The organism is Paraburkholderia sp. J76 (assembly GCF_905220295.1).
In the GTDB taxonomy this organism is placed as follows: Bacteria; Pseudomonadota; Gammaproteobacteria; order Burkholderiales; family Burkholderiaceae; genus Paraburkholderia.
Genome location: NZ_CAJMZJ010000006.1, coordinates 282923 through 338909, shown reverse-complemented (window position 1 = coordinate 338909; position 55987 = coordinate 282923). Strand labels below are relative to the sequence as shown.

Below are 55987 nucleotides of genomic sequence, written 5' to 3'. Positions count from 1 at the left end.
TCCTGCGAGATATCGAGCGCGCGTCCCGTTTCGGGATAGAGATCGGGATTGAACATCTGCGCGAGCGCCTGCGCCACGCGCGCATCGACGTCGAGCAAACGGCTGTTCTGGATCAGCGCGATAAACTCGCCCATGCGGTTGTTGAGTTGATGAATCACGAAGCGGTTGAACGGCAGGCTGCAATCCATGAGCCGGTGAAACGTATCGGTGGGCACGGCCATGACGAGCGACGGCTGCAGCGCGATCACGTCGTACCTGCGCGGCTCGCGCTTGATCACGCTGCCCTCGCCGAACCAGCCGCCATGCGGCACGCCCGAAAACGTGCAGCCGCGCCCCGAAGCGTTGAAGATCGCCAGCTTCACGAGACCCGAATTCACGCCGAGCCACCAGTCCGAGGGCGCTTCGCGCGCGGCCACGATGGCGCCCGCGGCATAGCCCTGCGCATGCGAGGACGTCAGCACCCATTCGCGATGCTCGGGCGCGAGCGCGCGAAACCACGCGCAGCGCTCGAATAGCGCGGCGAGGCGCGCGCGGTTCGCCGCGTCGATGCGCTCGCCTTCGCGCCACGAATCGCGGGCGGGAGGCGTCCCGTCCGGGGGCATAATGGATTGCGACATCGCGCTTTCCTGGAGTCGAGTCAATCTTCGGGGCGATCCGGCGAGCGGATCGTGAGTTGCGGGCGCTCTCGCGGGCCGCTCTGTCGCGCCGGCGACAGACTCGCGTGCACGGCCCTGCTACGGTAGCGCGAATCATACCTACAAACCCGAGACCGCCCGCGGCACGGCTTGAGGCCCGCATCGGCGATCGACACCGGAGACACCGCCATGTTGCACCCGTACGAAGAAGGGCTCGCGCAGCGCGAAGCCAATTATGTGCCGCTCACGCCCATCGATTTCATCGCGCGCGCGGCCGAAGTCTATGGCGATCGCCTCGCGGTGGTTCACGGCGACGTGCGCCGCAACTGGCGCGAAACCTGGGCGCGCACGCGGCGGCTCGCAAGCGCGCTCGCGCAAGCGGGCATCGGCCGCGGCGACACGGTCGCGGCGCTCCTGCCCAACATTCCCGCGATGGTCGAGGCGCACTTCGGCGTGCCCATGGTCGGCGCGGTGCTCAATACGCTCAACACGCGACTCGACGTCGCAACCATCCTGTTCATGCTGCGCCATGGCGAAGCGAAGGCGCTGATCGTCGATACCGAATTCGCGGCGCTCGCGCAGCGCGCCGCGCTCGAATTCCCGCACCTCAAGATCATCAGCGTGGCCGACATCGCGCCCGCCGACCCCGAGTTCTTCCCCCGCGCAACCGACTACGAAGCGTTTCTCGAACAAGGCGACGCCGATTTCGCCTGGGAGCCGCCGCGCGACGAGTGGGACGCCATCGCGCTGAACTACACGTCGGGCACGACGGGCGACCCCAAGGGCGTGGTCTATCACCATCGCGGCGCGTACCTCAACGCGGTGAGCAACATCCTCGAATGGGACATGCCCAAACACGCCGTGTACCTCTGGACGCTACCGCTCTTTCACTGCAACGGCTGGTGCTTCGCGTGGACCGTCGCCGCGCGCGCGGGCGTGAACGTGTGCCTGCGCAAGTTCGACGCGAAGCTCGTGTTCGACCTCATCCGCAGCGAGCGCGTCACGCACTATTGCGGCGCGCCCATCGTACAGGGGGCGCTCGCCGACGCCCCCGCCGGGTATCGCGAGGGCATCACGCACACCGTGCGCACGATGGTCGCCGGCGCCCCGCCCGCGCCGGCCGTGATCGCGAAGATGAAGGCGATCGGCATCGAGCTCACGCACGTCTATGGTCTGACCGAGGTGTACGGCCCCGCCGCAGTCTGTGCCGTGCAGGAGCGCTGGCAAACGCTGCCCGAAGACGAACAGGCGAGCCTCGCCGCGCGCCAGGGCGTGCGCTATCACCTGCAAAGCGGCGTGAGCGTGCGCAATGCGCAGACGATGGAGCCCGTGCCCGCCGACGGCGAAACGCTCGGCGAAATCATGTTCCGGGGCAACATCTGCATGAAGGGCTACCTGAAGAACGAGCGCGCAACCGACGACGCCTTCCGCGGCGGCTGGTTCCACACGGGCGACCTCGGCGTGATGACGCCCGACGGCTACGTGCGCATTACCGACCGCAGCAAGGACATCATCATCTCGGGCGGCGAGAACATTTCGAGCATCGAGGTGGAGGACACGCTGTATCGCCATCCGGCCGTCGCGCTCGCCGCTGTCGTCGCGATGCCCGATCCGAAGTGGGGCGAAGTACCTTGCGCATTCGTCGAACTGCGTCCGGGCGCGAGCGCCACGGCCGAGGAAATCATCGCGCACTGCCGGCTCTTTCTCGCGCACTTCAAGGTGCCGCGCGCCGTGCGATTCGGTGAACTGCCGCGCACGGCCACGGGCAAGATCCAGAAGTATGAGTTGCGCGCGCAACTAGGTTCGCAAAGCGCCATCGATCTGGCCGGCACACAAGGCGCGCCGAAAACACCGCGGTAAGAACGACATCGGGACCTGGCAGGCCGGTAGAGGTGACGCATTCGGGCAGCCCGCGCCGCTCGAATGTAACGTCAGTTGACAACCCGACCCTCCTGCGCGGGACTGCGATTGTCAGGCGCGGCTCGTAATCCTTTCTGCATCAAGGGCTCACTGTCAAAACAGCCGTTTGGGCAGCAAGAATCGTATGAAACGAAAGCTTACAAGTAGTCACGTATTCCTCCGCCTGGGCCCGATAAGCTTTGAACCGTGGTCGCAACACAAAGGCACCCGGTGCCGCGTGACTGACGACGCAACCCAAGAGGAGGTAACTCATGAATACGAAGAGCTGGAAGACCCCCGCCCGCGCCATCGCCGCTGCACTGATCGCCGGTGGCGCATTGATGGGCGCATCGAGCGCTTTTGCCCAATCCGCGCCGTACGGCGCCCCGTATGGGCTGCGTGCCGAAGCGGCGCCGCAATACGGCCAGCCGCACATGATGCCGGTGGACGCGCGCATCTCGATCGGCTGGCATGAGGACCGTTACTGGGACGGCCACCGATACTGGGCGCACGACGAGTGGATGCACCATCATCCGCACGATCCGGGTCCCCCGCACTACCGCGACGACCACCGTCCGCCGCCCCCGCGTTACTGATCCGCATGACGCATGATGCGTGATCGCCGGGCCGCCTTTCCTGGCGGCGCCGGATGTGGCACACCGAGGCCGGTCTTCCGCAGGGAAGACCGGCCTCGGCGCATTTCAGCGCCTTACTTCGCCGCGAGCGCAATCATCAGAATATTTCATTCGTCGTGCGAATCAATATGGCTTGCCTGCCCGCCGCTACACGGTTGCGCGCCGCCATGCGGCACGCCGATCGCAACCAGAAAGGCAGACGTCAGTAATTGCAGGTAATGCGCAAGCGTTGCCTCTCGAGCGTCCCGCGAGTAACGTGAATGGGCGTTTCGTTCCCCGGAGCGCACGGTGTATTCTCATTGCCCGGCCAGAGATGGCCGGGATTTTTTTTTGCGCGCTTGTCAGGTTTTTTTCCGGTTGCGGACGTAATTTTGCGGACGTAATGTGAGGTCGCCTCTTGAGAACAGGCGAGCCTTGTGACCCCGGTCGCGACACAGTCCGACCGGGTCTTTTTTTGGCTTCCGTGCCTGGGAGAATCGCGTCGGCCGGGCGGCGCCGCGAGAGAAAGAACAATGACGGATCACCGAATGAGGAGTTCGGCTTCGCTCCAGCCAGAGCTAGATCCGTCATGCCCGCCATTATCCGGTTCAAGGGCCGGGACGTCACTAGCGTCGGGCGCAAAGAACCATTACGGAAACTGGCAAGATATGGGGACGGGCGCAGGAATCCGGCCAGTGCGCATCGGCTAACATGGTGGTTTCGCCTGCTGTGGCAATCCGCTTGTCCCAACCGCTTGTGCCAACCTTCACCCTCGCCCGCCCTGTCGCCGCGGAACTCGATATCCGCAAGAGCCGCTTCATCGCGCACGCCATTCCCGTTGCCGACCGCGAGGCGGCCATGGCCGAAATCCGCCGTCTGCGCGACGAACATCCCGCCGCCACGCACGTATGCTGGGCGCTCCTCGCGGGCGGCCAGTCCGGCATGTCCGACGACGGCGAGCCCTCCGGCACCGCCGGGCGCCCGATCCTCGAAGTGCTGCGCCATCACGACCTGGACGGCGTGCTCGCGGCCGTGGTGCGCTATTACGGCGGCGTGAAGCTCGGCGCGGGCGGCCTCGTGCGCGCCTATACCGACGCCATCGCCAGCGCGTTGCAAGCGGCCGAGCGCGTCGAGCGCATCGCGCAGGCGCGCCTCACGGTCGAACTGGGCTACCCCGACGAAACCCGCGTGCGCCACTGGATCGATCAGGAGCAGTTCACGCTCGTGGAGAGCCAGTACGCCATGACGGTCCGGCTCACGATCCAGTTGCCCGCGACCGCCGTGGACGCCGCGCGCCACGCTCTCACCGACCTCACGCAAGGCCGCTCGGGCTTTCCCGAGCACGTCTGAACACGCGGCGCGGAGATGCCGCGCAAAGGTTTCAAATTCTTTTCGATTCTTTCATAAAGTTTCATGAAAGCTTGCCGTAATGAAAGCATGACCGCGCATTCGCGCGTTCCGTCGACTCGACGCACCAGAACGAACGGACTTCTTTCATGGCAAGCACGATCACGAACACCACCGCCAGCGCGAACAGCGCGCTGAGCGACGCCGCCCAGTCGATCATCAGCGGCGCGACCAATTCCACGCTCGACGTGAACCAGCTCGTCAAGGCGCTCGTCAACGCGAAGATCGCGGGCCCGAGCGCCGTCCTCAGCGCGAAGCAGACGGCAAGCAACACGACGCTCTCCGCGCTCGGCACGCTCAAATCGGCGCTCGCCTCGCTTCAGAGCGCGCTCGATCCGTTCAGGGACGGCGCCGCGCTGCAACGCTTCACGGTCACGACGAGCGAAAAGGACAAAGGCCTGAGCGCGGTGGCCGGCAAGAACGCGGTGGCGAGCAGCTTCACGGTCGAAGTCGATCATCTGGCGACGGCGCACAAACTCACCTCGGATAGCTTCGACACCGGCGAAACGCTCGGCGAGGGCAGCCTCGACATTTCGACGGGCGGCAAGTCCATGCATCTGACGGTCGCGGCGGGCAGCAACAAGCTCACCGACGTCGTCGCGGCGATCAACCGGGCGAAGGACAACCCCGGCGTCACGGCGTCGATCGTCAACGGCGCCGACGGCCAGCACCTCGTGCTGAGCGCGAACCGGACGGGCGCGGCCAACGCGATCGAGGTGCAGGCAGGCGCGGGCGTCGATACGCGCCTCGCCTCCTCGCAGATGCACGAAGTCGAGCCAGCCGGCGACGCCGAACTGCGCATCGACGGCACGCGCGTCACGAGCGCGAGCAACACGCTGGAGGGCGTGGTGAGCGACCTCACGATCAAGCTCGGAAGCGCCTCGGTGGGCACGAAGCAAACGCTCGCCATCGCCGCCGACACCGAAGCGACCGGCACGTCGATCCGCGACTTCGTGAAGGCGTACAACAGCTACGTGGATGCCCTGAACGGCTTGACTTCGTACACGGCGGCGACCGGTTCGACCGGCGCGCAAGCGGGCGCGCTGCTCGGCGACTCGATCGCGCGCACGCTCGCGGCGAATTTGCCGGCGGTCATATCGGCGGGCGTGAAGGGCAACGACGGCGTGACCCATTCGCTGGGCGAAATCGGCATCAAGCTCGGCAAGAGCGGCAAGCTGGAGATCGACGACGACACGTTCAAGCAGGCGCTGCAAGCGGGCAACAACGGTGGCAACAGCGGGGGCAACAGCGCGATTGCGGCACTGTTCGGCAGCGGCGGCATGACCGCGAAACTCAGCAGCGCCATCACGCCCTACGTGCAGTCGAGCGGCATTATCGAGCGGCGCAGCACGGCCATCAACAAGGAGCTGGACGACATCAAGAAGCAGTCGTCGATGCTCGATGCGCGCGCAACCCAGCTCACCGCGCAATTCAACCGCCAGTTCACCGCGCTCAATAAACTCATGTCGATCATGAACAACAACCAGCAGTATCTGACGCAGCTTTTCGGCGGCGCGAACAGCGCGGGCGCCCTCGCGACGAATCACAAATAAGGCTTGAACAGACGCGGCGCGACGCTAGCAAACGTGGAGCGCGGACAAAAAAAGGCCGCCGATCCATTCGTAATCGGCGGCCAACAGGGGACGTGAAGAACAACCGCGAATCGAACTATCAAATCGACCCGACCGCTTCATCATGGCGAGCCAAAATTAAGCCAAACTTAAACCCGCGCAAAAACCGGCCGGAAATTCCGGCGCTCGCGCGCAGGCAAATGAACGAACGCGTGATAATGGGCTGGCTATACTTTGATGTGCCACCCAACCGGGAAGAGCTGCCATGTTTGATCGACTGCATCGGTTTATCGAGGGCGCGGGTCCCGCGCGGCGCCATCGCGTCTGGAGCAAGGTGCGCATTTTCGTGGCCGCAATGGGCACGCTCGGCTCCGCCGCCGGCATCGCCATCGCAGTGGTCGGGCTCATCAACTTCGACCACCAGAAGGTGATTACCGGCGTGGCCATCATCATTATCTGCACGGCGATCTACGTCTCGATCCTCGTGCGCGACCGCAATCGCGTGGACTAGCGTACGCCGCCCCGGCGTTACTGCAGGTTCTGACCGTCGCGCGTAACGTGCACGGCCGTCGCGGCCACGTAGTCGGCGCGAATGCTGTCGCCCACCTTGAGCGATTCGAGCGGCACGTCCGGCGGCGCCACGACCACGACCGTCTGACGCGGCCCGCGCAGCGCGACCTTGCGGCTCTTGCGGTCGATCTTCTCCACCGTCGCAATCACCTGAACGCTATGCGCCGTCCCCGCCACGCCGCCGGAAGCGGGCATGGTCGCGACCGTATCGACGCGCGAGCGTATGCCTCTCGTAGCGACCTTTTCGGCGCGCAGCAGCAACGCCTCCTTGTAGACGATATTCACGTGGTCGCCGGGCTTGAGCTTGCTCACGTCGCCAATGGAGGGATCGACTGCGATCGTCACCACGTTGCGCCGCGCGCCGCGCAGCGTGACCGAATTGGTCGCCGCGTCGACGCTCACGACCGTCGCCGAGGTCTGCACCTCGCCGATCTGCAGTTGCGCGTTGGGCGCACTTTCGGGCGCGGCGTCGGACGCCGTCTGCGCACGCAGCGGCACGTGCGGCGACACGCCGAGGGCAAGCACGAGCAAAGCGCCGAGCAGCGGCGCGGAAGAACGATAGCGCGTGGACATGCAGCCTCCTTCGGTGGATGGTGAATCGTGAATGGCAGGCGAGCGGCATCGCACCGCTCGCCCGCATCAAGCGCCGTTCATGCAGGCTTCCTCGGCCGCGCAGCGCAGGTAATGGGCATACACGCGCTCGCGTTCCTCGCTCGCAAGCTGACGCTTCTCGGCCAGCCGCAGCATGCGGTGCCGGTCCGCGCCGAGCGTTGCGTAGTAGCGCTCCGCATGCAGGCGCTTGAAGCGCGTATAGAAGTCCGGGCCGGGCAGCCCCGAATCGGTCGAGAGCAGCGACGCATAGTCGGCCTCGCGCGGCTCGCACAACGCGGCCGCGGCCGCCTCGAGCTTTTCGTAACGCACCCGCAACGGCACGTCGCCGGCGAACAGGGCATGAAACGCGCCGTACGGCACGAGCGAGCGCCGGCTCGCGGCCCGCCGCAACAAACGACTTACCTTTTCATCGAGTTCTTGATTCATTCGCAGCGGCCAGAAAGCGGACCGCCGCCCATACCGCGCGTCGTTTGACGAAAAGCGCGGACGTATCTGGCGGCCCGGCAGGATTCAGGGACCCGTTTCGCCCCGCGATGCACAGCGCGGCGAATCCGGCATTCTGCATTCGTTCATTCGAATCCAATCCGCATTCGAATCGATTCGAAATGTTTGCGAAAAACATTCTGCACAAAAAAAGCAAATCGCTCCCTGAAATTGCCCGGCAGACGGCGACGCTCATCCCCCACAATGGCGATTCTTACGCGGCAGTGACAAAAAACGATAACAAACATCTAAAGAAAGAGGCCTTTGTTTAATTCATTACGGATAGAAATCTCATTCAATTCACTATCCGCTGAATGCCCAATTAGTCATACAAAACAAGACATAGCGCGGCTTTCCGATAATTGAGCAAACCAGTCTGGTTATCGGACTGCAATCGGAGCAAACTTCGCATTACGGAAATCAATGCGAAATGGCATCTTCCATTGACGATCCGCGCGAGTCGGTTGTTTTTTCCCATTAGTGCAGGATTATCCACAAGTCAAGCAGACTATTTTTCCGCCAGCTATACACAATCCCTACAAAAACAATTATTAATATCCGCTGCGGAACACCGAGGCGTTTCGCAGCAAGCGCCCTTCACCGGGCGTCGATTTCGCCGTCCGTCATGGCTCTCGCGTCACCGCATCGGCGCGCTATCCATGGCAAGCGACAAAACCCGCTTGCAGGAAGGGTTACAGGAGCGGCACATCCGCACTGCCGCGTGTCCGGAATCTTTCGTCGACGAGTGAACACATGCTTACCCGAACCGAAAACCTGCCCAGCGTCGCGAGAAGAATGGCCGCCGGCCAGATGTTGATGGAAGGCGCGACCGTGAATAGCGTCGCCGATTCACTCCACCTTTCCGCCCAGACGGTGAGGCGCTACAAATCCATCGTCGAGGACGGCGGGCTCGCCGCGCTTCAGCAGATGAGCGTGGGCGGCCGTCCTTCGGTGCTCGACCAGGCCGCGCTAGGCTGGATTGCGAGCGCCCTGCACGGGTCCGCCCGAGAGCACGGCTTCGCGAGCGACGCGTGGACCAACAGCCGCGTGCGCGAGCTGATCGGCCGCCAGTTCGGCGTGCACTATTCGCGCGTCTATACGTGGCAGATCGTCTCGAACCTGGGCCTCGGTCACCGGCTGTCGAAATCCGCGCGCTGAACGGCATGGAGGGCGGCGCGCGCCGCGCCAAAACCGGCGCGCTTCAGCCCCGGGTTGCGGATGCATCGCGGCCTCGGCTTCCGGCTTCGGAATCCACCAGCGGCTGCGCCGCCTCGCCCGTCCATTGCTGCGACCGGACCTGATTGCGGCCCGCTTCCTTGGCCTCGTAGAGCAGGCGGTCGGCGGCGGCCAGCAGCTTCGCGCCGCTGCCGCCCACGGGCGGTTCGCAGCTCGCGCACCCCGCGCTCACCGTCACGCGCCCATGACGCGTACCACTTAGCGTGAGATTGGCCGACTCGATGCGCTTGCGGATCTTCTCCGCCACGCGCGTCGCGGCGTCGAGCGCCGTGTCCGGCAGCACCACCGCGAACTCCTCGCCGCCAAAGCGCGCGGCGAGATCGGTTGCGCGCCGCGATCCTGACGCAATGCGCTCCGCCACGAAGGCCAGCACCTCGTCGCCGGCGGCATGCCCGTAGGTGTCGTTGAAGAGCTTGAAGTGGTCGATGTCGAAAAACAGCACGGAAAGCGGCGCGCGCTCGCGCACCGCGTGATGCCATTCCGACGCGAGGCGGCTGTCCAGCGCCCGGCGATTCGCAAGTCCCGTGAGCGGGTCGGTCACGGCGAGGCGCATAAGCTCGCCTTCGGCCACCACCTTGTCGCGCAGCGCGAACGCGAGCATCCACGACACCGCAACCCACGCCGCGCCGAACACCGTGGTCATCACCAGCGCGATATAGCTGCGCCGCCGCCAGCCGGCAAGCACGTCCTCCACGGCAGGCGCCACGACGACGATGAACGGCGAGTTGCCCACGTGCGCGAAGGTGTAGATGCGCGCCACGCCGTCGAGCGCCGAGCGAAAGGTGTACGTGCCGACATCGCGGCGCGAGAAGAGCGCGAAATTCGGCAGGTCCGAGTAGTTCGATCCGGCGCCGCGCAGCGACGCCGGCTGGCTCGCGAGCAGCGTGCCGTCGCGCATCAGGATGAAAAGACGGCTGCTGCGCCCCAGATCGACGCGCGCCACCAGGTGCTGAAAATAGTCGAGACGCACGCCGAGCAGCGCGATGCCCGCGAACGTGCCGTCCGGCGCATTGATGCGGCGCGTGAGGCCAATGGTGGGTACGCCGCCGCGCAGGCGCGAGCGGAATGGTTTCGAGAAGAAAAGGCCGGCCTGCGGGTCGCGCTGCTGCACGAGGAAGTAGTCGCGGTCGGCGAGCGAAACGCCGGCCGTCGCGGCGTCGAGGGCGCTGCTTCGCGCCGCTTTCACGTGGCCCGTGGCGTCGATCACATAAGCGCCGCCGAGCATGGACGCCGCCGTGGCCCGGTCGAACAGCACGCGCTGTCTCAGTCCCTCGGGCAGGCTCCAGGTCTGCGGCTGCTGCGCCGCCGCGACCACGGCCTGCAGTGACAGGTCGTAAATCTCGACGTTGCGGGCGATGTCGCTGGTAATGAGCTGCACGAGGTTGCGCGAATTCTCCTGCGCGTGGCGCAGTTCTTCGGCGCGGCCCTCGTAGAGCGCCGCGTAGGTCAGGACCGCCATCAGCGTCGCGACGAGCGTGCCGGAAATCCCCGCGAAAAAGGGATGGTTGCCGATCAGCCGCGTCGCCGCCCTCGCCCGCGCGAGCGCCCGGCGGCGCACCCGAAGGCGCAGCGAAAGAACCCGTTTTGGCATCTGCGCATTCCTCTTGCTGACGGCGCGTGGCGACGCGGCGCCGGTCTGTCGGGCATGCGGTCGCACATGCATCGAGCATGGCTGGCATCAATCCGTCATAAAACGGACACCTGGGCGGTTCAGGATCGAAGACGCAACCTTTGCCCCCTCCCGCCCCACCAGGAGCCCGCCTGCCATGCCGGAATTTTCCCTGTCACCGCAACCGGGCGCCGCCCCCACACGCGGTCGCAACGCCAGCCTGCTCGTGTTCCTCATCGTCATCGCCGCGGGTGCGGTGTACGTGGGGATGCATCTCGCCGACGATCTCTCGTCCGTGCGCGAAAACTCGGCGATGCCCTGGATCCTCCTCGGCATCGCGCTCGTCATCGCCCTCGGCTTCGAGTTCGTGAACGGCTTCCACGATACCGCGAATGCGGTCGCGACCGTCATCTACACGCACTCGCTTTCGCCCAATGTCGCCGTGATGTGGTCGGGCGCGTGGAATTTCCTCGGCGTGCTCACGTCCACCGGCGCGGTGGCCTTCGGCATCCTGCAACTGCTGCCTGTCGAGCTGATCCTGCAGGTGGGCAGCAGCGCGGGCTTCGCCATGGTGTTCGCACTGCTGATTGCCGCGATCATCTGGAATCTGGGCACGTGGTACTTCGGCCTGCCTTCGTCGAGTTCGCATACGCTGATCGGCTCGATCATCGGCGTGGGCCTCATGAACCAGCTCATGCACGGCGCGAGCGGAGCGGCGGGCACGAGCGGCGTGGACTGGAGCCAGGCGATCGGCGTGGGCAAGTCGCTGCTCTTTTCGCCGATCGTCGGCTTTTTGCTGGCCGGCCTGTTGCTGCTCATCCTCAAGGCGGTCGTGCGCGTGCCAGCGCTCTACGCGGAGCCCAAGGGCAAGGAGCCGCCGCCGTTCTGGATTCGCTCGCTGCTCATTCTCACCTGTACGGGCGTGTCGTTCGCGCACGGCTCCAACGACGGCCAGAAGGGCATGGGCCTCATCATGCTGATCCTGATCGGCACGGTGCCCACCGCCTATGCGCTGAACCGCGCCGTAACGGCCGAGGAGACGCAGACCTTCATCGCGGTCGCGCACGACGCCACGCGCGCGCTCGAACGCTACACCAACGGCGTAGCCGCGCCCGCGCAGCCGCGCGCCGAAGTGGAGCGCTTCATCGGCAGCCGCACGATGTCGAACACGACGGTGCCCGCGCTCGCCGCGCTTTCGAACCAGGTGACCGAGCAGGTGCGCAGCTACGGCTCGCTCGCGGCGGTGCCGCAATCGGTGGTGGATAACGTGCGCAACAACATGTACGTGATTTCCGAGGCGATCCGCCTGCTCGACAAGCAAAAGGCCGTGGCCTTTTCATCCGACGACGCTAAAGCCATCAACAATTTCCGCGGCCAGATCGACCATGCGACGAAATTCATCCCGACGTGGGTGAAGGTCGCCGTGGCGATCGCGCTGGGTCTCGGCACGATGGTGGGCTGGAAGCGCATCGTGGTGACGGTGGGCGAGCGCATCGGCAAGCAGCATCTGAGCTACGGTCAAGGCGGCTGCGCCGAGGTCGTGGCGATGGTGACGATTGGCGCGGCGGACGCATACGGCCTGCCGGTCTCGACCACGCACGTGCTTTCCTCGGGCGTGGCGGGCACGATGGCGGCGAACGGCTCGGGTTTGCAATGGAACACGGTGCGCAGCCTCGTGATGGCGTGGGTGCTCACGCTGCCGGCTTCGATCGTGCTTGCGGGGGCGCTTTACTGGGTGTTCAAGCACGTGTTCTGACTGCCTGGACGGATACGGAAAAGCCGCGCTCCCGGGTAGGAAAGCGCGGCTTTTTTTACCGATTGCCGCAGTAGAGCCACCCTCTCAATAAATCTCCGGAATAAACATGTTCTGCGGCACGGGCTGGCGAATGTAATCGGGATGATGCACGCGCGCCGGCAGCGTGACCTGCGGGTGCTCGATCTCGTGATACGGCACCTGGCTCAGCAGATGGTGAATGCAGTTCAGCCGCGCGCGTTTCTTGTCCACGCCCTGCACGACCCACCACGGCGCCTCGGCGATGTGCGAGCGCTGCAGCATCACTTCTTTCACGTGCGTATAGGCCTCCCAGCGGCGGCGGCTTTCGAGGTCCATCGGCGAGAGCTTCCATTGCTTGAGCGGATCGTCGATGCGGCTCTGGAAGCGCACTTCCTGCTCGTCGTCCGTGATCGAGAACCAGTATTTGACGATCTGTACGCCGCTCCTCACGAGCATCTTTTCGAACTCGGGCACCGAGCGAAAGAATTCTTCGTACTCCTCGTCGGTGCAGAAGTTCATCACGCGCTCCACGCCCGCGCGGTTGTACCAGCTACGGTCGAACAGCACCATTTCGCCCCCCGCCGGCAGATGCTGCACGTAGCGCTGGAAATACCACTGCGTGCGCTCGCGGTTGTTCGGCGCGGGCAGCGCGGCCACGCGGCACATGCGTGGGTTCAGGCGCTGCGTAATGCGCTTGATGACGCCGCCCTTGCCCGCCGCGTCGCGCCCCTCGAAGATCACGACGAGCCGGTGCCCCGTGCTCACGATCCAGTCCTGCATCTTCACGAGTTCGCCCTGCAAACGGATCAGTTCGCGGAAATAAACGCGGCGCAGCGCGCGCGCCTCGTCGCTGATCTGCAGGCCGCTCTCCTGCAAGCGGTCGTCGACCTCCATTTCAAGCTCTTCGTCGTAGGCGTCGATAAGCTCTTCGTCAAGACGCCGGCGGCGGTGCAGTTCGGCTTCCGGCGACTCCGCCTCGCGTTGTCCGGCGTCCGTCGTGCGGTCGAATTCATTCATGGCGACTCTCTCCTGGGTCGATGTGCTGGCAACTCGCGCCACTATCGGCGCGGCGAGTGTCACGAATATTTCAAATGCATGGCGGCGGCTCAAGTGAGCATCAAGTGAGCGGCCTGGCGAAACTCAACTCGTGGCCGTCCGGATCGGCGAGATGGAAATAGCGCTCGCCCCACGGCGCGTCGCGCGGCGCGAATTCGGGCTGCGCGCCGGCCGCCAGCGCGTGGGCGTGGAAGGCGTCCACGTCGGCGACGTAGAAAATCACGCGGCCCCAGCCGTGCACCGCGCCGTGCGGTCCCTCCAGCAGGTTCAGATAGCAGACGCCCGCCGCGCCGCCCAGCTCGAACGACGCGAAGCCCGGCACCGCAGGCCCGGCTTTCTGCACGAAGCCAAGCGCCTCATAAAAGGGCACTGAACGCGCGATATCGCTGACGGTCAGCGTCACGGCGCTCAACGCTACGATTTGCCCGGTGCGCTCGCTCATCGGTTCCTCCTGTTCTTGCGGCTGCGCACGGCACGCGGCGCATCGCCACTGGTTGGACCACTTTCCGGCCAGCCGATCTCTTCGCCTACCCGCGTGCGCACGAAGTCGATATGCGTCTGCATCGCCGTGCGCGCCTCTTCGGGACGCCGCGCGACGATCGCATCGCACAGCGTTCGATGCTGCAGCAGCAACTGGTCCGGTGCATCCTCGTTCTGTACGCGCAGCCCCGTGCCGTTGATCGTGATGTGCTCGCGCAGCACGCCCAGCACGCTCGTGTGCAGATGCAGGAACATCGCGTTGTGCGAAGCCTGCGCGATCACTTCGTGCAGCTTCGCGTCGGTGTCGGCCTCGGCGGCCTTGTCGTCCGCTTCGCGCGTGCGCTCCAGTTCCTGCATCAGCGCGCGAATGCGCGCGATGTCCTCGTCGCTTGCGCGCAGCGCCGCGAAATAGGCGGTCGCCCCTTCCAGTACGCGCCGAAATTCGAGGATGTCTTCGCGCAAAGCCGGATGATCGGCCACGAGCTGCCCCCACGGCGAAGCAAAACCCGTGCGCAACTGGTCGGTGACGAACACGCCCGCGCCAGGCCGGCTTTGCACGAGGCCGCGCGCGGCCAGGCGCTGGATCGCCTCGCGCACCGTGTTGCGCGCCACGTCGTATTCCAGCGCGAGCACGCGCTCGGAAGGCAGTTTCGCTCCGGCGCGCCAGGTGCCGTCGAGCAGCGACGTTTCCATCTGACGCATCACGGCTTCCACTCGCCCGCGCGTGCCCGCCCTGTCCCTTATTGTCATACTGAATTTTGTGGTCGTTAGCGACAAGTGGTCCAACCAGTTTGAACCGCTCGCCCGAAGCGGGAATTATGCGCTCAAACCAGCGCTTGTCTTCAACCTCCGCGGCCAAACCGGGCCGCCGGGGGCGGATCGCGAAAGCGCGCAAGGACATCGAGCGAGACATGAAGCCACGGCAATACCCCACCGAGCGCCCTACCGACGTCTATCTGTTCGCCACCTGCCTCGTCGACCTGTTCGTGCCGCAAGCCGGCCTCGACGCGGTGAAGCTGCTCGAACGCGAAGGCCTCACGGTCCATTTCCCGCGCAGCCAAAGCTGCTGCGGCCAGCCCGCGTACAGCAGCGGCAATCCGCGCCAGGCGCGCGAGGTCGCGCTCGCGCAACTGGGCCTCTTCGAAAAGCCGTGGCCCGTGATCGTGCCTTCGGGTTCGTGCGCGGGCATGATGCGCCACCACTGGCCCGCGCTGTTCGACGGCGATGCCGCAAACGCCGCGCGCGCCGGGAACCTCTCGGACCGCGTGTACGAACTCACGGAGTTCCTCGTGCGCGTACTGAACGTCGATTTCAATGCATACGGCGCGAGCGGATCCGTGCCGCAGCCGCAAGAGCGCATCGTGCTGCACACCTCGTGCGGCGCGCGGCGCGAGATGGGCACGCGCGTACACGGCGTCGAAGTCGTCGATGCGCTGCCGGGCGTCACGCGCATCGAGCACGAACGCGAGCCGGAATGCTGCGGCTTTGGCGGCACGTTCTCGCTCAAGCACCCGGACATTTCCGGCGCGATGGTCGCCGACAAGATCGCCTCGGCCTGCGCCACGGGCTGCGAGCGCCTCGTTTCCGCCGACTGCGGGTGCCTGCTCAACATCGGCCACGCCGCGGCGCACAAGGGCGCGCCGCTCGCCGTGGAGCACCTTGCCTCGTTTCTCTGGCGCCGCACCGGCGGGGAGGCCGCATGAGCGTCGATTCGATGGGCGCGCGTGCGCGCATGCTGCAACGCCTGCGCGGCCACGCACCGGCCGCGCCCGCCACGGCGATCGAAGCGCTCGATGCGCGCATCGACGCGCATTTCGCCGAACGCCGCGCGCACGCCCCGCTTGCGCTGAGCGACCGCATCGCGCAGTTTCAGCGCATGCTCGAAGCCGCGCATGCCGACGTGATCCGTGCGAGCGCCGCAACGTGGGCCGCCGGTCTCGCGAAACGGCTGGCCGCCGCCGGCGTGCGCAGTCTGCTGCTCGACACTGCCAGCGCCGAGGGCCAGGCGCTTACGGCGGCGCTCCCTGCCGCCGTGCAGGCGCGCAGCTACGCGCAGCCGATCGAGCAGTGGAAAACCGAACTCTTCGATACCATCGACGCAGGCTTCACGGTCGCGCGCTCGGGCCTCGCCGCAACGGGCACGCTCGTGGTCGTGCCCGACGCCAACGCGCCGCGCACGGTCTCGCTCGTGCCGCCGCTGCACGTCGCGCTGATCCATGCGCACACGCTGCACGCGGACCTCCACGCCGCCGTGGCGGCCGAGCGCTGGCGCGACGGCATGCCCACCAATCTCGTGATGATCTCCGGCCCTTCCAAGACCTCGGACATCCAGCAGACGACCGCCTACGGCGCACACGGTCCGCGCGCGTTGTGGGTCGTTATCGTGACTGATGAGGATGACGAAACAAGTGCGCAGCACGGAGCCGCCCAATGAGCACGACCACGCAGACGCCGCAGGAAAACCCGCTCCATTTCGTCACGACCGCCGAATTCCGCCAGCGCGCACGCAGCGCCCTCGACAACCCGCAGTTGCGCGAGAGCTTTCGCGGCGCGATGGACTTCCTGCAAGGCAAGCGCGCCGCGCAGTTTCCCGAAGCGGACGAACTCGAAGCCCTGCGCGATCTCGGCGAAGCCGTGCGCCAGCACGCGCTCTCGCGCCTGCCTGAACTGCTCGAACAACTGGAAGCGAGGCTGCGCGCGAACGGCATTCAGGTGCATTGGGCCGAAACCGCCGACGAAGCGAACCGCATCGTCCACGCCATCGCGCAGAAACATGCGGCCACGCGCGTGATCAAGGGCAAGTCGATGGCGAGCGAGGAGATCGAACTCAATCACTACCTCGCGGCGCGCGGCGTCGACTGCATCGAGTCGGACATGGGCGAGTACATCGTGCAACTCGCGGGCGAAAAACCTTCGCACATCGTAATGCCCGCGATCCACAAAACGAAGGGCGACATCGGGCACCTGTTCGAAGAGCACATTCCCGACACGCCCTTCACCGAGGACGTGGACACGCTCATTCAAACGGGTCGCCGCGCGCTGCGCCGCGCCTTCGCGGATGCGCAGATCGGCCTTTCCGGCGTGAACTTCGCCGCCGCCGACACGGGCACGCTCTGGCTCGTGGAAAACGAAGGCAACGGCCGCCTTTCCACTACCGTGCCCGACGTGCATATCGCGATCATGGGCATGGAAAAGGTCGTCGCGAAGCTCGAACACATCGTGCCGCTTTCGAGCCTGCTCACGCGCTCGGCCACCGGCCAGCCCATCACCACGTATTTCAACCTGATCAGCAGTCCGCGCCGCGAAGGCGAGAAAGACGGCCCGCGCGAAGTGCATCTCGTGCTGCTCGACAACGGCCGCAGCCAGGCTTACGCCGACGAGCAATTGCGCGCCACGCTCCAATGCATTCGCTGCGGCGCGTGCATGAACCACTGCCCGGTGTACACGCGCATCGGCGGCCATGCGTATGGCACGACGTATCCGGGGCCGATCGGCAAAATCATTTCGCCGCATCTGCTCGGGCTCGACGCGACCGCCGAATTGCCCACGGCTTCGAGCCTGTGCGGCGCGTGCGGCGAAGTCTGCCCCGTGCGCATTCCGATTCCGCAACTGCTCGTTCGCCTGCGCACCGAAGCGAACCGCGACCCCGAAGAAAACGTCGCGCATCCGTTGCGCGGCCAGGGTGCGAATCACAGCCGCAGCGAGCAGTTCATCTGGCGCTTCTGGAGCGGCGCGTTCGCGCATCCGCGTGCGTATCGCGCGCTGCGCTGGGCCGTGACGCGGCTGCGCGGCCTGGCACCCGCGCAGCAAATGGGCTGGACGCAGCATCGCACGCCGCTCAAGCCCGCGCCGCGCAGCCTGCACGACCTGCTGCGCGAGCGCGACCAGCCGCAATAGCGTTCATGTCGTCAGGCATGCGAAATAAATCGTAAAGCGTGCCTGGCGGCTTATTCGTATTTTTTACCCGCATCATCGGAGGAGACCGTTGTGCAACCCTGGTATCAGATCTACACACCCCTCGGCAGTCTGTGGCTATCCGCGCTCGTGGCCGCCATTCCCATTCTGTTCTTCTTCGTCGCGCTCGCCGGCCTGCGCATGAAGGGCCACGTCGCCGCCGCGATCACGCTGCTGCTCGCGCTCGCCGTGGCGATCTTCGAGTACGGCATGCCCGCGCGCCAGGCGCTGGTTTCGGCGGCCTTCGGCTTTACTTACGGCATCTGGCCCATCGCGTGGATCATTGTTACGGCCGTGTTCCTCTACAAGATTGTCGTGAAGACGGGGCAGTTCGAAATCATCCGCGCCTCGGTGCTCTCGATCACCGACGACCAGCGCCTGCAACTGCTGCTCATCGGCTTCTCGTTCGGCGCGTTCCTCGAAGGCGCGGCGGGCTTCGGCGCGCCGGTGGCGATCACCTCGGCATTGCTCGTCGGCCTTGGTTTCGAGCCGCTCTACGCCGCAGGTCTGTGCCTCATCGCCAACACCGCGCCCGTGGCGTTCGGCGCGATGGGCATCCCCATCATCGTCGCGGGCCAGGTAACGGGCATCGATCCGTTCCTGATCGGCGCGATGGCCGGGCGCCAGTTGCCGCTGCTTTCGCTTTTCGTGCCGTTCTGGCTCGTCTTCATCATGGACGGCAAGCGCGGCGTGAAAGAAACGTGGCCCGCCGCGCTCGTGGCGGGCGGCAGCTTCGCTGTTACGCAGTACTTCACGTCGAACCACATCGGGCCCGAACTGCCGGACATCACCTCGGCGCTCGTGAGCCTCGTCGCGCTCGCCGCATTTCTCAACGTGTGGCAGCCGCGCCGGGCAACGCAAGGCGCGAGCGTGAAGGTGAGCGGCGGCGCAGCGGCGCTGGGCGGCTTCGGCGGCGGTGCTGGCGGTTCGCGCGCGGGCGCATCGAGCCGCAAGGCCTCGCCGTACAGCCTCGCGCAAACCGTGCGCGCGTGGTCGCCGTTCATTCTGCTCACGGCTATCGTAACGGTGTGGAGCGTCAAGCCGTTCAAGGCGCTTTTCGCAGCGAAAGGCGCGCTCGCGGGCACGATTCTGAGCCTGCACGTGCCCGGGCTCGACCAGCTCGTGGTGCGCACGGCGCCGATTGTCGCGTCGCCCAAGCCCTATGAGGCCGTATTCAAGCTCGACTGGCTTTCCGCCGTGGGCACCGCAATCATGATCACGGCGATCCTCTCGGCGCTCCTGCTGCGCATGAAGCCGCGCGCCGCCGTGACGGCGTTCTTCGAAACGCTCCGCGAACTGCGCCGCCCCGTGCTGTCGATCGGCCTCGTGCTCGCCTTCGCGTTCGTCGCGAACTACTCGGGCATGTCGTCCACGCTCGCCCTCGCGCTGGCGGGCACCGGCGCGGCGTTTCCGTTCTTCTCGCCGTTCCTCGGCTGGCTCGGTGTCTTCCTCACGGGTTCCGATACTTCGTCGAACGCGTTGTTCTGCTCGCTGCAACACACCACGGCGCACCAGATCAACGTATCGGACACGCTGCTCGTCGCCGCCAACACTTCGGGCGGCGTGAGCGGCAAGATGATCTCGCCGCAGTCGATCGCGGTGGCCTGCGCGGCAACGGGTCTCGTCGGCAAGGAGTCCTCGCTGTTTCGCTTCACCGTGCGCCACAGCCTGCTCTTCGCGGCCGTGGTGGGCGTCGTGACGCTGATTCAGGCGTACGTGCTGACCGGCATGATTCCGCAGTGATGGAATGGAAAAAGCCGTGGCCGCATTGATGCCACATGAATGAACTCCGTCCCCGTTTGCGGCTATGATCGTGAACTGCGGCGGGGCGACCCGGCGCCCTGTCGATTTTCAGGGAGTGTCGAATGGCAATGGGGTGGCTCGTCGTATTACCGTTCGTCGCCGCGGCGCTCGTCGCGTTCGCGAGGCCGCTGCCCGCCGCCAGCACCTGGATCGCTTTCGCGGCCGCGCTCATCGGGCTTGGACTGCTGGGCAGCGAACGCGTGGGCATGGCCACCCATGGCGTGCTGCACTGGCAGGCTGGCTGGGTCCCGCAGCTTGGCCTCTCGTTCGCGCTGCGCCTCGACGGCCTCTCGTTCATGTTCGCGCTCCTCGTGCTCGCGATCGGCCTGCTCGTCTTCATCTACGCGCGCTACTACCTCGCGGGCAGCGAATCGCTGCCGCGCCTTTACGCGCTGCTGCTGCTCTTCATGGGCGCGATGCTCGGCGTCGTGCTCTCGGATAACCTGCTGCTGCTCGTGATCTTCTGGGAACTCACGAGCATCGTGTCGTTCCTGCTGATCGGCTTCTGGCCTTCGCGCCCCGAAGCGCGGCGCGGCGCGCGCATGGCGCTGACCATCACGGGTGCGGGCGGCCTCGCGCTGCTGGCCGCCGTGCTGCTGCTCGGCCATGTTTGCGGGAGCTACGATCTCGACGTCGTGCTCGCGCATGCGGGCCAGGTGCAGCGCAATCCGCTGTATCCCGCCATTCTCCTGCTCGTTCTTTTCGCGGCCTGCACGAAATCGGCGCAGTTCCCGTTCCACTTCTGGCTGCCGCATGCCATGTCGGCGCCCACGCCCGTTTCCGCCTACCTGCATTCGGCGACCATGGTGAAGGCGGGCATCTTCCTGATCGCGCGCTTTTACCCCGTGCTCGAAGGCACGGCGTGGTTCTTCTACGTAACGAGCCTGATCGGCCTCGTCACGCTCACGGGCGGTGCGGCCATGGCGCTCGTGCAGCGCGATCTCAAGGGGCTGCTCGCGTATTCGACCATTAGCCATCTCGGGCTCATCGTGCTGCTGTTCGGCCTCGACACGCAGCTTTCCACCGTCGCCGCGCTCTTTCACACCTTCAATCACGCGGTATTCAAGGCTTCGCTCTTCATGGCCGCGGGCATCATCGACCATGAGACGGGCACGCGCGATCTCGGCCGCCTGCGCGGCCTGGGGCGCTTCATGCCGCATACCGCCGCGCTGGCCGCCGTGGCGTCGCTCGCCATGGCGGGCGTACCGCTGCTCAACGGCTTTCTGTCGAAGGAGATGTTCTTCGGCGAAACGCTTGCACAAGGGCTGCTCGGCGACTTCAACTGGATCATTCCGGGCCTCGCGGTCATCGCGGCGGGGCTCTCGGTGGCGTACTCGCTGCGCTTCGTATGGGGCGTGTTCTTCGACGGCGAAACGCCTCACGACCTTCCGCACTACCCGCCGCACGAGCCGCCGCGCTTCATGAAGCTGCCGGTCGAAATTCTCGTCGTGATCTGTCTGCTCATCGGGCTCGTGCCGCAGCAGACCATCGGCAAGACGCTCGAATCCGCGGCATGGTTCGCGCTGGGCGGCGTCGTGCCCAACTATAGCCTGAGCTTGTGGCACGGCCTCAATCTGCCGCTGCTGATGAGCTGCGTGTCGTTCGCGGGCGGCGCGCTGCTATTCTTCTATCGCCGCGATGCGTTCCGCCATCATCGTTCGGTGCTTTCCGAAATGAACGCAAGCGAAGGCTTCGACCGCTTCGTGCAGCGGCTCGAAAAAGCCGCGGGCTTCGTGGTGAGCCGCTTCGAAACGCGTTCGCTGCCGTCGTATCTCGCGTGGATGATCGCGGCGATGCTGATCGTGCCAGGCGCGGCGCTCATCGCGCTGCCGTCGCTAGACGGCGCATACCGCTCGACGCCGCTCGACGCGATGACGCTCGTCGGCCTCGTGCTGATGGCGCTGATGGCGGTGGCCGTCGTGCTCGTGCGCGCCAATACGCTCTATGCGCTCGTGATGCTGAGCACCTGCGGGCTGCTCGTCACGCTCGCGTTCGTGCGCTTTTCGGCGCCGGACCTCGCGCTCACGCAGATATCCGTGGAAGTGGTCACCGTGCTGCTGCTCGTGCTCGCCATTTACTTCCTGCCGGTCGTGCAGCGCGCGCAACAGGCGCCTGCCGCGCGTGTGCGCAACGCGGTGCTCGCCATTGCGGGCGGCGCGCTGATCGGCGGCGTGGCGTACGCAGTCATGACGCGTGCGCCCATCGAAGGCATCGGCCAGTTCTTTCTGGCGAACGCGCTGCCGGGCAGCGGCGGTCACAACGTCGTGAACGTGATCCTCGTGGATTTCCGCGGTTTCGACACGATGGTCGAGATCAGCGTGCTCGTGGTCGCGGGGCTCGCCGTGAAGGCGCTGCTGCGCGGCCTGCGCCTGAAGTCGCCCGACACGGGGCCGGGCGGCCTGCCGTGGTCCTCGCAGTCGCATCCGCTGCTGCTCGCCATTCTCGCGCGTCTCATGCTGCCGCTCACGCTGCTCGTTGCCGTGTTCATCTTCCTGCGCGGTCACAATCTGCCGGGCGGCGGCTTCATCGCCTCGCTCGTGATCGCCATTGCGCTCCTGCTGCAATACGTGGCAAGCGGCGTGCTGTGGACGGAGTCGCGCATCCGCATCAACTACCGCGCGCTCGCGGGTCTCGGCATTCTCGTTGCGGCCGCAACGGGCGTGGGCGCGATCGTTCTAGGCCAGCCCTTCCTCACCAGCGCGTTCGGCCATGTGCACGTGCCGCTGATCGGCGAAATCGAACTGAGCACGGCCATGCTGTTCGACCTCGGCGTGCTGGGCGCCGTGGTGGGCACGACGCTCACGATCGTCTCGCACCTCGGCGTGCGCGACAAGGACATGCAATCCGTGGAGAAAAGCTGATGGAAGCCGCGTTCGCCATTACGCTCGGCGTGCTCTGCGCAAGCGGCATCTATCTGCTGCTGAGTGCGCGCGTGTTGCCGGTGATCCTCGGCATTACGCTGTTCTCGTATGCGATCAACCTGTTCCTGCTCGGCATGGGCCGTCTTTCCACCGGCAAGCCGCCCGTGATCGCACCGGGCGCCCAATACGCGGACCCCGTGCCGCAGGCGCTCGTGCTCACGGCCATCGTGATCGGCTTCGCCATGACGGCGTTCACCGTGGTGCTCGCGCTGCGCGCGCTCGCGATCGACGGCACCGATCACGTGGATGGCGGCAGCGCGCACGGCCACGGCCAGGAGATGCGCGGCGAATGAACCACGCTCTCATCCTGCCCATCCTCATACCGCTTTTTGCGGCCGGCGCGATCGTTGCGCTGCCGCTGCGCGCGAAGCGCCTGCAGCGCGCCATCAACGTGATCGCCACGCTCGCGCTGCTGCCTGTGGCGGTAGCGCTCGCCGAATTCGCGGCGCAAGGGAGAATCGCGAGCTATGCCCTCGGCGCGTGGCCCGCGCCGTTCGGCATCGTGCTGCAGATCGACCGCCTTGGCGCGCTCATGCTCGTGCTGACCGCGCTGCTCGCGTGCTGCTGCCTGCTCGGCACGACGAGCGCCGACGCGCGGCGCGGGCGCTACTATCGCGCGCTCGTGCAGTTCGAACTGATGGGCCTGAACGGCGCGTTTCTCGCGGGCGACCTCTTCAACCTGTTCGTATTCTTCGAACTCCTGCTGATCGCCTCTTACGCGCTGCTGCTGCACGGCGGCGGACGCCGCCGCGTGCGCAACGGTCTGCACTACATGCTGCTGAACCTCGTTGGCTCGTCGTTCTTCCTGATCGCGCTGGGCGTGCTCTACGGCCTGACGGGCACGCTCAACATGGCCGACATGGGCGAGCGGCTCGCGCATCTCGACGCGGCGTCGCTGCCGCTCGCGCAGTTCGCGGGCGCGACGCTCATGCTCGTGTTCGGCCTGAAGGCCGCCGTGTTCCCCATGTCGTTCTGGCTGCCGCAGGCGTATCGCAGCGCGATTGGCCCGGTGGCTGCGCTGTTCGCCATCATGACCAAGGTGGGCATCTACGCGATGCTTCGCTGCGACGCGCTCGTGTTCGGCGCGGCGGGCGGCGTGCTCGATACGTTCCTGCATCAGTGGGCGTGGTGGCTCGCCATCGCGACGATCATCTATGGCGCGCTCGGCGCGCTTGCCGTGTCGAGCCTCAAGACCACGACCGGCTTTCTCGTGCTGGTTTCGGTCGGCCTGCTGATCGCCGCCGTGACGTTGCAGACGGTGCTCGCGTGGAGTGCGTTGCTGTACTACCTCATCAGCACGACGCTGTGCACGGGCGCGCTGTTCATGCTCGCCGATACGCTGGAGTCCGAAGCAACCGGATCGGCGGCCGAGCCCGCGGCACTCGAAACACGCGAGCCCGCATCGCTCGAATCGCTCGACGACGCCACCGCGCCCGCCATCACGCCGGAGGCGGACGGTGAGCCGTTCGCCGCGCCGGCAAGGCCGGCGGCCCCGGAAAAGCCGCCCGCACCCTGGCCTTCGAACTTCGCCGGCGCACTCTATCTCGCGGCAGCCGTTGGCGCGGTTGGCTTGCCACCGCTCTCGGGCTTTCTCGGCAAAGCCATGGTGCTCGCCGCCACGCCGCTCTCGCAGGCCGTGGTGCTTTGGCCCGCCGTGCTGATCTCGGGACTGCTCTCGATCGTCGCACTGAGCCGCACCGGCACGCGGCTCTTGTGGGCGATTCCCGCCGCACGCGCCTACGACGGCGCGCCCGCCGCCGCGCCGCGCGGCAGTCGCGCGAAGCTCGCCGCGTGTGCGCTGCTGCTCGCGGGCGTGGTGGCCGCGACGGTGTTTGCGGGCCCGCTCAAGCAATACCTCGACGCCACCGCGGCGCAGTTGCTCGACCGCGAAGCCTACGTTCAGGCGATCCTGCCCGCATCGCCGTCGCAAACGTCGCAAGGCGGAGGAAGCTGACATGCTCAAGAGGCTTTTCCCGCACCCCTGGCTCACGGTCGTGCTGCTCGTCTGCTGGGTGCTGCTGATGAACGACGTGTCGCCGGGCAATGTGCTGCTCGGTCTCGTGCTCGGCACGGTTATCGCCTTCGCCATCGGCGAAGGGTTGTGGCTCGCGCCCGTGCGCTTCGGCAGACCGTGGCTGCTCGTGCGGCTCTTCGGGCATGTGCTTTACGACATTCTCGTGGCGAATCTCGAAGTCGCGCTGCTCGTGCTCGGTCCAACGAAACGGCTGCGCCCCGCCTTCATCGAAGTGCCGCTCGACAGCACGCACGAAATCGCGCTCTCGGCGCTCATCAGCATCGTTTCGCTGAGCCCCGGCACGCTGTGCGCCGAACTCTCCGACGACCGCACGCGCCTCACCGTCCACGTGCTCGATCTCGAAGACGAAGCCGCGCTCGTCGCCCTGATCAAGTCCCGTTATGAAGCCCCGCTCATGGAGATCTTCGCATGCTAGCCATCGCCATTCCGGTGTCGTTCGCGATCCTCGGGCTCGCGTTTCTGCTCACGCTCGTGCGCCTCGTGCGCGGGCCCTCGCTGCCCGACCGGCTCGTCGCGCTCGACACGCTCAATATCAACGCCATCGCGCTGATCGTCGTCTACGGCATCATGCTGCGCTCGACGGTCTTCTTCGAAATCGCGCTGCTCATCGCGGTGATGGGATTCGTGGCGACCGTGGCGTTCACGAAGTATCTGCAGCGCGGCGACATCATCGAATTGAACTAGGGCGAGGCCGTCATGCAAACCGTCATCGAAGCGATTGTCTGCGCGCTGCTTTTGGTCGGCAGCGCGTTCACGCTGATCGGCGCGATAGGCCTTGCGCGCCTGCCCGACTTCTACATGCGCCTGCACGGCCCGACCAAGTCGACCACGCTCGGCGTGGGCGGCGTCGTGCTCGCTTCCGTGGTCTACTTCAGCGCGCATAACAATTTCGCGAGCCTGCACGAAGTGCTGATCCCGGCGTTCCTCTTTCTCACCGCGCCCATCAGCGCGCATATGCTCACGAAGGCCGGCATCCAGCAGCGGGTGTCCGTTTCGTCCGCCACGCGCGGGCGGCCGGGCGCCACCATTACGCGTCCAGGCGATGCACGGGTGCAAGACGAGAACCCGGACGCCCACGGCGCCCAGGATTCCTGATTCCCGGCGCAAGCGTTGTCGCGCTTTTCGCGCCGGTAAAAGCTGCCATCGCACGTTGTAAAGGCCGCGCGCCAGGCTTCGTACGCGCGCCCTACCCTCTCTTCTTCCCCGTCGCACGCGCTGTGAGCGTGCGATCCGCAACACGCGGCACACCAATTGCTGATCGTTCTCGCCCAGTGCAGCATCGCGCCGCCGGTCCCGGCTCGCGAGCGGGCGCAATGACACGTAATAACAAAGCACGGCCGCAATCGAGGCCGTAAACCGTGCAGCCTGAACGAAACAGATGAGGTGAACAATGAAAACGATACGCACCCTGCTCGCCTTTGCGAGCGCGGCAGCCCTGCTTACGGCATGCGGCGGGGGCAGCAGCAGCAACGACGTCGGCAAGGAAATCGGCGTGCAGAACCCCGAAATTCACTTCGTGCATGCCCTGCCCGGCGGCCCGAATGTGGATTTCCTCGTGAACGGCAGTGCCCTGCAGACGAACATCGCCTATAAGCAGGTGACGAACTTCGCGAACATCAACACCGGCAACACGAACGTCTCGTACGCCAGCACGGGCACGACCACGGCGATTGCCAGCGGCAACTTCCCCGACGTGGCGAAGGGTCACGAGTACACCGTGCTCGCGCTGCCCTCGCTCGCGGGCGCCGATATCGGCCTGATCGACGATCCGTTCGACAAGGGCCTGCTGTCCAGCAGCGCACGCGTGCGCGCGTTCAACGCCACTGTCAACGCGCAGAACCTCGACATCTACATCGTCGCGCCGGGCACGGACATCAATAACGTGCAGCCGACGTTGCCGGCCGTGGGGTACAAGAACGCCGTGCCCGCGAGCGGTCAGGACTCGATCTACCTGAACGGCGGCAACTACGTGGCGATCGCCACGACGGCGGGCAGCAAGACGGCGATCTACCAGTCGGCTTCCTTCAATCTGGCGAACAACGCGGACTGGCTCATTACGACGGTGCCGATCGCTGGCACGCTCTCACAGCTCCTGCCGGGCCAGATTCACCTGCTCGTCGCCCAGGGCGGCAATACCACCCAGCCGGCCGTGGAGTACAACAACACCCTCACGGGCCAGTAAGTCGTTGCGCGCGCAACCGGCGCGGCGAGTCGAGGTGCGCTGTATGCGCACCTCACGCGTTCGCGCCGCGCCCGGTCTTGCGCGCTTCGTCCAGCACGTACTCGATGAAGGTTGACGCCGCCCGCGTGTGATGCCGGTTCGGCATATAAAGCATATACATGTGCGTGCCGAAAATGCTCAACCGCCAGGCGTCGAGCGACGTGAGGGCGGCGCCCTGGCGAATGTCGTCGTGCATCACGTAGTCGGGCACGATGCCTACGCCCAGTCCCGCGAGAATGGACTGGCGCAGAAATAGAAAGTTCTCCGAAATGATCGAAGGCTCGAGCAACACCTCGTGCCGGACTTCCTTCAAATAACCCGCCAGGCGCAATTGCCGCCCTACCACCGTTGCCGTGATGACGGGCGCGCGCGCCAGGTCTTCCAGCGTCTGCGGCATGCCGTGCTTCTGCGCCCACTCCCTGCACGCGCACGCGATGTACTTCACCGGCCCCATGTCGCGCGCCACGAGATTTTGCGGCGGCTCGTGCATCACGCGCACGGCGATATCCACTTCGTCGCGCAGCAGGTCTTCCACGCGATTTTCGAACATCACGTCGAGCACGATGCCGGGGTGCATGCGCTTGAACTGGATGAGCCAGTCCGACATGACGAGCTGCCCGTAGCCGCTCGGCACCGAAAGGCGCACGCGCCCTTGCAGGCTCTGGCCCAGGGTGGAAACCGATTCGCGCGCGGCGAGCAGCGCGTTCTGAATGGCCCGGCCATGCTCGTAGAGCTTCAGGCCGATTTCGGTCGGCTCGACGCGGCGCGTGGTACGGCGCACGAGTTGCAGCCCGATCGACTTCTCCAGATGGTTGAGGTGGTAGCTGACGTTCGCGCGGCTCATCTTGAGTCGGCGCGCCGCCTCGCTCAGGTTGCCCGCGTCGAGAATCTCCACCAGCAAGGTCAGCGCATTGACGTCCATGGCCCATCCACTGTCAAGGATATTTTGACAGTCTGTCAATGAGCCATGGGATTGTCAATTGCCCCTGACGCGCCCAGAATCGACGCGAACATGAAACATTGCCGCCTGGGCCATCGATACAGCCTCAGTCCGGCCCTCATTATGGAGACATCACCCCCATGGCATCCGATCCCGTGAACGCCTCCCCCGTCACTCACGAACTGCGCGGCAAGGTGCTGCTCGTCACCGTGGACAATCCGCCCGTCAATGCGCTGGGCGTGGACGTACGCCGCGGCCTTGCCGCCGCCATCGAGCACGCCGAGGCGAACGACGCCGTGCAGGCGGTGCTGATCGTCGGCGCGGGGCGCAACTTCATCGCCGGCGCGGACATTCGCGAGTTCGGCAAGCCGCCGCAACCGCCTGCGCTGCCCGACGTGTGCAACCGCATCGAGGCCTGCCGCAAGCCGGTGATCGCCGCCATTCACGGCGCGGCGCTGGGCGGCGGCCTCGAAGTGGCGCTCGCGGCGCACTACCGGCTCGCCGTGGCCGGCGCGAAGCTCGGCCTGCCCGAAGTGCAACTGGGCCTGCTGCCAGGAGCCGGCGGCACGCAGCGCACGCCGCGTCTGATCGGCGCCGAAGCCGCGCTCTCGCTCATGCTGAGCGGCCGCCACGCGAGCGCGCAGGAAGCGCAGAAGCTTGGCCTCGTCGACCGCGTGGGCGCGAGCGACGACCTGCTCGCCGAAGGCCTCGCCTACGCGCAGGAACTGCTCGCCGGCCATGCGCCGGTGCGCCGCACGCGCGACGCCCGGGCGCTCGCGGACCGCGCGCAGGCACAGGCCGCCATCGACGCCGCGCGCGCCGACACCGCGAAGAAATCGCGTGGCCTCTTTTCGCCGCTGAAGATCGTCGATTGCGTGCAGGCGGCGCTCGATCTTTCGTTCGACGAAGGTCTGCGCTTCGAGCGCAAGCAGTTCCTCGAATGCCTCGAAAGCCCCCAGCGCGCGGGCCTCGTGCACGCGTTCTTCGCCGAACGCGAAGTGCAGAAGGCTCCCGAAACGAAGAGCGCGAAGCCGCGCGCGATTGAAAGCGTCGGCGTGATCGGCGGCGGCACGATGGGCGCGGGCATCGCCGTGGCCGTACTCGACGCGGGCCTGCCCGTGACGATGATCGAGCGCGACGACGCCTCGCTCGCACGCGGCCGCGCGCACGTGGAAAAAGTCTACGACGGACTGATCGCCAAGGGCCGCATGACGCCCGACGCGAAAGCGCAGATTCTCGCGCGCTTTAGCGGCAGCACGTCGTACGACGCGCTGGCGAGCGCCGATCTCGTGATCGAAGCCGTGTTCGAGGACATGGCAGTGAAGCAGGCCGTGTTCGCCGAACTGGACCGCGTGTGCAAACCGGGCGCGGTGCTCGCGACCAACACCTCGTATCTCGACATCGACGCCATCGCGGCCAGCATCAAGCGACCGCAGGACGTGGTGGGTCTGCACTTCTTCTCGCCCGCCAACATCATGAAGTTGCTTGAAATCGTGGTGCCGAAGCAGGTGAGCGCCGACGTGGTCGCCACCGCCTTCGAGCTGGCGAAGAAACTGCGCAAGGTGCCCGTGCGCGCGGGCGTGTGCGACGGCTTCATCGGCAATCGCATTCTCGCGGTGTTCCGCACCGCCGCCGATCATCTGATGGAGGACGGCGCTTCGCCCTATCAGATCGACAAGGCCGTGCGCGGCTTCGGTTTTCCGATGGGCCCGTATCAGGTCGTCGATCTCGCGGGCGGCGACATTGGCTGGGCCACGCGCAAACGCCGCGCCGCCACGCGCGACCCGAAGGCGCGCTACGTGCAGATTGCCGACCGCATTTGCGAGCGCGGCTGGTTCGGCCAGAAGACGGGCCGAGGCTTCTATCTCTACCCCGAAGGCGCGCGCACCGGCACGCCCGACCCCGAAGTCGAAGCCATCATCCGCACCGAGCGGGAGCGGGCGGGCATCGAGCCGCGCAGCTTCAGCGACGAAGAAATCATGCGCCGCTACATGGCCGCCATGATCAACGAAGGCGCGAACGTCGTGCACGAAGGCATTGCGCTGCGCCCCCTCGACGTGGACGTCACGCTGCTCTACGGCTACGGCTTCCCGCGCTATCGCGGCGGCCCGATGAAGTACGCCGATACCGTGGGCCTCGCCAACGTGCTCGCCGATATCCGCGAGTACGCGAAGGAAGATCCGCTGTTCTGGCGTCCCTCGCCGCTGCTCGTCGAACTCGTGGAGCGCGGCGAGAATTTCGCGAGCCTCAATCAGTCGGCTTGAAGGTCGAATAAGGAGAATCACGCATGGACCTCAAATTCACCGCCGAAGAAGAGGCGTTTCGCAGCGAAGTGCTCGCGTTCCTGCAAGAGCGCCTGCCGCAGCGGCTTGCCAGCAAGGTGAGCAACGGAAAGCACCTCACGCGCGACGACATGGCGCAATGGCACGCTATCCTCCACGAAAAAGGCTGGCTCGCGAATCACTGGCCGAAGGAATACGGCGGCCCCGGCTGGAGCCCCGTGCAGAAGTTCATCTTCGAAAACGAATGCGCGATTGCGGGCGCGCCGCGCATCGTGCCGTTCGGCGTGAACATGCTCGGGCCCGTGCTCATCAAGTACGGCAGCGAGGCGCAAAAGCGCTACTGGCTGCCGCGCATTCTCGACGGCTCGGACTGGTGGTGCCAGGGTTATTCGGAACCGGGCGCGGGCTCGGACCTCGCCTCTGTTCGCACGACTGCGGTCCTCAAGAAAGACAGCGACGGCGATCACTACGTGGTGAACGGCCAGAAAACGTGGACCACGCTCGGCCATTACGCGAACATGATTTTCTGCCTCGTGCGCACCGCCACCGACGTGCGCAAGCAGGAAGGCATCAGCTTTTTGCTGATCGACATGAATACGCCGGGTATCGAAGTACGCCCGATCGTCACGCTCGACGGCGAACATGAGGTGAACGAAGTATTCTTCACCGACGTGCGCGTGCCGGCAACCAACCTCGTAGGCGAAGAAAACAAGGGCTGGACGTACGCGAAGTATCTGCTCACGTACGAGCGCACGAATATCGCGGGCGTGGGCTTTTCGGTGGCGGCGCTCGCGCGCCTGAAGCGCGCCGCGCGCAAAGTCACGCGCAACGGCAAGCCGCTCGCGGACGATCCGCAGTTCGCCGCGCGCCTCGCAAAGGTCGAGATCGATCTGGAGAACATGAAGACGACGAACCTGCGCGTGATCGCCGCCGTCGCGGGCGGCGGCGTGCCCGGCGCGGAAAGCTCGATGCTGAAGATTCGCGGCACCGAAATCCGCCAGGAGATTTCGTCGCTGCTGCGCCGCGCGATGGGACCGTACGCGGCGCCGTTCGTCGAGGAAGCGCTCGATGAAGACTACGCGGGCGCGGCAATCGGCCCCGACGAAGCCGCGAGCGCCGCCGCGCAATATTTCAACAACCGCAAGCTGTCGATTTTCGGCGGCTCCAACGAAATTCAGAAGAACATCATCTCCAAGATGATTCTCGGTCTTTGAGAGGTACACATGGACTTCCAGCACACCGAAGACCGCCGCATGCTTGCGGACACGCTCAACCGCTTCGTCGCGGAGCAATACGGTTTTACGGCGCGCGATACCATCGCGCGCTCCACGGAAGGCTTTAGCGCGGACATGTGGCAGCGCTTCGCCGAACTCGGCGTGATCGGCGCGCTGTTCGCGGAAGCCGATGGCGGCTTTGGCGGCGCGGGCTTCGACGTCGCCGTGGTGTTCGAAGCGCTCGGGCGCGGGCTCGTGGTCGAGCCGTTCCTCGATACGCTGATGGTTGGCCGCGCGCTCGCGCATGCGGGCAGCGACGCGCAGCGCGCGCGCATTGCGTCGTTGATCGACGGCTCGCAAATCGCCGCGCTCGCGCACGACGAACCGGGCTCGCATTACGAGGACGCACGCGTTGCGACGCGCGCTGAAAAGCATAACGACGGCTGGGTGCTGCAAGGCGCGAAAGGCGTCGTGCAACATGCGGAACATGCCGACGTGCTGCTCGTTTCGGCGCGCACCTCGGGAAGCGAATTCAACGAAGCGGGCATCTCCCTCTTCCTCGTGCCGCGCGATTCGGCAGGCGTAAGCGTGCGTGGCTACGGAAAGATCGACGGCGGCCGCGCCGCGGAAGTGACGCTGGACAACGTGAAGGTGAATGCCGATGCGCTCGTCGGCGCGCAAGGCAGCGGCTTCGCGACGCTCGAACAGGCGCGGGGCTACGGCATTGTGGCGCTGGCGTCGGAAGCCGTGGGTGCGATGGATGTCGCACGCGACTTCACGCTCGAATACCTGCGTACACGCAAGCAGTTCGGCGCGCCTATCGGCAGCTTCCAGGCGTTGCAGCATCGCATGGCGGACGTGCTGCTCGAAATCGAGCAGGCGCGTTCGGCCGTCATCAACGCGGCAGCGGCAATCGACGCGCCGCGCGCGCAGCGCGAGCGTGCGCTTTCGGCGGCGAAATACACCATCGGGCGCATCGGCGCGCGCGTGGCCGAGGAAGCGATCCAGTTGCACGGCGGCATTGGCATGACGTGGGAATTGCCGCTCGCGCACTACGCAAAGCGGCTGGTGATGATCGATCATCAGCTCGGCGACGAGGATCACCATCTCGCGCGTTACATCGCGCTGGGTCATGAAGTGGCGTGAGTCAAGACGGTGCGACTAACAAAAAAGTTGCCCCCACAACGAACCAGGAGTGCCTGTTGATGGAGACAGAAAAAAGCAGCTTGCCGCTTTCGGGCGTGCGCGTACTCGATCTTTCGCGCGTGCTGGCCGGGCCCTGGAGCGCGATGGTGCTCGGCGACCTCGGCGCGGAAGTCATCAAGATCGAGCATCCCGACCGCGGCGACGACACGCGCGACTGGGGCGTGCGAGTCGGCAAGACCGAGACCGCGTATTTCAACAGCGTGAACCGCAACAAGCGTTCGATCACGCTCGATCTGCAAACGCCCGAAGGCCAGCAGATCGTGCGCGAGCTGGCGAAAACCAGCGATGTGGTCGTGCAGAACTTCAAGTTCGGCGGCGCGGAAAAGCTCGGGCTCGGCTACGAACAGTTGAGCGAGGAGAATCCGCGTCTCATCTATTGCTCGATTTCGGGTTACGACCGCACCGGTGCGGAAGCCACGCGCCCCGGCTATGACCTCGTCGTGCAGGGCGAAACGGGCCTCATGGCGATGAACGGCGAAGCCGACCAGCCGCCGCTCAAGTTCGGCGTCGCGGTCGTGGATCTTTTCACGGGCATGTATTCCTCGCAGGCGATGCTCGCCGCGCTGTACGAGCGCGAGCGCACGGGACGCGGGCGCCACATCGAAATGGCGCTGTTCGATTGCGGCCTCATGATCACCGCTTACTACGGCCTCGAAGCGCTGCTGATCGGCGAAGACCCGCCGCGCTACGGCAACGCGCATCCGTCGATCGTGCCGTATGGCGTGTTCGATGCGGCCGATGGTCCGCTCGTCGTCACCGTGGGCAACAATGCGCAGTTCGAGCGCTTTTGCCGCGAAGTGATCGAGCGCGCCGATCTCGCCGACGACGCACGCTACAAGACCAACATCCTGCGCGGGCAGAACCGCGAAACGCTCGTGCCGGAACTCACGCGCGAGCTGCGCAGCCGTCCGCGCAAACTGCTGCTCGAACGCCTTGCGGGCGCGGGCATTCCGTGCGGCGAAGTGGCGGGTTTGCGCGAGGCGCTGCTGTCGCCGCGCGCAACCCTGGGCGGGATGGTCACGCAGCAGCCGCACCCGGCGACCGAAAGCGGCACGACGCCGGTGCTCGCGCCGCCCTGGCGCTTCGACGGCGAGCGCATGCCCGTGCGGCGCGCGCCTCCGCAACTGGGCGAAGGCACGCAGGAAGTCCTGCAAACGCTGCTCGGTTATTCGGCGGAACAACTGGCCGCGTTGAAGGACAAAGGCGTGACCGGATCGCGCTCGGGCCCGAACTAGCCGCCCGGCTCCCGCCAACCCACCGCGTCGCCGCCGCGCGACGCGGCCCCCGCTCCCCTCCCCGCGCCGGGCCTCCCGCCGCGCGCAGTTCCGTTCACCCGGTTATATTGCCCCTGATGGCCCCGCACGCCGCTTGCTTCCACTCGTGCAGGCCGGTTGCCGACGACCGGTTGCCCGCGGCCCAATCTCGCGTCCTTCGCGCGAGCGCCAGAGAACGAACCTGCCCCGCTCATGGAGCACGCCTACGATCACCTGCTGCACCTGCTAGCCGCGCACGCGACGTGGACGCTCGCCTTTGTCGTCGTCGCCGCCTTCCTCGAATCGCTCGCGTTCGTCGGCACGTTCATTCCCGGCAGCACGGCGATGTTCGTCGCAGGCGCGTTCGCGGCCACCGGCACGATCAACCTCGGCTGGCTCTTCGTCTGCGCCATCGGCGGCGCCGTGGCCGGCGACGGCGTGAGCTTCTGGATCGGCCATCGCTACCGCGGCTCGCTCGGCCAGATGTGGCCGTTCAGCCGCCATCCCGGCATTCTCGAACGTGCGCAGGCTTACTTCGTGAGCCACGGCACGCGCAGCGTGATCCTCGCGCGCTTCATCGCGCCGCTGCGCGCCGTGGTGCCGATCGTCGCGGGCATGGCCGGCATGAAGCCCATGCGCTTTTTCATGATGAACGTGATCTCCGCGCTCATCTGGGCGCCCGCGCATATCGTGCCGGGCGTAGTGTTCGGAGCCTCGCTCCAGCTCGCGGGCGCGGTGTCGTTCCGGCTCGTGGTCGTCATCGGCATCGTCGCGCTGGCGATCTGGCTCATCTGGCGCTTCGTGCGCATGCTGCTCCTGCACATTGACAACTGGGCCGGCGCGTCGCGGCGCAGCGCGGCGCAGTGGGCGGCGCAGCATCCCGGGCGCGCCTCGAAGCGCATCGCCCGCCTGCTCGACCCGGCGCAGCCCGCGCTCGGTCCCGTTCTCGTCATCACGGGCCTCGTGCCGATCTGCGCGGCCGTGTTCTCGTACGTGCTCGGCAACGTGCTGCGCGGCGCGCCGCTCGTGCAGCTCGACCAGTCCGTGCGCCAGTTCCTTCAGTCGATCCACACCACATGGGCCGACGTGGCGCTCGCGCGCGTCGAAACGCTCGGCAGCGCCTGGACGCTCGCGGCGCTCGTCGCGACGATGGGCATATGGATGGTGCTGGAGCGGCGCTGGCGCACCATCGCTTACTGGATGATTGCAGCGGGCGTTTCGCAGGTGCTCATCCTCATTCTGCGCTTCGCGATTCACCATACGGCGCCGGGCCGCGGTCAGGCCCTCGAAGCGTATGTGTTCCCGAGCGACCGCGTCTCGACGATGGTGATCGTCTACGGCTTCGTGATGTTCCTGCTCGTACGCCGCGCGAGCATGCTTGAAGCCGCGATCGTCGCCGCCGTGGGCAACGCGATCGTCGTGGCCGTGGCGTTCGCGGGGCTCTACTTCGACCGCTTCCTGTTCTCGGACGCCATCGGCGGCGCGGCCTTCGCCGCCATCTGGGTGGCGATCGTGGTGCTCACCTCGCTCTGGCGCTACCCCAAGCGGCCGCCGCAGCGCGTGTTCATGCCGCCCGTCGTGCTCGTCGTGCTGATTTGCGCCTTCGTCCTGCAAGCCATGCTGCCCGGGAGCACGGCCGAGCCGCCCACGGCCGCGACGGCGGCGCCGCCCGTCGTCATCTCGCAACTGGAGTGGAGCGACTCGTTGTGGAGGACGTTCGCGTGCTACCGCTTCGACATGAAAGGCGTGCGCCGCGAGCCGATAACGATCCAGTGGGCCGCGAGCGCCGAGGACCTGCGCGCGGCGCTGCGCGACGCGGGCTGGGCCGAGGGTCCGCAGCTCTCGGTGCGAAACCTGCTGTCGCTCGTCGCGCCGAACGTCGACGTGATGTCGCTGCCGCTGCTGCCGAAGCTGAACAACGGCCTGCCCTCGCCGCTCGTATTCGCCCGCGCGCGCCTGATCGACGAATCACGCGCCCACAACGAAAAGTTCGCGCCCGGCAGCCGCCGCGACGTGCTGCGTTTCTGGCCGTCGGGCTACGCGCTCGCGCCGCGGCATGCCGGAACCGGCGAAGGCAAGGCCGCCGACGTGCTGCTCACGCCGGTCTGGGTCGGCTCGCTCGTGCACGAGCGGCTGCGCCGCGGGTCGTGGCCGTTCAACGTGGTCACGACCTATCCCGACGACGCCTCGGAACTCAGCGCCCCCGGCGAACCGGCGGGCTGGCGCACGCTTGCGATGCCGGGCGACATGGGCTGCGAAGGCCGGCCTGTGAAACTCATCGTGCAGGGCGGCCGCTGAAAACAACATCGACGGCTCAGGCCGCGCTCTCGCCCCAGCTTCCCGTGGCATGGAAGCGGTCGATGCGCTTGCGCGCGTCGGCGTAGGCGGCGTCGAGCGCGGCGTCGGCGCCCGTGTAGTTGCGCATCATGTCGTGAAAGCGCACGCTGCGCCCTTCGACATGGGCGTCCGCGCCGTGGCGGCAGATGTAGCCGCTGTAGTGGAACAGCGGCTCGGGCGCGCGCGGCCCGAACGCCGGAATCGGCAGCACCCAGATCTCGAAGCCTTCATGCTCGGTGTGGTCCCACATGGTGTATCTCTCCACGATGGCCATGACGACGACTATCCTCGCATGACCGGCCGCCAGCCTGCAAACGATGCAAACGGCCCTTTTCGCCGAGTTTGGCTAAACTATGCGGGCATAGCAGACTACAAACCCGACTCCGAAGCGATACCCCACACCATGACGCCGGCCTCTCTCACGCAGGAACCGCAGTCCGTCTCAAGCGCCGTCACGCGCAATGCTTTCTTCATCGTGGCCACCGTCAACGAAGACGCCGCGAGCCGCGCCACGGTGCGCGCCTGGTGCGGCGACGTCGCCAATCTCGTGCGCGCCGTGGGCAAGCGCGTGCCGGCCGGCAATCTCTCGTGTGTGGTGGGCTTTTCGTCCGACGCATGGGACAAGCTGTTCGGCGAACCGCGCCCCGCCGGCCTGCATCCGTTCCGCGAATTCGGCACGGGCGAGCGCCGCGCCATCGCCACGCCCGGCGACATTCTGCTGCACATTCGCGCCGACGAAACCGACCTGTGCTTCGAACTCGCCACCCAGCTCATGACGCGTCTTGAGGGCGCGGTCACGACCGTGGACGAAGTCCACGGCTTTCGCAACTTCGACATGCGCGCGATGATCGGCTTCGTCGACGGCACCGAGAACCCTACCGGCAACGAAGCCGTTCATTTCACGGTGATCGGCGAAAATGAAGATCCCGAATTCTGCGGCGGCAGTTACGTGCTCGTGCAGAAGTACATGCACGACATGAAAGGCTGGAACGCGCTGCCGGTGGAGGCGCAGGAACACATCATCGGCCGCACGAAGCTTCAGGACATCGAACTGGACGAAGCCGTGAAGCCGAGCTGGTCGCATAGCTCGCTCACCACGCTCGAAGACGACGCGGGCAACGAAATCAAGATCCTGCGCGACAACATGCCGTTCGGCCGGCCAGGCTCCGCCGAATTCGGCACCTATTTCATCGGCTACGCGCGCTCGCCCGAGCCGATCGAACAGATGCTCGAAAACATGTTCGTCGGCCTGCCGCCGGGCAACTACGACCGGCTGCTCGACTTCAGCCGCGCCGTCACGGGGGGCCTCTTCTTCGTGCCGTCGCAACCGCTGCTCGAAGCGCTCGCCGAAGCCGACCCGGGCGCCGCGCCCACCATCGAGGCAAGCGCCGCCAACCCACCAGAAACAGAAACGGAGCCAGCCGCCGCGCACAGCGCGGACGGCTCGCTCGCCATCGGTTCCCTCAAAGGAGCACCCCGGTATGAATAACCTCCATCGCGAGCTGGCGCCCATTTCCACGGCCGCGTGGTCGCAAATCGAAGAAGAAGTCGCGCGCACCTTCAAGCGCTCGCTGGCGGGCCGTCGGGTCGTAGACGTCGAAGGCCCCGGCGGCCCGGCGCTCGCGGCGGTCGGCACCGGCCACCAGAACGGCATCGAAGCGCCGCTGGAAGGCATTCGCGCGCGCCAGCGCGAAGTGAAGGCGATCGTGGAACTGCGCGTGCCGTTCGAACTCTCGCGCGAGGCCATCGACGACGTCGAGCGCGGCGCCGAAGACTCCGACTGGCAGCCGGCCAAGGACGCGGCCACGCGCCTCGCATTCGCCGAAGACCGCGCGATTTTCGACGGCTACAAGGCCGCGCAGATCACGGGCATTCGCGAAGGCTCGTCGAACCCGGTTCTGCCGATGCCGGCCGATATCGCCGATTACCCCACGGTCATCGCCAAGGCGCTCGAACAATTGCGTCTGCAAGGCGTGGACGGCCCCTACGCGGTGCTGCTCGGCTCCGATGCCTACACGGCGGTAAGCGAAGCGAGCGACCAGGGCTATCCGATTCTCGAGCACATTCGCCGCCTCGTGAATGGCGAGATCATCTGGGCGCCGGCCATCGAAGGCGGCTCGATCCTGAGCACGCGCGGCGGCGATTTCGCGTTCCACCTCGGCCAGGACGTGTCGATTGGGTATTCGTCTCACGACGACAAGGGCGTGAAACTGTATCTTCAGGAGAGCTTCACGTTCATGATGCTGACCGCCGAGGCGTCGGTGGCGGTGAAGCCGGAGTGAAGCCACGCTGATGCCCGCAGGGCACGAAAAAAGGGCGCTCTTTTACGGGCGCCCTTCGTTTTCATGCGCTGCCTTTGTCAGCCGATAACGCTCACTGGTAGAAGTTCACCGTCACCACTGCCGAGCGGCCCGGCGCCCAGGTGGCGTAAATCGGGTACGCACTCTGGTAGTACTCCTTGTCGAAGATGTTGTTCACGTTCAACTGCAGATCGATCTTCTTCGAGACGCGCCACGTAGCCGAAGCATCGAAGCGCGCGTAACCCGGCGTCCATTTGCGCGAGGTCGCCGAAACCGATGCATAGGTCAGGCTCGAAACCGTTGCGCCCGCACCCACTGTGAGCTTCGGCAATACGTCATAGCTCGTCCACAGCGTGAAGTTGTGCTTGGGCACCATCACCATCGGCAGGCCGGAAAGCGTGGGGCTGGCCGGCCCGGCGTCGGTCGTGATCGCGTCGAGGTACGAATAGCCGCCGAACACCGACCACTTGTTCGTCACGTTGCCCGCGAAACCAAATTCGAAGCCGCGCACGCGCTGCGAGCCCGCGTTGATCGTGCCGCCCAGGCCGTCGCTCACGCGCGCATTAGTCTTGTCGGTCTGGAACAACGCCGTGGTGAGCGAGAGGCGCTGATCCAGCACGTCCCACTTCGCGCCCACTTCGATGTTGCGCGAGCGCTCGGGCGCGAGGTCCTGGTTGGTCACGGTGATCTGGTCGGTGCCGCCCCCAAGACCCGAATTCGAACCCGGCGGATTCGCCGAGGTGCCGTACGACGCATAAAGGCTCAACGTCGGCACCGGCTTGAACACGAGGCCGAACTGATAGCTGAAGAGATTCGACGTATTCGACAGATCGGCCACGCCCGCCTGCTGCGCGCTCACGTCGTAACGGTCGAAACGCAAGCCCGCGTTGAAGAGCCAGCGCTCGGAAAGCTGCACGCTGTCGAACATGTACGCGGAAGCGATATTCGTCTGCGTGCGCGTGGCAGGGCCGGGGAAACTCTTGTCGCCGTTCAGGACGATGCTGCCCGTCCACGGATTGTCCGGATTCCAGTTGTTGATCGACGCGCAGTTGTACGCGACCGAGCACGGGCCGCCCGAGCGGATGTTGTTGCCCGCCGAATCGCTAACGAGATATCCCTCGTACAGGTCGTGCTCGTGGCTGAATTCCACGCCCGCCGTGAACGTGTGGCGCATGCCGTACAGGTCGAACTTGCCGGTCGCTTCGGTCTGGTTGGCCACGCTGTTGGTCGCGTACTTGCCGCTCTTCGCCTGCAGGCTCAGGATGTTCGAGTTCGCATTCGTCAACTGCGGATTGGTCGCCACGTAGTCGAGCGTCGAGCGGCCGAACATCGTCGTGTTCTTGATCTTCCACGCGTCGTTGATGCGATGCTCCACTTTCACTTCGCCCGTGTCGGTCTGGCCGTAACGGTAGTCGCGCGCGTTCAGCCCGTAGAACTGCCCGCGACTGGACGAGACCGGCGTGCCGCCCGTCGAGCGGAACGGCACGCTGAAGTCGGGCATGTCGTAGGTGTTCAGATGGTAGTAGCTCACCGTGACCGTGGTCGGCGAGTTCAGGCCGAACGCGATCGAGGGCGCCACGCCCCAGCGCTTGCTGTACACGTCGGTGCGGCCCGCCTGGTCGGCGTCGTGGCCCATGGCGTTCATGCGGAACGCGGTGGTGTCGTTGAGCGTCTGGTTCCAGTCGATGGTGGCGCGGCGGTAGCTGTCGGTGCCGAGGCCCATGCTGCCGTCGATGAAGTTGTCGGCTTGTGGCGCTTTCGTCGTGATGTCGATGCTGCCGCCCACCGAGCCGCGCCCCGCGTACACGGAGTCCGGGCCCTTGATGACGCTGATGTTCTGCACATCGAAGGTTTCGCGGTTCTGCACGCCCGAGTCGCGCATGCCGTCCACGAAGATCGAGTTGCGCGATTCGAAGCCGCGAATCACGGGGCGATCGGCGGACGGATTCGCCGCCGCGTCGCCGCCGAGGAACGTGATGCCGGGCACGGTGCGCAGCGCGTCCTGGAACGTCGTAACGTTCTTTTCCTTGAGCACTTCCTCCGGAATCACCGTGACGGAGCGCGGCGTGTCGATGAGCGGCGCGGTGAACTTGTACGAATCGAGCGCCTTGGTCTGCATGTCGGAAGGCGACGAAACGACCTTCACGGAGGGGAGCGTGCTCTCCGCAGCGGCCGTGGACGATGCCGGCGCAGCCACGGCGGGACTATCGGCGGCGGGCGCGGTTTGCGCGTGGACTGGCGATGCGAAGAAACCGGAGCAATAAAGCGCGGCGACGGAGGCGATGGCGCGCCTGGGCGTCAGGAAATGGACGGGCATGAGTGAGCGAGCTGGTCGGCGTATTGACGTAGTTATGATCTAGTTGCGAATGCATATGATTCTCATTCTTCATTGCGATTGTAATAACTTGTTATTTGTTTGTAAATGTTCATTGAACAATTCGCCGGCAACGCCGTGCGCAGCTTGCGCCCGAGTGCCGGTATGATGGCGGCCTCGCCTCGACGACGCCTCGTCCCGGCGCCCGGTTCCATTCACGAAGACAGAGGAAGACAGCCATGACGGCAGCAGCACAATTCGACCAGGTTTCCGTAATCAAGCGCGCCAACGTCTATTTCGACGGCAAGTGCGTTTCGCACACCGTGCTGTTCGCCGACGGCTCGCGCAAGACGCTCGGCGTGATCCTGCCGGGCACGCTGAACTTCGGCACCGACGCCGCCGAACTGATGGAAGTGCAGGCCGGCCAATGCCGCATCCGCCTGGAAGGCGCCGACGAGTGGAAGACCTACGGCGCCGGCGAGTCGTTCTCGGTGCCGGGCAAGAGCCGCTTCGACATCGACGTGATCGAGACGCTCGACTACGTTTGCAGCTACCTGTAAGCGATCAGCCTGACCCAACGCCCGCCGCGTGACTCGCGACGGGCGTTGTCGCTTGTACCGGATTTGCTCCGGCGGCGCCGGGCGCACCGGGCGCACCGGGCGCACCGGGCGCACCGGACGTACCGAATGCGCCGCCCTCGGGCGCTCGCTACAATGGGCGCCAGCCTCTCGCCCCCGCGACCTCCACGCTCGCCTTTTCCGCCGTGTCGTCCTTCACACCCCTGCCCCCGCCGCGCCCTCGCGCCAACACCGAACGTCCGCCGCCGGGCAGTCCGCTGGTCACGCTCGCTATCGTCACCGTGCTCACCGGCATCGGCGCAGGCTTCGGCGGCATGCTGCTCGCGCTGCTGCTGCACGCCATTCAGCACGTCGCCTACGGCTATGGCGCGGGGCACATCGTGGGCGCGGAGAGTTTTCTGCAGGGCGTGACGGGTACCGCGCCATGGCGGCGCGTGGCGGTGCTCGTAGCCTGCGGGCTGATCGCAGGCGGCGGATGGTGGGCGCTTTATCGCTACGCGCGTCCGCTCGTGAGCATCAGCGCGGCGATCAAGCCGGGCGGCAAGCGCATGCCTATTTTCGCGACCGCCGTGCACGCGCTACTGCAGATCGTGACCGTCGCGATGGGCTCGCCGCTCGGGCGCGAAGTCGCGCCGCGCGAGATCGGCGCGGTGGTCGCGACCTGGCTTGCAAAGCGCACGGGACTCACCTCGGACGAGCGCCGCGTGATGATCGCGTGCGGCGCGGGCGCGGGTCTCGCGGCCGTGTACAACGTGCCGCTGGGCGGCGCGATATTCGTGCTCGAAGTGCTGCTCGGCACGTTCGGCTGGTCGGCGGCGGTGCCGGCCATCGCCACCTCGGCCATTGCGGCCGTGATCGCATGGATCGGCCTCGGCGACGCGCAGCAATACCACGTGCCCACCTACGGCATCAATGCGCAGCTCGTGGTGTGCTCGGTGCTCTGCGGGCCGTTGTTCGGCGCGGCCGCGCACGGTTTCTCGCGCGTGACGAGCCGCGCGCGCAACGCCTCGCCGAAGGACTGGCGGCTGCCGCTTTATACGCTGGTGAATTTTGCGGGCATCGGCCTGCTGGCCATCTGGTTTCCGCAGTTGCCCGGCAACGGCAAGGGGCCGGCGGGCCTGAGCTTCGACGACAATCTCGGCATCGGCCTCGCGGCCACCCTGCTCGTACTACGCGTGTTCATCACGACGACCACGTTGCGCGCGGGCGCCAAGGGCGGCCTGCTCACGCCGGGGCTCGCGAACGGCGCGCTGCTCGCCATCGTGATCGCGGGGCTCGTGAATCGCGTGTGGCCCGGTCTTTCGCCGGGCGCTTTTGCGATCGTGGGCGCGGGCGCGTTTCTCGCGTCGTCGATGCAGATGCCCGTTACCGCGACGGTGCTGGTTCTCGAATTCACGCACGTCAATCACGATCTGGCGATTCCGCTGCTGCTCGCCGTGGCCGGTTCCGTCGCCACGCTGCGGCTACTGACGCGTGCGCAGCGTCCTTCGCGCGGCGCGCCAACGGTCGGCGGCGAGCGCGAACGGCGGCTCGCCGCCCTGAGCGAGCCGTCGACGCGCGAGTCTTCCGACTAAACCGCGCCGTTCTCCTTACGCGCCAAGGTCCGCCAGCGGATGCGCCTCGGCACGCCACGGCGACGCGAGAAAATGCTGCACGCGTTCGGCCCGCACTTCGGCGAGCGAGGCCGGCGCCCAGCGCGGCTTGCGGTCCTTGTCGACGAGATGCGCACGCACGCCTTCGCAAAAGTCGCCTTCCTCGATCGCGCGGCGCACGATGCCAAGTTCCATGCGAAAGCACTCGGCAAGCGTCATCTGGCGGCCGCGCAGCAGCGCTTCGCGCGTGACTTCGAGCATGGTGGGCGAATAGTGCGTGAGCGCTTCGAGCGCGGTTTCGAGCCACGTTCGCCCCGCTTGCGGATGCTCGCGTTCGAGGTCGGTGCGCAGCGACGCGACGATCTGCTCGACGCGCAGGCTGCGGTCGAAGTGCCGCATGACTAACGGCGTGAGCGAAGCGAGCGCGCCGTCGCCAGCCTCGCGACACGGCGCGACGAATACTTCGTGCAACGAAGCATGCACGTCGCCCGCCCATTGCACGGCTGCGAGACGCGCCTCGTAGCCGTCGAGCCATTCGCCCGGCACGCAGGCGTCCGCGAGACCGCAATGCACGGCGTCGGCGCCGCTGAGCATCGCGCCGGTCAAGCCCACATAGAGCGCCAGTTCCGCCGGCATCTTCGCGAGGAAATGGGTTGCGCCGACATCGGGCAGCAAGCCGATGCGCGTTTCGGGCATCGCGATCTTCGTGCGCGAGGTCGCCACGCGCAGCGCCGCCGCCTGGCCAAGGCCCATGCCGCCGCCCATCGTCACGCCGTCGAGCAGCGCGACGAGCGGCTTGGAAAACGTGTGCAGCGCGTAGTCGAGCCGATATTCGTCGACGAAGAATTGCTGCCAGCCGTTCGCGCCCTCACGCGCTTTCTCGCGCGCCAGGCGATAAATCGCGCGGACGTCGCCGCCCGCGCAAAAGCCCTTCGGGCCCGCGCCTTCCAGCACGAGCGCAACGATGCTGTCGTCCGTGCGCACGCGTTCCAGCAACACGGCCAGTTCGCGCACCATGGTATGCGAAAGCGCATTGAGCGCCGCCGGCCGGTTGAGCGTGACGATGGCCACGCGATTGACCACGCGAAACAGCACCTCCTGTTCGGCTTCCGTTACTGCCCCGGCGCAAGCGGGTGTTGCATTCATTGCCTGGTTCTCCGTTTCAATGTGCCAGCGTGTTTGATATCAGCGCAGTTCGGGGAAATCCTCTTCCCAGTACTCGTCGGGCTGCCGCGCGGGTTCGGCGCTGCGCTCCATTTCGCGCCGGCGCAACTCCACGCGGCGAATCTTGCCCGAGATGGTCTTGGGCAAGTCGCTGAACTGCAGGCGCCGAATGCGCTTGTACGGCGCGAGTTTTTCGCGCGAGAAGCGGAATACCTCGCGAGCGAGTTCGGGGCCCGCTTCGTAGCCCTGGCGCACGATGACGAAAGCCTTCGGCACCGAGAGGCGCAGTTCGTCCGGGCTCGGCACGACCGCCGCCTCGGCGATGGCCTCGTGCTCGATCAGCACGCTTTCCAGCTCGAACGGGCTCAGGCGGTAATCGGACGACTTGAACACGTCGTCGGCGCGGCCCACGTAGACGTAATAGCCGTCGTCGCGGCGCAAGGCGACATCGGACGTGTGGTAGTAGCCGTTGCGCATGGCGTACTCGCTCGCCTTCGCGTTGTTCGCGTAGCCCGTCATCAGGCCGAGCGGGCGGTGAGCCAGCGCCAGGGCGATCTCGCCTTCGCTCGCGGGGCGATCGTCGGCATCGACGAGTTCCACGCGGTAGCCCGGCAGCGCGCGCCCCATGGAACCCGCCACCACGGGCTGGCCCGGCGGGTTGCCGATCTGGCAGGTCGTTTCGGTCTGGCCGTAGCCGTCGCGAATGGTGATACCCCATGCGTGACGCACGCGCTCGATGATCTCGGGGTTGAGCGGCTCGCCCGCGCCCACGATCTCGCGCAGTTTCACGGCGTAGGTTGCGAGCGGCTCCTGCACCAGCATGCGCCACACCGTGGGCGGCGCGCACAGCGTGGTTACGCCGCATTGCACGATTGCCGCGAGCGTCTCCTTCGGCACGAAACGCGCGTAGTTGTAGACGAACACGCAGGCCTGCGCGTTCCACGGCGCGAAGAAGCAACTCCACGCATGCTTGGCCCAGCCCGGCGAACTGATGTTCCAGTGGATGTCGCCGGGCATCAGGCCGATCCAGTACATCGTCGAAAGATGGCCTACGGGGTAGCTCTCGTGCGTGTGCTCGACAAGCTTCGGCTTCGAGGTCGTGCCCGAGGTGAAATAGAGCAGAAGCGGGTCGGTCGCGCGCGTCGGGCCGTCGGGCTCGAACGCGGGGCTCGCCTCGTATGCGCGCGAGAGGTCGATCCAGCCTTCGCACGCATCGGGCGCCGCGCCTACCGCGATGCGCTTCACGCTTTTATCGAGCGCGTCGAATTTGCCGAGTTCGGCGGCGTCCACGACGACGTAGCGCGCGCCGCCCGTTTCCACGCGCTCGCGCACGTCGTCGGGCGAGAGTTGCGTCGTGGCGGGCAGCACGATCGCGCCGAGCTTCATCGCCGCCAGCATCACGTCCCAGAGTTCGACGCGATTGGGCAGCATCAACAGCAAGCGGTCGCCGCGCGCCACGCCTTGTTCGCGCAGGAAGTTCGCCATGCGCGACGAGCGCCCGGACATTTGCGCGAACGAATAGCGTGTGCCGCCGCTCGCAAGGTCGTCGACGATCCAGAGCGCCGGGTTGTCGTTGCCGCGCGCCATCACGTCGAAGTAGTCGAGCGCCCAGTTGAAGGTGTCGAGCTTCGGCCACGCGAACTCGTCGTACGCGCGCGCGTAGTCGGTGCGGTGACGCAGCAGCAGTTCGCGTGCGTCGATAAAGGCCTGCGCGGAAGGGGTGAACCCGGTCATCGTCGTCTCCTGTCGAGCCGCAGTTAAGGCTGTAGCTGTCGCAAAGCGCTTACTCCGGTCCCATGCAAAGCTTTTCGGCGCATACGCGCTCGCTTGTTGTTGCTTCGCCATCCTCACTATGCGTCAAAGCTGCCGTGCAATCACCATCCTCTGCACTTCGCTCGTGCCTTCGTAGATCTGCGTGATGCGTGCGTCGCGATAGTGGCGCTCCACGGGATAGTCGTTGAGGAAGCCATAGCCGCCATGAATCTGAATGGCGTGCGAGCACACTTCCTCGGCCATTTCCGAAGCATAGAGCTTCGCCTGCGAAGCTTCCGAAAGACACGGCTTGCCAAGCGTGCGCAGCCGCGCCGCGTGATGCACGAGATGGCGCGCGGCGTTGATGCGCGTATGCATGTCCGCGAGCAGGTTGGCCACGCTCTGATGCTTGATGATGGGCTCGCCGAACTGCACGCGTTCGTGCGCGTAGGCACGCGCCGCATCGAAAGCCGCGCGCGCGATGCCGAGCGCCTGCGCCGCGATGCCGATACGTCCGCCTTCGAGATTCGCGAGCGCGATCTTCAACCCTTCGCCGCGCTGGCCGAGGAGGTTGGCTTCGGGAATCGCGCAATCCACCAGCGAAATCGGGCAGGTGTCCGAAGCGCGGATGCCCATCTTCTTCTCGGGCGGCCCGACGTTGAAGCCCGGCGTATCCGTTGGCACGATGAACGCGGAAATGCCGCGCTTGCCCGCGTCGGGATCGGTCACGGCGAACACGATGGCGATATTCGCGCGCGAGCCGTTCGTCACGAACTGCTTGTTGCCATTGAGCACCCACTTGCCATCGCGCAATTCGGCGCGCGTGCGCAGGTTGTTCGCCTCGGAACCCGCCTGCGGCTCGGTCAGACAGAACGCGCCGATCAGCTCGCCGCTTGCGAGCTTGCCGAGCCAGCGGTCTTTTTGCGCGTCGTTGCCGAACTTCAGGATGGGCGCGCAGCCCACCGAGTTGTGCACGCTCACGAGCGTCGCGCACGAGGCGCAACCCGCCGCGATCTCCTCCATGGCGAGCGCATAGGCCACGTAGTCGGTGTACGAGCCGCCCTGCTCCTGCGGCACGATCATGCCGAGAAAGCCCATTTCGCCCAGTTGCCTGACGACCTCGTCGGGCAGCTTGCTGTCACGGTCCCATTGCGCCGCGTTCGGCGCCAGTTGCTCGCTTGCGAAGTCGCGAGCGGCGTCGCGAATCATGCGCTGGTCGTCTGTGTAAAAGTCGTCCATGTGTATCCCCTTCCTGTGTCTCCTGCGCGTGCCTTCCACTGTGGCGCGATGCGGCCCCGGCTGCAAGGCTTGCGAAAAGTGTAGGCAGGCACGCGATCGTATTCGATGCCCGTCACGCTCAAAGTCGCTGATCGGATTTACCATAGTGGTTGCAACAACCCCTCGGGAGGCGGCTCCTTGCAACCGGCGAAAATCCACACACTGAGCGAAAAAGGCACGATCTCGATGAGCCTCGTGAACGAGACGCTCGCGCTGGCGCGCGCGGGCGGACTCGACATTGCCCCGCTCACGGATGCCGCCGGCATCGCGCCAGCCGTGTTGCACGCGCCCGCGGCCCGCGTGAGCGCGGCGCAATACGGCCAACTTTGGGCGGGCATCGCGCGCGCGCTCGACGACGAATTCTTCGGCCAGGACTCGCACGCGATGAAAAGCGGCAGCTTCATCGCCATGACGCACTCGGCGCTCGGCGCCAGTACGGGCCGCCAGGCGCTGCAGCGCGCCGTGCACTTCATGCGGCTCGTGCTCGACGACCTGGCAGGCGAGATCCACGCCGACGCCACCCGCGTGCGCGTCACGCTCTCGCATCGCGCGGGCAAGCCCACGCCCACGATGTTCGCTTACGCCACGTGGTTCATCCTCGTCTACGGGCTCGTGTGCTGGCTCGTGGGGCGGCGCATTCCGCTTCTGGCGGCGCGCTTTCGCTGCCCGCAGCCGGACGCCGCGTACGAATACCAGCTCATGCTCTGCGACGACATGACGTTCGATCAGCCAGCCACCTGGTTCGAATTCGCGCCCGGCTTTCTCGAACTGCCCGTGATCCAGACCGCCAGCTCGGCGCGCACCTTCCTGCGCAACGCGCCGGGCAATTTCGTCGTGAAGTACCGCAACCCCGGCTCGTTCGCCGCGCGCGTGCGTCGCGCGCTGCGCGCCCTGCCTGTGACCGCGTGGCCCGACGCCGACGCCATCGCGCGACGCCTGAACGTGGCGCCCGCCACGCTGCGCCGGCGGCTGAATCAGGAAGGCCACAGTTGCCAGTCGATCAAGGACGAATTGCGCCGCGACCTCGCAATCGCGGCGCTACAGGAGCCGGGCCGCCCGGTCGCGGACGTCGCGGCTGCCGTGGGTTTCGCGGAGCCGAGCGCGTTTCATCGGGCGTTCCGCAAGTGGACCGGACTGCGCCCGACCGACTTCCGCGCGGCGCGCTCCCAAAGCGGCACGGGATCAGCAACGGATAACTTCGATCCACCTTTCAGTTATTGAGATAGCGCCTATAATTTTAGGGATATCCCTGATACGAAAGGCCTTGCCATGAACTCCCTTCCGCGTGTAGCGCTCGGCATCCTGGCCGCGGCGTGCTGCTTCGCGTCGGCTGCGGCGGCGGCCCAACCGTACGATCCTTCGCAACCGCTCACTCGCGCCCAGGTGCGTGCGGACCTGATCGAATGGCGGCAGGCGGGCTACGATCCGCTCGACTGGATCGACTACCCGCAAAACGCTCAACGCGCGGGCGCAATCGTCGCGCAGCGGCGTGCGGCGCGCGCCGGATATGGCGCTCCCGCCGGTCAAATGACGCAGTAATCCGCAGTCACCGCTGGATCGCAGCACGGCCGCAGTCGGTCCGCGCGGGCGGCCGCAATGTCCGGCGCGCGTGAGCGGTCGCGCGTATTTCTTCCCGCCACGGGCGCATTCGACGCCCGCCTTCCCGCTTGCCCTCGCAAGACGCGCTGTTGTACCCGTTCCACGCTCGCAAAGCCTTTTCTGCGCGCGACGGACAATTGTTTACAATCGCGCCCGTAGCCACGCGCTACGGCAAGCATGCATGCGTGCATGGGCGCGCCAAAAACCGGTGGCGCCAGCGACACGCGAGAAATCATATAAACAAGCAGTCAACAACCCGCTCGACTCTCAAGGGCCCGATCTTCATGGACGCCATCAAACGCTATTTCGGTTTCGAAGAAGCAGGCACCAACCTGCGCACCGAACTGCTCGCCGGTTTCACCACTTTCCTCACGATGGCCTACATCATCTTCGTGAATCCGGCCATTCTCGGCGACGCCGGCATGCCGAAGGAAAGCGTATTCGTCGCCACCTGCCTCGTCGCGGCGCTCGCCTCGCTCATCATGGGTCTCTATGCGAACTACCCCATCGCGCTTGCGCCGGGCATGGGCCTGAACGCGTATTTCGCCTATACGGTCGTGAAGGGCATGGGCTTCACGTGGCAGGCCGCGCTCGGCGCGGTGTTCATCTCCGGGTGCCTGTTCTTCATCGTCACGCTGCTGCGGGTGCGCGAAGCCATCGTCAACGGCATTCCGCATTCGATCCGCGTGTCGATCACGGCGGGTATCGGCCTGTTCCTCGCGATCATTTCGCTCAAGACCTCGGGCGTGGTGGTCGGCAACCCGGCCACGCTCGTCGAGCTTGGCAATCTGCACGATGCGCACACGATTCTCGCGATCATCGGCTTCTTCGCCATCGTCACGCTCGACGTGCTGAAGGTGCGCGGCGCGATCCTGATCGGCATCGTGGGCGTCACGGTCCTGTCGTTCTTCTTCGGCGGCAACCAGTTCCACGGCGTCTTCGCCGCGCCGCCGTCGATCGCGCCGACGTTCGCGCAACTCGACATCAAGGCGGCGCTCTCCACGGGCGTGCTCAACGTGGTGCTCGTGTTCTTCCTCGTCGAACTGTTCGATGCGACCGGCACGCTGATGGGCGTGGCCAACCGCGCGGGCCTGCTCGTGCACGGCAAGATGCACCGCCTGAACCGCGCGCTGCTCGCCGATAGCACCGCGATTCTCGCGGGCTCCGTGCTCGGCACGTCGTCGACGACGGCGTATATCGAAAGCGCCTCGGGCGTGCAGGCGGGCGGCCGCACCGGCATGACCGCGCTCACCGTGGCCGTGCTGTTCCTAGCGTGCCTGTTCGTCGCGCCGCTCGCGGGCGTGGTGCCGGGCTACGCCACGGCGCCGGCGCTGCTCTACGTTTCGTGCCTGATGCTGCGCGAACTTGCCGATCTGCCCTGGGACGACGCCACCGAAGTCGTGCCCGCCGCGCTCACGGCGCTCGCCATGCCGTTCACCTACTCGATCGCCAATGGCGTGGCATTCGGCTTCATCTCGTATGCGGGCCTGAAGCTGCTCACGGGCCGCGTGCGCGACGTGAAGCTGATCGTGTGGATCATCGCCGCCGTGTTCCTGTTCCGGTATTTCTACCTCGGCAACGCGTAACGCGCAAAGGGTGGCTTCGCGCCACCCTTTTTGCTTTACCGGCCCGCTCAGCCGGCCACGCGCCTCTTTTTCGCCACGGCCACCCTGCAGAATCAAACTTCGCGGCCGCATAGCTGCCCCCGCGCGGCGCGTCCTCCTTATCATAGGGAGCTATCGCCCGATTCCCGCCTGAAGGAGCCGCCACGTGGCAACCTACCCCGCCGCAACCGAACACTACACGAAGCCCGCCATCTTCTTTCACTGGGCCATCTTCGTGCTCGTCGCGCTCGCGTATCTCGCGATCGAGGTGCGCGGCCCGAAGGGCACGGACAGCCGCATGTTCTGGAGCAACGTGCACTTCTGGGCGGGTTCGCTCGTGCTCACGCTCGCGGTGCTGCGTCTTGCCTGGCGTTTGTGGCGCGGCGCGCCCGCGGACATCGACTCGAACGCGCTGCTTTCGTTTCTCTCGCGCCTCGTGCATCTCGCGCTCTACCTGTTCATCTTCGTGCAGCCGCTGCTCGGCATCCTGATGATCAACACCGGCGGCCATCCGGTCACGCTGGCAGGGCTCGATCTGCAGATTACGCTCGTCGGTCCCGACCCGGCCGCGCGCAAGTTTCTGAAGGATGCGCACGTGTTGATCGGCAATCTGTTCTATTGGGTGATCGGGCTCCATGCGCTCGCGGCAATCGCGCATCACGTCGTCTTTCGCGACAACACGCTGCGCCGCATGATCTAGCGGCGGCGCGGCACGCGCACACAACGAAAAAGCGCCCGCGACTTGCGGGCGCTTTCGCACGGATCAGGCGTTTGTTACGCGCTCGCGTGAGCCTGCACGAAACGCACGTAGCCGCTGCGCAGCACGAGACACTGCGCACGCGTTTCGGATAGCAAGCGGCGCGCGCAAGCCTCGATGCGGTCGCGATGATGGTCGAATGCGCTGAGCATGTCTTCGGCGCGCGGCGAAGCCGCCCCGAAGTGGTCCTCGAGCGCCGCCGCCGTGATCAGACACTCCACCCGCTCGCCATCGATCATCGCCGGAAACGCCAAGGTCAGGTCAGGGCCCGAATATTCGGGCACCTCATTCGGAAACATGATCTGCATGGGAGTCGCCTTTGGTGGAGGGTGAAAAGGCCGCGTTCGGCCTTGCGGCGCCGCGCGGGATCAACATCAATCTGGCCGAACGGCACGTTCGCGCAGGTTGATTTGATTCACTTTAGACGACTTCCCGCCACCCGCAAGCCCGACGTTGTCACACGCCTGAAATCGCTAACCCGGCCCTCGTGGGCTTGCGCTTTTTTCGCGGATGCAGCATTTCCGTTCGCCATCGCGCGTATAGACATTCCCCTCGCCCGCCCTGTGCCAACGCGCTGCACCGGTTGCCGCATCGCACCATGCACGACGATCCCAAGGTTGTCATCGATCCCGAAAGCGCGACGTTGTCCTGCTTCAACCCGAATTGGCGGCCGCCGCGTATCCTGTACCATGAATCGCAGTGCGCATTTGTCATGCTGCGCCGCAGCGCAGCCAAAACGACTGGAGACACGAGTGACCCGACGCCCCGTCACGCCGCACGACGCGGCCCGCGCGGACGCCATCGCGCAGGCTCACGCGCGCTCGCGCGCACTCGGGCTGCGCGCCACCGAAGCGCCCGAATTCGACGCACTGGCGGCCACGGACCTGCGCGAACTGATCGATGCGAACCGCACGCTCTATCACCAGGCGCGCCCCGTGATGGACGCCTTGCACGCGCAGATCGTCGATACGCAGAGCATGGTGCTGCTCACCGACCGCAACGGCGTGATCCTCCACAGCTTCGCCGACAGCGATTTCGTCGAGAAGGCGCAGCGCGTGGCGCTGCGTCCGGGCGTATCGTGGGCCGAACAGCATCGCGGCACGAATGCGATCGGCACGGCGCTCGTGGAAGGCCAGCCGACCACGGTGCACGCGGGCGAGCACTTCCTGCGCGCCAATCACACCCTCACGTGCTCGTGCGCGCCCATCGCCGACCCTTACGGGCGCACGCTCGGCGCGCTCGACGTGAGCGGCGAGTCGCGCGGCTTTCACAAGCACACGCTCGCGCTCGTGCGCATGTCGGCGCAGATGATCGAAAACCATCTGTTCAACACCGAATTCGCCGAAGCGGTCCGGCTCCAGTTTCATGCGCGCGCGGAATTCATTGGTACGTTGTACGAAGGATTGGCGGCCTTCTCTTCCGACGGCACGCTGCTCTGCGCCAACCGCAGCGCCCTGTTCCAGTTCGGCGCGCCGCTCGCCGAACTGCAGCAGCGCGAATTCGCGGCGCTCTTCGGCCAGTCGTTCGCGGCGTTCATGCAGCAGCTCATGCGCGCACCGGGCGAGGCGCTCATGCTCGCGCTGCCAAGCGGCGTACGCGTGATCGCGCGCGCCACGCCCGGCGTCGCGACGTTCGCGCGAAGCGCCGCACCCGCCAGCCGCGCATCGTACACGTCCGCGCACGCGCAGGCGAAAACGCTCCACGCCTGCGACACGCCACCGCAACCGACGCTCGCCGAACTCGATACGGGCGACGAGCGGCTCGCCGCGGCGCTCCAGCGCGTAGCGCGCGTGCGGGGCCGCGACATCCCCGTGCTCGTGCTCGGGCGCACCGGCACCGGCAAGGAATGGCTCGCGCGGGCGCTGCATCGCGATTCGCCGCGCCGCGACGGGCCGTTCGTCGCGCTCAACTGCGCGGCGTTGCCCGACACGCTGATCGAAGCCGAGCTGTTCGGCTACGAGGACGGCGCGTTCACCGGCGCGAAGCGCCGTGGCAGTGCGGGGAAGATCGCGCAGGCGCATGGCGGCACGCTCTTTCTCGATGAAATCGGCGACATGCCACTTGCGCAACAGGTGCGGCTCATGCGCGTCCTGCAGGAGCGCGCCGTCGTGCCGCTCGGCGGCGCGCGCGCGGTGCCCGTGGATTTGCGCGTTGTCTGCGCGACCCATCGCGATCTGCGCGCGATGATCGCGGAAGGCACGTTCCGCGAGGATCTCTACTACCGCATCAACGGCCTCGTCGTCACGCTGCCGTCGCTGGCCGAGCGCACCGACCTCGACGCGCTCGTCGCCCGCATGCTGGAGATCGTGCGTCGCGAGGTGCCGGGCGCGCCCCTGCGCCTCGCGCCGGCCGTGCGTGCCTGCTTCGCGCGCTGCCGCTGGCCGGGGAATCTGCGTCAGCTTGCCAGCGCCCTGCGCACGGCGGCGATCATGGCCGAAGGCGAAGACGCCATCGACATGGAGCATTTGCCCGACGACCTTATGCACGATTGCGAGCCCGCAAGCGAATGCACGGAGCAAGCCGCCGAAGCCGCGGGCGAAGACCCGACGAGCGACACCGGGCGCGAACCCGCGCGTCTTTCAGTCTGGCAATCGCGGCTCATCGAAGAAACGCTTGCGCGCCATCGCGGCAATGTGTCGGCGGCGGCACGCGAACTCGGGCTCGCGCGCAACACGGTCTATCGGCATCTGCGTCAGCGGCGCTGAGCGCTGCGGCGGCTCCGGACGAGCCGCGTATCGAGGCGCGTCTTCTTGGCCATGGGCGCGCCAGGGTAAGCTTGGCGCCTCGCTTCCCGCACCGCGCCCATGGCTCCCGCTCCGGAAATCAACCGCTTGAATCCCGCCGGCGAACCCGCCCCCAAAGACGTGCAGGACGGGTCGCCACACGTGCCCGTCGTCCGCGTGGAGCCGCTCGGGCGCAGTTTCGAAGCGCCGCCAGAGTTGACCTTGCTCGAAGCGGCGGCGTTCGAGGGCATCCGCCTGCCGCGCATGTGCCGCAACGGCACCTGCCGCGCCTGCCTGTGCCGCGTGGTGAGCGGCGAAGTGCGCTTCACGATCGAGTGGCCCGGATTGAGCCGCGAAGAGAAAGCCGAGGGCTATGTGCTGACCTGTGTGGCCGTCGCGCGCACGGATCTCGTGCTCGACGTGCCGGAGGCGGAAGCGATGTAGCGCCCGCCGGCCATGAAAGGGGAGCCCGGATGCGAAACGGCCCGCGAAGCAAACTCGCGGGCCGTATTTATTTGCTGACTGCGCTGCTAACTGCGGGTGGGCTTACTGGCCGCCGAAGTACACCGATTGCGGACCGGTGCGCGCCGCTTCCGACACGAAGCGGCCGCCCGCCGCCGACGTCGAATTGCTCACGCCGCCGAACGAACCGTCCGTCTGGGCGACGGGCGCGCCCGCCTGGCTGGTGGCGGCGTCCTGATTGCGGCTCGTTTGCTGGAATTCGACGAGTTGCTCGCGCACTTGCTCGCGGGTCAACCCTTGATCGGCCTGAGCGAAAGCGGCTAGCGGAGCACCCAGAGCCACCGTAAGGGCAACAGCCTTGAGAAGCGACTTCATGATCACAACCTCCGAAATTATTTAACGTCGATGCGCAATGACGGTGCACATCGTGTCGCGCCCGGCCGGCTCGCCTAAATCGGCGCCACGGCTGGTGCTGAATGGATTCTAGGCAAGCGCCCGGGCCGGATACAGGCTGATTCAGGCGAATTGGAATTACAGATTTCGCAATAATCCGGCGACTTCTTAAGACAACACACCCGGCGACGTGCTGGCTCCATTGCAGCTGCGGGACGCAATACTTCAGGAGATTTCGCATCCGATTGTTGTCGCCAGGCGAACACTGAATTCGTTTTCTAGGTATTTACCCTGACCCCCAGACCACCTACATTGTGGATATTGGCCACGCGATGCGATGGCTTGTCATAAGAGATATCGGAGGTTAGTCATGAATACATTTCTGAAGGCAGCCGTGGTTGCCGCCATCGTCGCCGTGCCCGCCGCTGCGTTCGCGCAAGCACAACCCCAGCAACAGGTGAGCCGCGCGGAAGTTCGCGCCGATCTCGCGCAACTGCGCGCCGCCGGCTACGATCCGAGCGACTGGATGCACTATCCGGAAAACATCCAGGCTGCCGAAGCCAAGGTCGCTGCGCAACGCGCCACGGCGTACGGCCCCTCGACGAACGGTACGTCGCAGTCCGGCCAGTAAGTTTCGCGACAACCCCGGCTGTGACGCCGGGTTCGCGTGCAAAGCATCAGGCCCGCCCTCGTGAGAGTGGCGGGCCTGATTCGTTTTGAAGCGGATTTTCGGGCTCTTGCTCCGGGCGAACCGTGGCCGCGCGGCCAAGCCGGCATCTGCGCGCCGAGCCAGCGTCAGCGGCCACTTCCGTGACCGCCACCGCCCCCATGACCACCGCCGCCGTGGCCGCCGCCACCGTGACCGCCCGGGCTGCCGCCATGATTACCGCCCGACGGTCCCCAAGGTCCCCCGTGGCCACCGCCGTGACCGCCCGGGCCGCCGCCGTGCCAGCCTCCACCGCCGTGCCAGTCGCCGCCGTGATAATCGCGGCCGCCGCCACCGCCCCAGACGCCGATGTTGACGCTGCCGTATGCCGGCGCATAGGCCGGGTAGCCGCCGTAATAACCCGTGGAGTACGGCTGATCGTAGCCGCCATAGTCATAGCCGTAGCCGGGGCCCACCGCACAACCGGCCAGAAGCGCGATGGCGCCTGCCGTAAGAACGAACTTGAACATTGCCAATCCTCCTTTCTTTTTGTAAGAAAGAAGAATCGGCGTTAAGTTCTTGTTGAATTGTGAGCGTGGATTACGGTTGTAACGCGCAACCCGTCGCTGCCTGGCGCGTGGGTGCGCACTGGCAGGGTTAGCCGCGGCGGCCGAGCGCGCTCTCTATTTTTTGGTCGGTCCTGTACTGGCTGA

53 protein-coding genes (2 of these 53 cut by a window edge) are annotated in these 55987 nt (G+C 66.1%); 36 read left to right on the top strand and 17 right to left on the bottom strand.

The genetic code is table 11. The annotated features are described in order from the left end of the window. Positions 1-617 carry the 5' portion of a Crp/Fnr family transcriptional regulator gene (locus tag U5768_RS14750; protein ID WP_415913903.1) on the bottom strand. Its footprint begins 151 nt before the window's first position, so only the first 617 of its 768 coding nucleotides appear in the window; its start codon is at positions 615-617; its stop codon lies off the left edge, out of view. Between the two features lie 207 nt (positions 618-824). Between U5768_RS14750 and U5768_RS14745 the strand changes: the two genes are divergently transcribed. The 5 genes from U5768_RS14745 (at position 825) to U5768_RS14725 (ending at position 6637) form a co-directional block, all read left to right on the top strand. Beyond that, the gene (locus tag U5768_RS14745) at positions 825-2495 is read left to right on the top strand and encodes an acyl-CoA synthetase (RefSeq protein ID WP_322031132.1); all 1671 of its coding nucleotides are present in this window, start codon (positions 825-827) and stop codon (positions 2493-2495) included. Positions 2496-2806: 311 nt separating this feature from the next. Beyond that, on the top strand, positions 2807-3130 hold the full coding sequence (locus U5768_RS14740; RefSeq protein ID WP_322031131.1) for a hypothetical protein: 324 nt from the start codon (positions 2807-2809) through the stop codon (positions 3128-3130). Between the two features lie 729 nt (positions 3131-3859). After that, the gene (locus tag U5768_RS14735; protein ID WP_415913902.1) at positions 3860-4498 is read left to right on the top strand and encodes an IMPACT family protein; all 639 of its coding nucleotides are present in this window, start codon (positions 3860-3862) and stop codon (positions 4496-4498) included. A gap of 146 nt (positions 4499-4644) precedes the next feature. Continuing rightward, the gene (fliD, locus tag U5768_RS14730) at positions 4645-6108 is read left to right on the top strand and encodes a flagellar filament capping protein FliD (RefSeq protein ID WP_322031130.1); all 1464 of its coding nucleotides are present in this window, start codon (positions 4645-4647) and stop codon (positions 6106-6108) included. Positions 6109-6391: 283 nt separating this feature from the next. Beyond that, a complete protein-coding gene (locus U5768_RS14725) occupies positions 6392-6637 on the top strand; it encodes a DUF2964 family protein (protein ID WP_322031129.1) in 246 nt (81 codons plus the stop codon). A gap of 17 nt (positions 6638-6654) precedes the next feature. Here the strand turns inward: U5768_RS14725 and U5768_RS14720 are convergent, their stop codons facing one another. Both U5768_RS14720 and U5768_RS14715 read right to left on the bottom strand, forming a co-directional pair. Further along, a complete protein-coding gene (locus tag U5768_RS14720) occupies positions 6655-7269 on the bottom strand; it encodes a hypothetical protein (RefSeq protein WP_322031128.1) in 615 nt (204 codons plus the stop codon). Between the two features lie 66 nt (positions 7270-7335). After that, on the bottom strand, positions 7336-7734 hold the full coding sequence (locus U5768_RS14715; protein ID WP_322031127.1) for a hypothetical protein: 399 nt from the start codon (positions 7732-7734) through the stop codon (positions 7336-7338). A 44-nt stretch (positions 7735-7778) separates the two neighbouring features. Here U5768_RS14715 and U5768_RS14710 point away from each other — a divergent pair, with 44 nt between their 5' ends. The 3 genes from U5768_RS14710 (at position 7779) to U5768_RS14700 (ending at position 8949) form a co-directional block, all read left to right on the top strand. Next, the gene (locus tag U5768_RS14710; protein WP_322031126.1) at positions 7779-8063 is read left to right on the top strand and encodes a hypothetical protein; all 285 of its coding nucleotides are present in this window, start codon (positions 7779-7781) and stop codon (positions 8061-8063) included. A 90-nt stretch (positions 8064-8153) separates the two neighbouring features. Further along, positions 8154-8540: a hypothetical protein gene (locus U5768_RS14705; RefSeq protein ID WP_322031125.1), complete on the top strand. Its 387-nt coding sequence runs from the start codon at positions 8154-8156 to the stop codon at positions 8538-8540. 4 nt (positions 8541-8544) lie between these two features. Beyond that, positions 8545-8949 (top strand): helix-turn-helix domain-containing protein, encoded by a 405-nt coding sequence (locus U5768_RS14700; RefSeq protein ID WP_028202557.1) that lies wholly within the window; start codon positions 8545-8547, stop codon positions 8947-8949. Positions 8950-8992: 43 nt separating this feature from the next. Here the strand turns inward: U5768_RS14700 and U5768_RS14695 are convergent, their stop codons facing one another. Then, positions 8993-10618, bottom strand: a complete 1626-nt coding sequence (locus U5768_RS14695; protein WP_322031124.1) for a sensor domain-containing diguanylate cyclase — start codon at positions 10616-10618, stop codon at positions 8993-8995. 175 nt (positions 10619-10793) lie between these two features. On the opposite strand from U5768_RS14695, the gene U5768_RS14690 reads away from it, so the two are divergent. After that, entirely contained in the window at positions 10794-12392 is a 1599-nt protein-coding gene (locus tag U5768_RS14690; RefSeq protein ID WP_322031123.1) for an inorganic phosphate transporter, read from the top strand. 84 nt (positions 12393-12476) lie between these two features. On the opposite strand, the gene ppk2 is transcribed toward U5768_RS14690, so the two are convergent. The 3 genes from ppk2 to U5768_RS14675 form a co-directional block, all read right to left on the bottom strand. Further along, a complete protein-coding gene (gene ppk2 / locus U5768_RS14685; protein WP_322031122.1) occupies positions 12477-13427 on the bottom strand; it encodes a polyphosphate kinase 2 in 951 nt (316 codons plus the stop codon). Between the two features lie 100 nt (positions 13428-13527). Next, positions 13528-13908 carry a VOC family protein gene (locus U5768_RS14680; protein ID WP_322031121.1) on the bottom strand — a complete coding sequence of 127 codons (381 nt, stop codon included), beginning with the start codon at positions 13906-13908 and terminating at the stop codon, positions 13528-13530. Beyond that, complete coding sequence (locus U5768_RS14675) at positions 13905-14648, bottom strand: FadR/GntR family transcriptional regulator (RefSeq protein ID WP_322031120.1); 744 nt, start codon at positions 14646-14648, stop codon at positions 13905-13907. The genes U5768_RS14680 and U5768_RS14675 overlap by 4 nt, the downstream gene beginning before the upstream one ends. Positions 14649-14857: 209 nt before the next feature. Here U5768_RS14675 and U5768_RS14670 point away from each other — a divergent pair, with 209 nt between their 5' ends. The 11 genes from U5768_RS14670 to U5768_RS14620 all read left to right on the top strand — a co-directional run bounded on the left by U5768_RS14670 (position 14858) and on the right by U5768_RS14620 (position 26841). Beyond that, positions 14858-15649, top strand: coding sequence for a (Fe-S)-binding protein (locus tag U5768_RS14670; RefSeq protein ID WP_322031119.1), 792 nt, complete (start codon positions 14858-14860; stop codon positions 15647-15649). Positions 15650-15660: 11 nt separating this feature from the next. Continuing rightward, positions 15661-16380 (top strand): lactate utilization protein C, encoded by a 720-nt coding sequence (locus tag U5768_RS14665; protein ID WP_322031191.1) that lies wholly within the window; start codon positions 15661-15663, stop codon positions 16378-16380. Continuing rightward, positions 16377-17843, top strand: a complete 1467-nt coding sequence (locus U5768_RS14660) for a LutB/LldF family L-lactate oxidation iron-sulfur protein (protein WP_322031118.1) — start codon at positions 16377-16379, stop codon at positions 17841-17843. The genes U5768_RS14665 and U5768_RS14660 overlap by 4 nt, the downstream gene beginning before the upstream one ends. 90 nt (positions 17844-17933) lie before the next feature. Then, complete coding sequence (locus tag U5768_RS14655; RefSeq protein WP_322031117.1) at positions 17934-19643, top strand: lactate permease LctP family transporter; 1710 nt, start codon at positions 17934-17936, stop codon at positions 19641-19643. 122 nt (positions 19644-19765) lie between these two features. Then, a complete protein-coding gene (locus tag U5768_RS14650) occupies positions 19766-22564 on the top strand; it encodes a monovalent cation/H+ antiporter subunit A (RefSeq protein WP_322031116.1) in 2799 nt (932 codons plus the stop codon). After that, complete coding sequence (locus U5768_RS14645; protein WP_322031115.1) at positions 22564-22917, top strand: Na+/H+ antiporter subunit C; 354 nt, start codon at positions 22564-22566, stop codon at positions 22915-22917. The genes U5768_RS14650 and U5768_RS14645 overlap by 1 nt, the downstream gene beginning before the upstream one ends. Further along, a complete protein-coding gene (locus tag U5768_RS14640) occupies positions 22914-24578 on the top strand; it encodes a monovalent cation/H+ antiporter subunit D (protein ID WP_322031114.1) in 1665 nt (554 codons plus the stop codon). Before U5768_RS14645 ends, U5768_RS14640 begins: the two co-directional genes overlap by 4 nt. A 1-nt stretch (position 24579) precedes the next feature. Then, positions 24580-25074, top strand: a complete 495-nt coding sequence (locus tag U5768_RS14635; protein WP_322031113.1) for a Na+/H+ antiporter subunit E — start codon at positions 24580-24582, stop codon at positions 25072-25074. Beyond that, positions 25068-25343: a K+/H+ antiporter subunit F gene (locus U5768_RS14630; protein WP_321895223.1), complete on the top strand. Its 276-nt coding sequence runs from the start codon at positions 25068-25070 to the stop codon at positions 25341-25343. The genes U5768_RS14635 and U5768_RS14630 overlap by 7 nt, the downstream gene beginning before the upstream one ends. A 12-nt stretch (positions 25344-25355) precedes the next feature. Further along, positions 25356-25754, top strand: a complete 399-nt coding sequence (locus tag U5768_RS14625; RefSeq protein ID WP_322031112.1) for a Na+/H+ antiporter subunit G — start codon at positions 25356-25358, stop codon at positions 25752-25754. 295 nt (positions 25755-26049) lie between these two features. Further along, complete coding sequence (locus U5768_RS14620) at positions 26050-26841, top strand: DUF4397 domain-containing protein (RefSeq protein WP_322031111.1); 792 nt, start codon at positions 26050-26052, stop codon at positions 26839-26841. A gap of 52 nt (positions 26842-26893) precedes the next feature. Here U5768_RS14620 and U5768_RS14615 read toward each other — a convergent pair whose 3' ends face one another. Continuing rightward, on the bottom strand, positions 26894-27802 hold the full coding sequence (locus U5768_RS14615) for a LysR family transcriptional regulator (RefSeq protein ID WP_322031110.1): 909 nt from the start codon (positions 27800-27802) through the stop codon (positions 26894-26896). 158 nt (positions 27803-27960) lie between these two features. On the opposite strand from U5768_RS14615, the gene U5768_RS14610 reads away from it, so the two are divergent. The 5 genes from U5768_RS14610 (at position 27961) to U5768_RS14590 (ending at position 36073) form a co-directional block, all read left to right on the top strand. Beyond that, positions 27961-30084: a 3-hydroxyacyl-CoA dehydrogenase NAD-binding domain-containing protein gene (locus U5768_RS14610; protein ID WP_322031109.1), complete on the top strand. Its 2124-nt coding sequence runs from the start codon at positions 27961-27963 to the stop codon at positions 30082-30084. A gap of 23 nt (positions 30085-30107) precedes the next feature. Further along, the gene (locus tag U5768_RS14605) at positions 30108-31316 is read left to right on the top strand and encodes an acyl-CoA dehydrogenase family protein (RefSeq protein WP_322031108.1); all 1209 of its coding nucleotides are present in this window, start codon (positions 30108-30110) and stop codon (positions 31314-31316) included. Positions 31317-31325: 9 nt separating this feature from the next. Then, positions 31326-32462, top strand: coding sequence for an acyl-CoA dehydrogenase (locus U5768_RS14600; RefSeq protein WP_322031107.1), 1137 nt, complete (start codon positions 31326-31328; stop codon positions 32460-32462). Positions 32463-32521: 59 nt separating this feature from the next. Continuing rightward, positions 32522-33757 carry a CaiB/BaiF CoA-transferase family protein gene (locus tag U5768_RS14595; RefSeq protein WP_322031106.1) on the top strand — a complete coding sequence of 412 codons (1236 nt, stop codon included), beginning with the start codon at positions 32522-32524 and terminating at the stop codon, positions 33755-33757. Between the two features lie 231 nt (positions 33758-33988). After that, positions 33989-36073 (top strand): VTT domain-containing protein, encoded by a 2085-nt coding sequence (locus U5768_RS14590; RefSeq protein WP_322031105.1) that lies wholly within the window; start codon positions 33989-33991, stop codon positions 36071-36073. 16 nt (positions 36074-36089) lie between these two features. Here U5768_RS14590 and U5768_RS14585 read toward each other — a convergent pair whose 3' ends face one another. Further along, a complete protein-coding gene (locus tag U5768_RS14585) occupies positions 36090-36362 on the bottom strand; it encodes a hypothetical protein (RefSeq protein WP_322031104.1) in 273 nt (90 codons plus the stop codon). A 153-nt stretch (positions 36363-36515) separates the two neighbouring features. Between U5768_RS14585 and U5768_RS14580 the strand changes: the two genes are divergently transcribed. Beyond that, positions 36516-37601, top strand: coding sequence for a Dyp-type peroxidase (locus tag U5768_RS14580; RefSeq protein WP_322031103.1), 1086 nt, complete (start codon positions 36516-36518; stop codon positions 37599-37601). Further along, complete coding sequence (locus U5768_RS14575; RefSeq protein ID WP_322031102.1) at positions 37594-38394, top strand: family 1 encapsulin nanocompartment shell protein; 801 nt, start codon at positions 37594-37596, stop codon at positions 38392-38394. Before U5768_RS14580 ends, U5768_RS14575 begins: the two co-directional genes overlap by 8 nt. Before the next feature lie 91 nt (positions 38395-38485). Here the strand turns inward: U5768_RS14575 and U5768_RS14570 are convergent, their stop codons facing one another. Continuing rightward, positions 38486-40729 (bottom strand): TonB-dependent siderophore receptor, encoded by a 2244-nt coding sequence (locus tag U5768_RS14570; RefSeq protein ID WP_322031101.1) that lies wholly within the window; start codon positions 40727-40729, stop codon positions 38486-38488. 236 nt (positions 40730-40965) lie between these two features. On the opposite strand from U5768_RS14570, the gene U5768_RS14565 reads away from it, so the two are divergent. After that, positions 40966-41286, top strand: coding sequence for a pyrimidine/purine nucleoside phosphorylase (locus tag U5768_RS14565; RefSeq protein WP_322031100.1), 321 nt, complete (start codon positions 40966-40968; stop codon positions 41284-41286). Positions 41287-41489: 203 nt separating this feature from the next. Beyond that, positions 41490-42878: a chloride channel protein gene (locus U5768_RS14560; protein WP_415913901.1), complete on the top strand. Its 1389-nt coding sequence runs from the start codon at positions 41490-41492 to the stop codon at positions 42876-42878. Positions 42879-42893: 15 nt separating this feature from the next. Here U5768_RS14560 and U5768_RS14555 read toward each other — a convergent pair whose 3' ends face one another. The 3 genes from U5768_RS14555 to U5768_RS14545 all read right to left on the bottom strand — a co-directional run bounded on the left by U5768_RS14555 (position 42894) and on the right by U5768_RS14545 (position 47051). Continuing rightward, a complete protein-coding gene (locus U5768_RS14555; RefSeq protein WP_322031099.1) occupies positions 42894-44042 on the bottom strand; it encodes an enoyl-CoA hydratase/isomerase family protein in 1149 nt (382 codons plus the stop codon). A gap of 39 nt (positions 44043-44081) precedes the next feature. Further along, on the bottom strand, positions 44082-45794 hold the full coding sequence (locus U5768_RS14550; protein WP_322031098.1) for an AMP-binding protein: 1713 nt from the start codon (positions 45792-45794) through the stop codon (positions 44082-44084). 123 nt (positions 45795-45917) lie between these two features. Then, positions 45918-47051: an acyl-CoA dehydrogenase family protein gene (locus tag U5768_RS14545; protein WP_322031097.1), complete on the bottom strand. Its 1134-nt coding sequence runs from the start codon at positions 47049-47051 to the stop codon at positions 45918-45920. Between the two features lie 225 nt (positions 47052-47276). Here U5768_RS14545 and U5768_RS14540 point away from each other — a divergent pair, with 225 nt between their 5' ends. From U5768_RS14540 to U5768_RS14525, 4 genes are all read left to right on the top strand, one after another. Continuing rightward, a complete protein-coding gene (locus tag U5768_RS14540; protein WP_322031189.1) occupies positions 47277-48311 on the top strand; it encodes an AraC family transcriptional regulator in 1035 nt (344 codons plus the stop codon). 48 nt (positions 48312-48359) lie between these two features. Continuing rightward, positions 48360-48629, top strand: coding sequence for a DUF4148 domain-containing protein (locus U5768_RS14535; RefSeq protein WP_322031096.1), 270 nt, complete (start codon positions 48360-48362; stop codon positions 48627-48629). A 344-nt stretch (positions 48630-48973) separates the two neighbouring features. Then, positions 48974-50275 carry an NCS2 family permease gene (locus U5768_RS14530; protein WP_322031095.1) on the top strand — a complete coding sequence of 434 codons (1302 nt, stop codon included), beginning with the start codon at positions 48974-48976 and terminating at the stop codon, positions 50273-50275. Positions 50276-50459: 184 nt separating this feature from the next. Then, positions 50460-50993: a cytochrome b gene (locus tag U5768_RS14525; protein ID WP_322031094.1), complete on the top strand. Its 534-nt coding sequence runs from the start codon at positions 50460-50462 to the stop codon at positions 50991-50993. A gap of 74 nt (positions 50994-51067) precedes the next feature. On the opposite strand, the gene U5768_RS14520 is transcribed toward U5768_RS14525, so the two are convergent. Then, positions 51068-51358 carry a DUF1488 domain-containing protein gene (locus U5768_RS14520; RefSeq protein ID WP_028202589.1) on the bottom strand — a complete coding sequence of 97 codons (291 nt, stop codon included), beginning with the start codon at positions 51356-51358 and terminating at the stop codon, positions 51068-51070. A gap of 444 nt (positions 51359-51802) precedes the next feature. Between U5768_RS14520 and U5768_RS14515 the strand changes: the two genes are divergently transcribed. Both U5768_RS14515 and U5768_RS14510 read left to right on the top strand, forming a co-directional pair. Next, the gene (locus U5768_RS14515; RefSeq protein ID WP_322031093.1) at positions 51803-53755 is read left to right on the top strand and encodes a sigma-54-dependent Fis family transcriptional regulator; all 1953 of its coding nucleotides are present in this window, start codon (positions 51803-51805) and stop codon (positions 53753-53755) included. Positions 53756-53854: 99 nt separating this feature from the next. Continuing rightward, complete coding sequence (locus tag U5768_RS14510; RefSeq protein ID WP_322031092.1) at positions 53855-54217, top strand: 2Fe-2S iron-sulfur cluster-binding protein; 363 nt, start codon at positions 53855-53857, stop codon at positions 54215-54217. Between the two features lie 102 nt (positions 54218-54319). On the opposite strand, the gene U5768_RS14505 is transcribed toward U5768_RS14510, so the two are convergent. After that, entirely contained in the window at positions 54320-54610 is a 291-nt protein-coding gene (locus tag U5768_RS14505; protein WP_322031091.1) for a DUF4148 domain-containing protein, read from the bottom strand. 388 nt (positions 54611-54998) lie between these two features. On the opposite strand from U5768_RS14505, the gene U5768_RS14500 reads away from it, so the two are divergent. After that, on the top strand, positions 54999-55259 hold the full coding sequence (locus tag U5768_RS14500) for a DUF4148 domain-containing protein (RefSeq protein ID WP_322031090.1): 261 nt from the start codon (positions 54999-55001) through the stop codon (positions 55257-55259). A gap of 164 nt (positions 55260-55423) precedes the next feature. Here the strand turns inward: U5768_RS14500 and U5768_RS14495 are convergent, their stop codons facing one another. Beyond that, positions 55424-55804, bottom strand: coding sequence for a hypothetical protein (locus U5768_RS14495; protein WP_322031089.1), 381 nt, complete (start codon positions 55802-55804; stop codon positions 55424-55426). Between the two features lie 127 nt (positions 55805-55931). After that, positions 55932-55987, bottom strand: the 3' end of a protein-coding gene (locus tag U5768_RS14490; protein WP_322031088.1) for a YqaE/Pmp3 family membrane protein. Its footprint extends 139 nt past the window's final position; the window shows 56 of its 195 coding nt (coding positions 140-195); its start codon lies off the right edge, out of view — the gene reads right to left on this strand; it ends in the stop codon at positions 55932-55934.

What these genes read in the sequence shown, in the direction of transcription:
- U5768_RS14745 (WP_322031132.1), top strand. Translation starts at nt 825, where the DNA reads ATGTTGCACCCGTACGAAGAAGGGCTCGCGCAGCGCGAAGCCAATTAT.
- U5768_RS14740 (WP_322031131.1), top strand. Translation starts at nt 2,807, where the DNA reads ATGAATACGAAGAGCTGGAAGACCCCCGCCCGCGCCATCGCCGCTGCA.
- U5768_RS14735 (WP_415913902.1), top strand. Translation starts at nt 3,860, where the DNA reads ATGGTGGTTTCGCCTGCTGTGGCAATCCGCTTGTCCCAACCGCTTGTG.
- fliD (WP_322031130.1), top strand. Translation starts at nt 4,645, where the DNA reads ATGGCAAGCACGATCACGAACACCACCGCCAGCGCGAACAGCGCGCTG.
- U5768_RS14725 (WP_322031129.1), top strand. Translation starts at nt 6,392, where the DNA reads ATGTTTGATCGACTGCATCGGTTTATCGAGGGCGCGGGTCCCGCGCGG.
- U5768_RS14720 (WP_322031128.1), bottom strand. Translation starts at nt 7,269, where the DNA reads ATGTCCACGCGCTATCGTTCTTCCGCGCCGCTGCTCGGCGCTTTGCTC.
- U5768_RS14715 (WP_322031127.1), bottom strand. Translation starts at nt 7,734, where the DNA reads ATGAATCAAGAACTCGATGAAAAGGTAAGTCGTTTGTTGCGGCGGGCC.
- U5768_RS14700 (WP_028202557.1), top strand. Translation starts at nt 8,545, where the DNA reads ATGCTTACCCGAACCGAAAACCTGCCCAGCGTCGCGAGAAGAATGGCC.
- U5768_RS14695 (WP_322031124.1), bottom strand. Translation starts at nt 10,618, where the DNA reads ATGCCAAAACGGGTTCTTTCGCTGCGCCTTCGGGTGCGCCGCCGGGCG.
- U5768_RS14690 (WP_322031123.1), top strand. Translation starts at nt 10,794, where the DNA reads ATGCCGGAATTTTCCCTGTCACCGCAACCGGGCGCCGCCCCCACACGC.
- ppk2 (WP_322031122.1), bottom strand. Translation starts at nt 13,427, where the DNA reads ATGAATGAATTCGACCGCACGACGGACGCCGGACAACGCGAGGCGGAG.
- U5768_RS14680 (WP_322031121.1), bottom strand. Translation starts at nt 13,908, where the DNA reads ATGAGCGAGCGCACCGGGCAAATCGTAGCGTTGAGCGCCGTGACGCTG.
- U5768_RS14675 (WP_322031120.1), bottom strand. Translation starts at nt 14,648, where the DNA reads ATGCGTCAGATGGAAACGTCGCTGCTCGACGGCACCTGGCGCGCCGGA.
- U5768_RS14670 (WP_322031119.1), top strand. Translation starts at nt 14,858, where the DNA reads ATGAAGCCACGGCAATACCCCACCGAGCGCCCTACCGACGTCTATCTG.
- U5768_RS14665 (WP_322031191.1), top strand. Translation starts at nt 15,661, where the DNA reads ATGGGCGCGCGTGCGCGCATGCTGCAACGCCTGCGCGGCCACGCACCG.
- U5768_RS14660 (WP_322031118.1), top strand. Translation starts at nt 16,377, where the DNA reads ATGAGCACGACCACGCAGACGCCGCAGGAAAACCCGCTCCATTTCGTC.
- U5768_RS14650 (WP_322031116.1), top strand. Translation starts at nt 19,766, where the DNA reads ATGGCAATGGGGTGGCTCGTCGTATTACCGTTCGTCGCCGCGGCGCTC.
- U5768_RS14645 (WP_322031115.1), top strand. Translation starts at nt 22,564, where the DNA reads ATGGAAGCCGCGTTCGCCATTACGCTCGGCGTGCTCTGCGCAAGCGGC.
- U5768_RS14640 (WP_322031114.1), top strand. Translation starts at nt 22,914, where the DNA reads ATGAACCACGCTCTCATCCTGCCCATCCTCATACCGCTTTTTGCGGCC.
- U5768_RS14635 (WP_322031113.1), top strand. Translation starts at nt 24,580, where the DNA reads ATGCTCAAGAGGCTTTTCCCGCACCCCTGGCTCACGGTCGTGCTGCTC.
- U5768_RS14630 (WP_321895223.1), top strand. Translation starts at nt 25,068, where the DNA reads ATGCTAGCCATCGCCATTCCGGTGTCGTTCGCGATCCTCGGGCTCGCG.
- U5768_RS14625 (WP_322031112.1), top strand. Translation starts at nt 25,356, where the DNA reads ATGCAAACCGTCATCGAAGCGATTGTCTGCGCGCTGCTTTTGGTCGGC.
- U5768_RS14620 (WP_322031111.1), top strand. Translation starts at nt 26,050, where the DNA reads ATGAAAACGATACGCACCCTGCTCGCCTTTGCGAGCGCGGCAGCCCTG.
- U5768_RS14615 (WP_322031110.1), bottom strand. Translation starts at nt 27,802, where the DNA reads ATGGACGTCAATGCGCTGACCTTGCTGGTGGAGATTCTCGACGCGGGC.
- U5768_RS14610 (WP_322031109.1), top strand. Translation starts at nt 27,961, where the DNA reads ATGGCATCCGATCCCGTGAACGCCTCCCCCGTCACTCACGAACTGCGC.
- U5768_RS14605 (WP_322031108.1), top strand. Translation starts at nt 30,108, where the DNA reads ATGGACCTCAAATTCACCGCCGAAGAAGAGGCGTTTCGCAGCGAAGTG.
- U5768_RS14600 (WP_322031107.1), top strand. Translation starts at nt 31,326, where the DNA reads ATGGACTTCCAGCACACCGAAGACCGCCGCATGCTTGCGGACACGCTC.
- U5768_RS14595 (WP_322031106.1), top strand. Translation starts at nt 32,522, where the DNA reads ATGGAGACAGAAAAAAGCAGCTTGCCGCTTTCGGGCGTGCGCGTACTC.
- U5768_RS14590 (WP_322031105.1), top strand. Translation starts at nt 33,989, where the DNA reads ATGGAGCACGCCTACGATCACCTGCTGCACCTGCTAGCCGCGCACGCG.
- U5768_RS14585 (WP_322031104.1), bottom strand. Translation starts at nt 36,362, where the DNA reads ATGTGGGACCACACCGAGCATGAAGGCTTCGAGATCTGGGTGCTGCCG.
- U5768_RS14580 (WP_322031103.1), top strand. Translation starts at nt 36,516, where the DNA reads ATGACGCCGGCCTCTCTCACGCAGGAACCGCAGTCCGTCTCAAGCGCC.
- U5768_RS14575 (WP_322031102.1), top strand. Translation starts at nt 37,594, where the DNA reads ATGAATAACCTCCATCGCGAGCTGGCGCCCATTTCCACGGCCGCGTGG.
- U5768_RS14570 (WP_322031101.1), bottom strand. Translation starts at nt 40,729, where the DNA reads ATGCCCGTCCATTTCCTGACGCCCAGGCGCGCCATCGCCTCCGTCGCC.
- U5768_RS14565 (WP_322031100.1), top strand. Translation starts at nt 40,966, where the DNA reads ATGACGGCAGCAGCACAATTCGACCAGGTTTCCGTAATCAAGCGCGCC.
- U5768_RS14555 (WP_322031099.1), bottom strand. Translation starts at nt 44,042, where the DNA reads ATGAATGCAACACCCGCTTGCGCCGGGGCAGTAACGGAAGCCGAACAG.
- U5768_RS14550 (WP_322031098.1), bottom strand. Translation starts at nt 45,794, where the DNA reads ATGACCGGGTTCACCCCTTCCGCGCAGGCCTTTATCGACGCACGCGAA.
- U5768_RS14545 (WP_322031097.1), bottom strand. Translation starts at nt 47,051, where the DNA reads ATGGACGACTTTTACACAGACGACCAGCGCATGATTCGCGACGCCGCT.
- U5768_RS14540 (WP_322031189.1), top strand. Translation starts at nt 47,277, where the DNA reads ATGAGCCTCGTGAACGAGACGCTCGCGCTGGCGCGCGCGGGCGGACTC.
- U5768_RS14535 (WP_322031096.1), top strand. Translation starts at nt 48,360, where the DNA reads ATGAACTCCCTTCCGCGTGTAGCGCTCGGCATCCTGGCCGCGGCGTGC.
- U5768_RS14530 (WP_322031095.1), top strand. Translation starts at nt 48,974, where the DNA reads ATGGACGCCATCAAACGCTATTTCGGTTTCGAAGAAGCAGGCACCAAC.
- U5768_RS14520 (WP_028202589.1), bottom strand. Translation starts at nt 51,358, where the DNA reads ATGCAGATCATGTTTCCGAATGAGGTGCCCGAATATTCGGGCCCTGAC.
- U5768_RS14510 (WP_322031092.1), top strand. Translation starts at nt 53,855, where the DNA reads ATGGCTCCCGCTCCGGAAATCAACCGCTTGAATCCCGCCGGCGAACCC.
- U5768_RS14505 (WP_322031091.1), bottom strand. Translation starts at nt 54,610, where the DNA reads ATGAAGTCGCTTCTCAAGGCTGTTGCCCTTACGGTGGCTCTGGGTGCT.
- U5768_RS14500 (WP_322031090.1), top strand. Translation starts at nt 54,999, where the DNA reads ATGAATACATTTCTGAAGGCAGCCGTGGTTGCCGCCATCGTCGCCGTG.
- U5768_RS14495 (WP_322031089.1), bottom strand. Translation starts at nt 55,804, where the DNA reads ATGTTCAAGTTCGTTCTTACGGCAGGCGCCATCGCGCTTCTGGCCGGT.